The following is a 49,345-nucleotide window of genomic DNA, read 5'->3' on the forward strand; positions in this document are numbered from 1 at the left end:
CCGCTAGTTTTGGTCCTAGTTCTGCAAACTCAGGAATAGTGGCAGCAGCTAATCCAACTAAAACAGGAAACACTCCAAACAAACCATTAATAGGTGCTGCAATCCAGAGTGATCTTTTTATTACTTTCTCGTTTGCTGCTGACATTGCCGCTTGCATGCCTTGCTGGTTGACCGATTGAGAAAAAACAACTGAAAATATTGCCGCTAATGAAAACCCTACCAGTAAATCTGGTGTAGCTAATATTGATAGTTTAAATTCTTCGCCTGTAGATACATAGTGCTGAGCAACCCCTTCCCAGCCTTCTGGCAGGACAAAAGCCAAATATATACCCGCGATAATAATAGATGTGTACATAACGATGGCATTAACTAAGTTTACCCACATCGTTTGTTTAATACCGCCCATACTTACATAAGCAGTTCCTATCGCAGCTCCGACTACAGCAGACCAACCAAGAGACCACCCTGACATAGCGGATATACCTATCCCCAAAGTTTGAGTTTCTAAAGTCACTAGGCCGAAAACCACCATAGCTCCCACACAGGCGGTATAGGTTCGTAAACGTTTATTATATAACTTACCAATTAACTCAGGGATAGTTGCTGTACCAATGCGCCTGATCCAACGACCAGTACCCAGACAGATAACACAAATTAAAATGGTATGAGCGAAACAAAACCATAATGCCACAGCCCCCATTACAAATGACATTTCCATTAACCCGTATACGTGTGCAGAACCTAAATAAGTTATCGCAAGTGTTACTGAGAACATTGCGATATTAGCATCTCGCCCCCCTAATGCCATATCTGTCACTACATGGCTTTTTTCTTCTTTCCACTTTAGGTACCATCCAATACTGCCTATAACAATGACATTATATATTAATACCATTATCAATATTCCGCTCATACTTCCCCCTCAGATATGGTTAACTTACTCAATAAACAACTGAATTTATTTGTTTTTATATTTATAGTAAAAAATCACAAGGCTTGGTGTGTTTTATTTTACTACAGAGATGTATTTCGACATTTTTTCCTAGACTAAATTCCCCCTATAACCCGACCCGAAAAACACACCACATTGCGAAATTAAAGTATCACATAATGATACAGTTAAAAATATTTTATTTTATTGAAAATAAAATACACATAGCAAAGATACAAATAACCTTCTATTAAACAATTAATTAAATAAAGTTATTTAATTTTAATTACTCCATTAAAGTTTTTATTTCATAAAAAATTCTTTTTAATTTTGATTAATTATTGACATGGCTTAAAAAACAAACGTAGTATAACCATAATGTGATACAGCATCACCGCAAAACGATACAGCAATAATGTATCAATATAATTATAAAAATTAATATCATTCAAACAAAAATTAAAGTTCTACAATAAGCTTAAGATATGGGGAAACTAAAACATGAAAACATTTAAACTGAATCCAATACTTAAATCGTTAGCTATAGTATTAACGGGTTTGAGTATCCAAGTTCAAGCCGAAGAAGAAACGACTGCCGTTACAAATATAGAAACATCATCGCCCACTTTAGAAGTTATTCAAGTGACCTCACAAAAAAGAGTGCAAACCCTTCAAGAAGTACCAGCAACGATTACAGCTGTATCGGGTGACTTACTAAAAGATCAAGGTGTTGATAACTTGTTTGACATGGCTGAACTGGTACCAGGTATGGTTTTTTCACGGGCTCCAGATGATGGCTTAGCACTTACTTTACGTGGCTTAGGAACACCTGCCAGAACGCAATCTTTCGATCAATCGGTAGCCCTATTTCAAGACGGCATGTTTGTGGGTAAAGGTAGAATGTATTCTGCTGCCTTCTTTGATGTTGAAAGAGTTGAGGTTATTAAAGGTACACAAAGTACTTTACTAGGTAAAAATACCAGTCTCGGTGCTATCAGTGTTATTTCAAGAAAACCTACTGAAGATTTTGAAGCAAATATCATGGCCAGTACCGAATTTGTAAATGGCGGTACAATTATTGATGGTGCTATCAATATCCCCTTAAGTGATAATTTACAAATTCGCGTTGCTGGGCATTATGTAGATAAAAATGGCTACGTTGAAAATTTAGCAACAGGAAGAGATGTTCCTGAAGATAACGATGTTGGTCTTAGAGCAACAGCTGTTTATACTCCAACTGATGATTTAACTATTACAGCAGCATATCAACATTCAGATTCAGAACGAATCGGTAATGGATACCAATATGTAGACAATGGTAATTACTTTAGTGAGGATGTTTTAGACATTATTGGTGAAGCTCAACTTGATGAAACAAAAACAGCAATATGTGTTGAATGTCCGAATGGCGAGAGTTATCACGAGACTACAGTTGATTCATACAACTTAACCATAGAGCAGTATTTTGATGACTTACTGTTTACCTCAGTAACCTCTTATGCTGAATATGACATGGTATTTTATGATGATTTCGATTTTGGTAATGCGTTTGATGAGTTGACCTACGTACAAACAGGCGAAGTAGAGTTTTATAGTACCTATTTTAAACGTGGCGAGACTTACGACCAATTTTCTCAAGAGTTTCGTTTAGCTTCTGAAGATGGAGATAACTTTGATTATATGGTTGGGGTATTTTACTTTAAGAGTGATTGGGATTCATTAGAAGAGCAGTTTTTTAATACCCCAAACTTCCCTCCTGTTGGGCCAACAGGCCAAATATTTAACGGCTCTTTTGGTAATGATTTTAAACAAATAACTGAAACTGTCTCTGCTTTTGTACAATCCGATTATTATGCAACTGACGAGTTAACTATTTCCGCAGGCTTACGTTATACGGATGAAAGTAAAGATGTAGTCTTTAATCGTATTCAAGGGCCCTATGCTACTTTATGGAATACGGTTATTAACCCTCCTTTTGAATCTAACTTAGAATTCTCAGACAGTTTTTTAAACGGTAACCTTTCACTATCATACGAGTTATCTAAAGATACAGTAGTTTATACTTCTTATGGCTTAGGTAGCAAAACTGGTGGTTTTGCTGAATCTGCAGAAGTTACTAGTGCAGACCCTTCATTAGATGTATCAGAAGGTGGTGCACGAGTAAAGTCGGAAGAAACACATACCTATGAATTAGGAAGTAAAATGGTACTTCTTGATGATAGCATGAATTTAAACGTTGCTTTGTTTTACACTAAAATTAATGATTTTCAGGAAACCTCCTTTTTAGTAACAGATGCTAGTGCTGGTTTCTTAACTCAAAATGTGGATGTAGAATCACAGGGTATAGAGCTTGATAGTATGTTGCAATTTACTAGTGATTTAAGATTTAGTGGCGCCGTTACCTATGCTGACACAGTACATAAAGACGACGGCAGTGACTTAGCACAAGCACCAAAATTGACAGGTAATATAGGCTACTTTTATAACACAGACTTTTCTGATTATGATATAAGCTTTAGTTCAAGTGGTTTTGTTCGTTACCGTGGTGAAATGGTTAGCCAAATCAATGAAACTTACCCATCAGACAGCTTAACCACGTTAGACTTCACTTTCGGTATATCTTCACTTGAAGATACTTGGAAACTTATGCTTATCGTTAATAACATAACGAATACTCAAGCAAGTGAATTTAGTGGTCCACCAGCTGCACCTATTGGGGCTGTATTAGGTGCACCAACGGGTGATCAAGGTATCACTGCTGAAACACTCAATGCTCAGCGAACTATTACATTACAACTAAGCTATAACTTCTATTAATAGTACATAAGAGCCATGTTAGAAAATTTCTAGTATGGCGTTAATGCTTTACTAACTCATCAAGCCAACAAAGACGTTTCTTTGTTGGCTTTTATTTAAGAGCCTAATGCTAACTAGTAGTAGCGTTTTAATAAAAGTTATTTGAACATTTAATTAAATTGGAGTGTAACTGATGCAATCAACAGGTGAAAAATTAAGACGACAAGTAATGGGAGATAGTTTTGTAGATCAAGCATTAGCAAATGTTGACCAATTTACCGAGCCAATGCAACAGTACATTAACGACCATGGTTGGGGCGCAACATGGCAACGCAAAGGGATAGATTTAAAAACGCGAAGCTTAGTAACCATTGCTATGCTATCGGCACTTAAAGCACCACAAGAGCTGAAAGGTCATATACGTGGAGCATTAAATAATGGTGCTACAATTGAGGAAATACGGGAGGTTATTCTACATAGTGCAGTTTATTGTGGTGCTCCTGCAGCTCAAGAGGCATTTAGAGCCGCTAAAGAAGTATTCGCTCCCTAACACGCCTTTAGTGAAACTTAATAATTTTAGTCTATCTGTTCCATGTGATTTATTTAATGCTTCTTATAAGCCATCAATGTGCACTAAATTCGCTTGTTAAGTATGGTTGCCAATCAACAAATGGTTGATGAATAGTCTCCGTGATTTGCTGAAGTCGACCACTTTTTTTTAGTTCACGTAATGCACTAGAAATTATCCTATCTATCTCTGGTTGCCTTTTTCCTTGGGGGATAACAATACAAGAGTCCCATTCACCATATAAAGCTCTGCGTATATTTTGTATTTTGTTTTCTCTAATATAGTTATCAACTGCGTCTTGCTCCATAATATATCCGTCTATTCTTCCCTTAAGTAGTTTTTGGATTCCTTGTTCGATAGTGTTGTTTTCCATAATATCAAATAAAAACAACTGTTTGTGTCCGCGTTGGGTATCAATATCATATGTACTGACTTCTTGATGTTTTAATGGAGCGCTATTCGCTCTTGTGTAGAGCACAAATGAAACTTTGCTGATACATTCACTTGCATAAATAAAAGGCGTGGCTAGTTCAATATTAGAGCGTTTGATCATCGGTAAATGAAAATCAGCTACACCTGATTCTATATTCATCAATGAACGAGCAAAGGGGTATAAATCTATGGAAATATTTCCTTGGGTATATACATCATCAATGGCTTTAACTAATTCAACAAATCCTCCTGAAGGCTCCCCTCTTTTGCCTATTTCGGCATGTGGCGGTAACAGAGATAAGCTAGCTTTTAAGTCTTGCCCCTTAACATCGCTTAGATAAATAAAGTAAATTATTAATAATAAAAGTTTAATTTTCACTCAATTTTCTCTAGCTATTAATTAATAGTAATTTTAATTTTAGCATAAATATTTAAAAGCTATTCACACTCTACTTGCTAAGTTGACGTAAGTAACTGAATAGCTTAGTGTCAACTAAAGCATAAAATTATCGCTATTAGAGTCATCACTTAATAGCTCTACTGACAACAGCTCAAAGAGTAATTATGTCTATCCGTCCCCCGAAGCAAATAAATATTCTTATATCTATGTACCTCGGTTACGCGGCCATGATGATTTGTCGTCAAATGGTTACCATTTTAAGCCCCGCCTTGCTTGCCGATGAAACGTTAAACTTAACAAAAACAAATATTGGTGATTTTGCGGCTTATGGTACTTTAGGTGCGCTAGTGGGCAAGCTTATTTGGGGACCTCTTGCTGATAAAATTGGTGGTCGGTTTACTTTTTTAATCGGAATTTTTCTTACTGCAATGTTTATCATTGCATTTGGACTTTCACCCAATGTGATGGCTTTTACTGGATTTTCATTTCTACTTTATTGCACAAAATCTTCAGGATGGCCGGGGATGACAAAATTGGTTGGGGAATGGTATCACCCTCTCAGTTATGGGCGAGTTTGGAGCATTCTCGCAACCAGCTCTAGGTTTAGTGTTGTACTGGCTACCTTGTGCTTTGGCTGGTTGTTAAGCTTCTTGCACTGGCGAACGGTAGCGTTTATCGCAGCGGCTTTTGCACTTGTCATTTTTATCGGCTGTTATTTTTTCTTGAAAGAGAAACCCGAAGATCCTGACTTTTTCAAAGAAACTGAAAGCAGTTCAAATAATTTAGAACAGACCAAGGCATCGAAACAGGCGTTAAATAACAAATATAATCATCCTCTTCTAGGCACCACCACAATCGCAGGGCTAGTAACGTTTGCGAAAAGTCCCAGAGTTTGGCTAGTGGTGATTATGTTAATGGTGCTTACTTGTATGATGGCCTTTTTGGATTTTGTTGCACTTTATCTTATGGAAAGCTATAAATTGACGCCCTCGCAAGCCGCAATGGCCTCTACGGTATTTCCCGTTGGCTCTTTGCTCGGGCTTTTAGCATCAATCGCATTTTACGACCGCTTTTCAAAAAGAGGCATAAGGACAGTTTTAACCCTTGCACTAACCCTTAGTTTATTGAGTGTACTTACTTTACAGTATTTACCTTTATTTAATTTAAGTACTGAATCGAACTACCTAGTGGCATTAGGGGCAATTTTTCTATTTGCTTTTTCAATTTCTCCTGCCTATTACCTACCCATGTCAATATTTTCTATTGAATACGGAGGTCCCCATAGTGCAACATTAGTATGTTTAATTGATGCGTTCGGCTTTGCGGCCAGCGCAGCCTTTGCTTTTATTGGTGGCAGGTTGGCAGATAGTGCAGGAGGCTGGTCTAGCTTTATGAACATGCTAATTTTGATTTCTACTCTGGGTATCATATCCGTTTGGGCATTTATGCACTTAGAATATAAAGCGACTAACCGGATTGATTAACTACAAATAGTAATTCAAAAATACATAGTCTTGTCCATCTTTACTGATTTACATTTTACTTTCATATCTTGTTAGAGAATAACGCCTTGTAATCATACCGCTATCCTCTAACCAGCTTATCGCTACCACCAAGTTGCATATAAAGCAATCAAGATAAGTACAACCCCTATCGCAGCAACATTAAACGAAGTTTTGGTTTCAAAGCTTACTTCTGATAAGTCGACACTGCTATCTTCTTCATTGGGTTTGTCTGCAATAGAAACCAAATAACAAAGACCTAAACACAGTAAGAAGACTAAACCAACTCTGTCCATAAAAGGTAGCTCAGGCCATGCAAACTTAAGTAATAATGAAAATACTGCCGAGCCTATAGCTGCAGATAAAGCTCCCATTGACGTAGCTCGTTTCCAGAACATACCTAAAACAAAGATCACTACAATGCCTGGAGTAAAGAAACCAGTAAACTCCTGAATGTACTGGAACGCTTGATCAAACTTACCTAGTAATGGCTCTGCAACAATCAATGCAATACATAACGACACTAATGAAGCAATCCTACCGACATGAACATAGTGACGCTGGCTTTTATTTGGCTTATAGCGTGAATATAAATCCATAGTAAAAATAGTAGAAATACTGTTTGTCATAGAAGCAAGTGAAGAAACAATAGCAGCAACTAAAGCAGCAAAAATCAATCCTTTAATACCTGCTGGCATTAACGCCATCATTGATGGATATGCTTGATCGGGTGTCGTTAATGTTGGGTAAAGAATAACGGCGGCGATCCCAGGTAAAACGACAATAAGCGGCATTAGTAATTTAAGATAAGCAGCAAAAGCGATACCTTTTTGTGCTTCTTTTAAATCTTTCGCGGCTAATGCTCGCTGAATAATATATTGATTGAACCCCCAATAGCTAAAGTTCATAATCCACATACCGCCAATTAACACTGAGATACCAGGTAGACTCATATAGTGTTCATTTTCTGGGCTTAATATCATATCAAAATGACTTGGCATAGAATCAGTTAACACACCAAAACCAGCTAAAACACCTTGTCCATCTGAAACCGCATCAAGAGCTAAGTAACTGAGTAATAAGCCACCAAAAACTAACAGTACCACCTGCAAAATATCGGTGAAAGCAACCGCTTTTAAACCACCATATAATGAGTAAGCAACCGAGAATACTGCGAGAAAAATCATCCCGAACATCCAATCTACACCTGCGACACTTTCAATAGCTAAACCACCTAACCATAAGACGGCGGTTAAATTTACAAAAGTATAAACCGCTAACCAAAATACAGATAAGGTCGTTTTAACTCGACTATCAAAGCGCTGTTCAAGGTATTGCGGCATAGTAAATATTTCATTTTTCAAAAAAATAGGCAGCATATACTTACCGACTATCACTAAGGTAATGGCTGCCATCCACTCATATGACGCGATAGCTAACCCCATGGCATAACCAGAGCCAGACATACCAATAATTTGTTCTGCTGAAATATTTGCTGCAATTAAAGACGCACCAATAGCCCACCAAGGTAAGGATTTACTTGCTAAAAAATAATCCTCTGTATTCGCTCCTTCTTTTTTCTCATTACGAGAAATCCATAAAGCTAGGCACAACAAGCCTATTACGTAGACGACAAATATTGTACTGTCTAGCGTCCCTAATTTATTTGCAAAATCCATCATTTTTTTACCTTTTAGTTTTAGATTTATATGTAAGTAAGTTCATTAGTAAATTTAACTACTGAACTTCAATGGCACCGATATCGGGCAAACTTCGAATTGGATTATTCAAAATATCTGACTTTACTTTCAAGCCTACATTTAGTGTGATTTTGTCATCCGGTATCGGAGTAATTTCAATTCCTTTGTTCTTAATTAGTTGTAGATTGGTTGGTGTGTAGTCGACTTTATTTACGCCGCCTGCGTTGAGAAACCTTGCATTTCCCAAAATAGGAGAGCTATCTTTTATAGCAATTTCAGCTGGCCAGTTTGCGTGTTTCAAGAAAAGATTGTTTTGAAAAATCACTTTCTTTATTTCTTTATCATTGACCTTGTCAGCAAGATATTGGTCTCCTAAGACTGCTTTGCTTTTGCCGACAATATGAAAAATATTGTTGGCGATTAAGATGCCATTAGCCCTTTTATCTATGGCTATTTTGGCTTCAATAGTTTCGTCAACATAGATAGTGTTATTGTAGAAATAACTATTGAAAGGCCCCTGGCGTGCTTGATGTTTCCCTCTGTAACCACTTAACCAGAATATTTTCCCTTCTTGAAAAGCACCATCAGTACCTTTAATTCGGTGACCATCATTAACACTAATATTGTAGCGATAAGCATTGTTAAAATTATTACCTAATATTTCGCAGAACCCACCAGCATTGTTAGTACTTAAGTTGTACTGAACCACAACATTACTGCAATTGAAGTCAATATGAACGCCTGCAGAATCACCGGGACCATTGGCATTGCTAAATTCATTATGTTCAATAAGAATGTTATCACTACCCCATGTCCATAACCCGCTGCCCCTGCCCCATTTTCTTGAATCATCATTGCTACCAGAATAGTTCACCAAGTTATGGGCAAAATATCCATTCTTTACACCACTAAGTTGAATACCTGGACCACCCGTTTTAATTACTTTGTTATGTGTAACGTGTATATTTTGTATTTTTTTATATTTAGCTGTGAATTTAATACCAGTGTGAGCCACATTGGTAATGCTATTATTGCTGATAGTTAAATCAGTCATAATCGCACTTTCTACGTTGTTAATTACACGAATTCCCCAACCATAGCTTTGTTTGCCATTGGCTGTTTTAACTTCATTATTACCACGTTGAAATCCAGGCTGATGATAAAACACATCTTTTATTTGCAGTCGTTTCAACTCAATACCTTGGTAAATCCCCGCTTGTGTTGCTTTAATTAACACCCCTACTCGCATTGGTTTAACTTTAGTTTTACTTTTAACGCCAAGGTGAAAGTCCTTATCAACTTGTTCATTTTCAGTTGCCGTAGCACCAGACAAAGCTAAGTCCGTCACTTCAATATAGCTACTATTAATGATCATTAACGCTGCATTTTCATTACCTGCATCTATATAAGAAAATTGCTCATTACTATCTTGCAAAGAGTAGCTAGACACAATTATTGGTTTATTCTCTTTACCCTGTTGATTATTTAACAACAATTTCCCAAAAAATTGCTCTCCTTTAGCCAATAGTAATTTATCACCCGGTTGATATTGCTGATGACTCGCCCTGCTTAACGTTTTCCACGCCATATTGGCAGAGAGCCCCGTATTATCATCGTCGCCTTGAGGATGAACATAATAATCTACGGCATACAGCTTACTTATGAATATAAGGTAAAGTGCTAAGGTGGTTATTGTTTGTTTCACTTTATTCTCAATACCTTTCGTGATGATTGTTACTAGTTTTCTCTTGGCAACAAAGAGACAACCAGCTTTTTGTGTGTTCGTTATAAAACCCAAGACTCTGGTAGGCTTTTTTAATTACTCCTTTGTGGTGTAAAGTCTTTAGTCCTACTTGTAATGCCGAAAATATAGTTGCTGAAGTATCTTTGGTTTTATTAACAAAAATATGCCTAGAGTCATTAAAAGTTACTTTTAAGTTGGGCACAGGAATAAGCTTTACACCAGAAGTGACGATACTCATATCTGGCTCAGGTGAAAATTCAGCTAAAATAAAATCTCCCCGTTTAGCTTTAATCATTTTAAATAAGAGTTCCCAACTAGGATTACTATAAATATCAACACCTAACCCTGATAAAATTTGCCAATCATTTAAAAACTTCTTATTCGAAATAGCAGTAAAGTCTTTTAATTGCTTTAAATTACTGACGTTTAGTAACGATATATTTTCTTTAATCGTATAAATACCTTTTTCAAAATCTCCAGCAAACATTAAAGCTTCTGACGTATAAAGATTGTCATTTTTCTGACTTAACCAAGCTGAGCTGAACATTAAGTGAATAGAGCCTTTATTAAGTTCTTTTAACGCTCGACCATAATTAGGATACTCATGGAACTTAAAAATGGGGTCTATGCCACCGAGTATTAATGCTTGGCAAATTAATAATGCTTCAGCATATACTCTAGTAGAGCCTTGATAAGCGTATTCATTAATATCTAAACACGGACTTTTCTCTGTTATTTTTTCAAATCGACTTTTGGTAGCACTGTCAAAAATGACACCAACATCAATATTTACGCGTTGAGCAATCAATTGTGGTGAATATATAAAACTGACCATTGAAATTAGTAGTAAAACTAATATTTTCATCGTTCGATTCTCTCAGTATTAGTTAGCCGATCAAGAGGCTTTATCCTTGGGTAAATTACTTATTGTATTTTTTCCGATAATTTTCGCACTCAATACTAATACAGTGCTTACCCCAACGCTTTATAACATCAGCTACACCAGAGTCTGACTCGTTATATTGTCCTTGATCATCGGTTGTTTTTATCCAGTTTGTTAAGATACTCCGGTGATGTTCAAGCTGCTGGTTATAATTTTTATTTTGAGCTAAATTGTTTATTTCATATGGATCATTGATTAAGTCATATAGCTCTTCTGCGGGCCTTGTTGGCGCCATAAATGCGGCTTGGGCAGCTGTTAACTTCCCTGCTTTAAATAGCGCTTTATAAGCGGTCATAAAGGGAAACTTCTTTGGATATAAGTCGCGATACTGTGCTTGCATATAAGCACGTTCAGGAAAATAATTTTTGATGTATTTAAATTGTTCAGTGCGCACAGCGCGAATTCTATCGAAGGTATAATCTAATCTATCTCTTGCGGCTATGGTAAAAGTTTTTTCCTGATAGTTTTTCGCGAATAAGTCATCACCTTCCATAGACTTGGGGATAGTAATTCCAGCAATTGCTAATGAAGTAGTACCGATATCAATGCCACTGATAATATCTTGGCGCACAGCACCATTTTCCCGAAGTTTGTCATTACCTTTAAGCCAACTGACAACAAAAGGCACACGCAGACCTCCTTCGTAAACAAATTGTTTATGCCGAGGTAGTACCATGCCATGGTCAGTAAAGAAAAATATGGCTGTATTCTCTAATAGGTCATTTTCTTTAAGCTCGTCAATTATTTTGCCAACACGCATATCTGTAATGGCAATTTGTTCATAATGTCGTGCCCAAGCTTGTAAAAAACTGATATGTTTTGGGTAATATGGTGGAATTTTATCAACCATTGACTCAGGGTCTATACGTTTTATTGCCTTGGCTTTATCCTTGCCACCTTCAAGCTGTATTTGGCCAAAAAAAGGCTTACTTTTATCCAGTGCACTCAGTTTAAATTTCGCTCCTTTTTGTACAACAACTTTTGGATTAGCACGATATTTTTTTAACTTGTCTGTAATAGGGTCAAATGAAAACATCTCACTGTGTTTGTAATTAAAATTATAGTCTTCTTTACCCATATTAAAGGTTTGATAACCTTGCTGATTAAACAGTTCAGGAATGGTTTTATAACCTTTTGGCAAATAGATTTGAGCATTTTTACTTCTAGAGCTTCTGTGGTTATGAAGCCCTAGTGTGGTTGGCATAGCACCAGTAATAATCGCCGAACGAGTTGATGAACACACTGGGGCGGGCATAATAGCATTTCCAAATCTAACGCCTTGATTCGCTAATAAATCTATATTGGGTGTCGCCACGGTGTTATCGCCATAAGCCCCCATCCAATCATTCATATCTTCAACATAAATCCATAGAACATTAGGCTTAGTCGCGGCTTGAGCATAACCACTACATACGACAACTAATGACAATAACATTGTGAATAAATGAACTCTCATTAAGTTTGCAGCCTTGAACATTGTTTTTATGCCAACTTGAAGATTTGACATCTTATTCCCCCTTTGTATTTTTAACGCGTTCATTTTCGGTATGGCGCCCTTGCAAAGGCTTAAAAATAGGATCGATAAGCTCTTTCTCCCAAGACTTCATTTCTTCTAACTGCTGCTGATACTGTTTGCTATGAGCTTTAATTAAGTTTTTTTGCTCCGATAAATCATCGACTAAATTAAATAGATGCTCGCCATCTATCGCTGAATTAATCGCTTTCGAATTTCCACGACGTGTAGCTAACGTTCCTTGATCAAATGCTCGCCAAAAAAGGACATCATGTGGCGTTCCTTTATTTTTACCTGTAATAAATGGCATTAAGTTAACGCCATCAAGTGGACGCTCTTTAGCGATAGACGCTTTCGTTAGCCCAGCAAAGGTAGCTAATATATCTAACGAACTGACAGGGTTTTCATAATCATTACCAGCTGGGACTTTACCCGGCCAGCGCACGGCAAATGGTACATGAATCCCACCTTCAAAATAACTGCCTTTAAAGTCACGTAACTCGCCATTATCAGAGCCTTTGTTTCTTGCACCACCGTTGTCAGATAAAAAGAACACCATGGTATTTTCATCTATACCAAGTTCATCAAGCTTAGCTAGAATTCGACCAACACCATCATCAACAGCTGTCACCATGGCTGCATAGGTTTGGCGTTTTTTATCTTTTATATGAGTATTTCTATCTAAATATTCTTGGCTAGCCTGTAGAGGTGTATGTGGTGCGTTGTAAGCAAGGTATAAGAAAAATGGATTATCCTTTTCACGCTCAATAAATTTCACTGCTTCATTGGATAATTCATCCGTAAGGTATTCATCAATCTCAACGCGTTTGTCATTTTCCATGATTTTAGTGTTATACCAAGACCAATCTTTTTTCGCATTTTCAATGCTATCTATAGTGAGATCTTCAGGAAAGTATTTATGACCCCCCGAAAGAAACCCATAGAAATGATCAAAGCCTCTTTTATTGGGACGAAATTTTTCATGAGTGCCCATATGCCACTTGCCGATAATACTTGAGGTATAACCCAGAGGTTTTAGTACTTCAGAGATCATCTGCTCTTCGAGTGGCAAGCCTGAATTAGCATCAGTTGGGTCAATAATAGGATTACGGCCAAATCCAAAACGGCCTTGATAACGCCCTGTTAAGAGCCCTGCTCTACTTGGTCCGCAAACAGCATAAGTAACATAACCATTAGTAAATTTCGTGCCTTCATGGGCAATACGGTCAATATTTGGTGTGATAATGTCATTACTGCCATTAAAACCAACATCGGCATAACCTTGATCATCGGTCAGTATCACAATGAAATTAGGCTTTTCATTCGCTAGTGATATTGATGTATAAGCAAGTAAGCCAGTGAACAACAGCTTTTTTAAGGTATTCAATTTAATTAGGTATTTCATTGGATAAGCCCCTACTGCTTGTCTATGTCGGTGTAACGAGAGTAACGTTCGCGGTTTTGTTTAATCCACTTTGAGTGAGTTAAAAACATCGGAGCTTGTAGCTCTTTTTCCCAAGCAAAAAGCTTTTTCATTAATTTTCTAACTAAGAGAGGGTTTTCATTGGCAATATTGTTGCTCTCACTGATATCTTGGGCAACATTGTATAAAACCGCTGGTCTATCTGGATATCGAACTAGTTTATGATCACCATCACGTACAGCAGCAAAAGCGGCACGACGCCAAAACAATGTATGATGAGGTTTATCATCAACTTTATTATTCAAATAAGGCAATAAATCTACACCGTCCAGTTTATTTTTTCCTACTGGTTTTGTTTTAGCTGCGGCTAATGCCGTAGGTAAAATATCTAAGGCAGAAACCATTTCATCGTATTGAGTGCCTGCTTTGATATACCCTGGCCATGACATGGTAAATGGCACACGCACCCCCCCTTCATACAAGGTGCCTTTAACGCCAGAAAATGGTTTATTAATAGAGTAGTTATAATCTGATGGGCCACCGTTATCATTCAAAAACACCACTAAGGTATTTTCTGTTAACTGCAAGTTATCAAGTGCTAACATGACGAGGCCAACAGACTCATCAAGCGCCAAGGTCATGCCCGCTAAAGTACGGCGCTGTTCATCCTTAATATGGCTGAGCAATTTTTCATGCTCTGGTTTTGCTTCCATCGGCGCGTGAACCGCAGTGTATGAAAGGTATAAGAAAAAAGGATTGTCTTGGTTTCGTTTAATAAAGGAAATAGCTTCCTCACCTAAGCTATCCGTTAAATAGCCGTGATGTTTTACTTCCTTGCTATTACGGCGCATTTTACGGTACTCAGTGTTGTTACCTGCTTGCTCCCAATAACTACGCCCACCACCTAATAAGCCATAAAACTCATCAAAACCACGATTGTTTGGGTGGAAGTGCTCGGCCAGCCCTAAGTGCCACTTTCCTACTAAGCCTGTTTTATACCCTGCGGATTTTAGGTGATCTGCCATGGTTTTTTCTGAAACATTTATACCATTAAATTTTTCAACATCACCTGGCTCAGGTTTCACTGGCAAATTATACTCATGACCAAAACGCTGCTGATAGCGCCCTGTTAGCATACCTGCACGAGAAGGACTACATACTGAGGCACTTACATACCCTTGAGTAAATTTAACACCGCTACCTGCTAATTTATCTAAATTAGGGGTAGCGAAGTTAGCCTTACCAAAAGTATTACCACTAAAGCCGATATCGGCATAGCCTGCATCATCACTCATTATAACGATGATGTTTGGCTTGCTTTGTTGAGCATCATCTTGTGAAGCACTTGTTACCAATGGCAAACTCAGCAAAGATAAACATATAAGTATTTTAACAAAATGACTTAACGATATATTTTTCAGGTTCATAATTTTCACTTACTTGATTAATGGCGTTAATGAAAAACTGTATTGATAGTCTTTAGCGGGAATTAAGAATTCATCATGTGGCATAGCTCCCCAGCTATTATCACCACCAACCCCCATCTGTTGCATATCAATACGCACCGTGGTGCTATCACTTAAAGGCACAGCGGCACTATGTCGCGGCGCTTTTTTTACGTTATATAAATCAAATTTATTTAACGGCACTGCAGTAACATTTATAGGAATTGCAGATGATATTTTCAGGCCAATTCCTTGCTCATTTGTTAGGGTAAACCAACGAACATCGGATTTATTACCTGATTCTTGAGGTCTTGCATAGTCATGTAATTGCTTTGCTACTTGAGATTGATATATACCAACTGCCATGCTGGTTTTTCTATCGCTATAGCTTGATAGCGGTCCTCGTCCAAACCATTCAAGTTGTTGAAAGGTTTTGGAAACTTGCATATGCATACCGACACGAGGCATAAGCGGTAAGTTTTCTTTAAACGGGTTTAGTCTGCTGTTAACGTCAATTTGGCCATTAGCCAAAACAACATATTTTGTAGTTAGCTTTGCTACATCGCTTGCAAGGTTATGAACTGTGGTAATAGCAATACTATTGCTGTTTATTTGCTCTGCAGTAATAGATTCGAGGACTTGTTTCGTGGAGGCGTCTTGCCATACATTAAGTTTATAGTGCACACCCCAACCTTTATCGTTATCAGTAACTGCTCGCCAGAAGTTACCTGATAAACCTTGATCAATTAAGTCAATATTATTTACTCGGTATTGGCTTAATAAACCTGAGCTTTTATCAAACGTTATTGTTAGGTTTTCGCTTGAGATATTTACCGATTGCTCTGTTTCAACCAGACTTATTTCACCTAATGATTTAGTTTTACCATATACCTCTACCAGAGATTTAGTTGTATTATTCACTAAAGGAAATTGCTGCCAAGCAATCACATGTCCTTTAGGTAACAAGACATTATCACCCTGATTTTCAGTTGCTTTGATAGTTACAAAATACTCTGCACCTGCTTTTTGCTTAAATTGATGCAGTGGTAATTCAATCTCGCTTTGCTGACCCGCTAGGACATTAGGCTGGCTTAGTTTATCTGTGCCGATAACCTGTCCGTTTTCTTCTAGTGTCCAAGTAAAATCAAGATGTGATAAATCAATAAAATCATAACGATTAACTAACGTGACTTTAAAGCTGTTTTGCTCAAAGAACGTAAACTCAACCGGTTGATAAACTTTTTTCACTTCATGCGCATGCGGATTTAATGTTCTGTCTGGTTGAATTAAACCATTGGCTAAAAAGTTTTTGTTATTTTTACCATCATTGTAATCACCACCATAACCCCAGAAGTTATCGCCATTATCATTAGTTTCTAAGAAAGTTTGATCAACCCAATCCCAAATAAAACCACCTTGTAGTTGTTCATATTGATAGATAACTTGCCAGTATTTATCTAGATTACCGACACTATTCCCCATAGCATGCGCATATTCAGCCATGATCAGCGGTCTATCAGGGGTATTATTGGCATAGTCGGCTAACTCTTCAATACTGTCATACATGGGGGTGTAAATTTCAGAGTAATCAAGTATAAAGTGACCGGTTCTTGTGCCCCAACCGCCGTAAGTTACAGGGCGTGAGCTATCGTTTTCTTTTATCCATTGAGCTGCTTGTTTAAACGCAGTGCCCAAACCCGCTTCATTGCCTAATGACCACATGATCACTGATGGATAGTTTTTATCCCGCTCTACCATACGAGCTACACGCGCTAAATGAGCGGCTTGCCACTGTGGTTTAAAAGCTAAGTGATGTTTTTTCTGACTTTCTTCTCGATTAAAAGCGACCTTTTTCGTTATTGTTGATTCGGCTTTATCATCAAGCTGTTGCCTTTCGTCTGGCTGATTGCCAATTTGCATATATTTATGAGATTCAATATTGGCTTCATTCATTACATACAGGCCGTATTGATCAGCTAAGTCATACCAATAAGGATCATTAGGGAAGTGCGCTGTACGAACAGCATTGATATTAAGTTGCTTCATGAGTTCAATATCTTTTTTCATTGAAGCTTTAGTTAAGGCTCTGCCACCAATAGCGTGATGTTCAACGCGATTTACCCCTCGAATGGTAACGGGATTACCATTAACTAGAAACAAACCGTTATTCATTTCAAGTGTTCTAAAGCCGACATTTTGACGAATTACTTCTATTACTTTACCCGCTTTATTGAACAAGCTTATTTCTAATTGATAGAGATGAGGGGTTTCAGCAGACCAAGGGGAAACATGCTTGACCTCACTGGAGAATGCTATTGAACTGCTGTATTGACCTGTTTGCTGATTTTCTTGAAGGGATTTTTGTGCAAAATATACCTGTTGATGACCATCAAATAACTTAACTGCCAAAGACATTTGTTCATTTTCTTCAATAGCTAAATCAACCGAAACATTGAGTTGCCCATCTTTAAAGTTATTGACTAATGTTGATAATACTGAAAAGTCTACAATATGATTTTTTGGCGTTGCATATAAATAAACATCGCGTTCAATGCCACTTAAACTCCAACCATCTTGATCCTCTAAATAACTGCCATCAGACCAACGATAAACTTCAACCGCAATTTTATTCTTGCCTACTTTAAGGTGTTCGGTAATATTAAATTCTGCTGGCAACTTTGAACCTTGGCTGTAACCTACTTTTTGCCCGTTTACCCAAAGGTACATGGCAGAATTTACTGCGCCAAAATGAATGCGAACGTGTTGCCCTTGCCAATCATCAGGCAATTCAATGTATTTAACATAGGAGCTAACAGGGTTGTAACTATGAGGAATATTTGGCTGGTCAGCAGGAAAAACATAATCAATGTTCAAATAATGAGGAACGCCAAACCCTTGCCTTTCAACGTTTCCTGGTACACTAATATCATGCCACTGACTGGTATCATAATCAGTTTTATAAAAATCTATCTGCCTTGAACTTGGTTTATCAACCCAATTAAATTTCCATTCACCGTTTAACGACAAAAATCTAGCTGACTTGGTTGGCTTGTTATCAATAGCTAACTGAGCCGATTCATAAGCAAAAAAAGAGGCTCGTGCCGGTAATTTATTTATCTCGAAAATTTCCGGGTTTTCCCAATCTAGCTTTGCTGCGTTAACTGAAGTCTCTGTTGCTTCTTTTTTTACTAGCTCACCTCCACAACCAGACAATCCAACCAAAATACTTGTAATAGGCAGAATACTTTTTAGCAGCTGCTTTACTGATATTAAATTGTTGAATTTTATAAAACCTTGATGAATAGTTACTGATACCGCCATACTTCACTCCAATAAAACTTGTCATTTATTATTGATAACGGAGCGTTATATACGCTCTGTTATCTAACGCGCTAAATTAATACCTTTAATTGATGCCTTTATTTAATGCCAAGGGTTAATAGCCAGAGTTAACAATTTGACTCAGGCGAAGCTGTAATTTTTTGACTAGTTCTGGCTTTTCATTCGCTAGGTTATTTTGTTCATTGATGTCTTTGCTTAGATCATAAAGCTGCGGTGTTTTAGAAAAGCCTCCTTCAATATTTTTATGCGCTAGAAATGAAGCGACATTGTTATTGTTAACCGGAGCGATATACTTCCACTGGTTAAATCTAAGTGAGTTTGTCGCCACTGATTCTTCAACTAACTCTTCTCGGGCAGTTGCTTTTTTTCCAAGTAAAGCGAGTAGATGCTCTTCACTATCTTTGGCTTCCCCCTTTTGTAATGGAACACCCACCAGTTTTGCCACTGAGGCATAAATATCCATCTGAGAAATTAAAGCATCACTCACACCGTTCTTGGTATTACCTGGCCAAGTAACAATAGTAGGCATTCTAGTTCCTGCTTCAAATGCACTGTATTTTCCGCCTCGAAATGGTCCCCATGGTTTGTGTTCTCCTAGTAATTCAATGGCTCTATCATCATAACCGTCAGTTAATACCGGCCCGTTGTCACTGGTAAAAATGATAAGCGTATTCTCCCTAAGGCCTAATTGCTCAAGCTCATTAACTACTTTGCCAACCATCCAGTCCATTTGCACTATGGCATCACCACGAGGTCCCATTTTACTTTTGCCTTTGAACCTTGGATTAGGAAGGCGTGGCACATGAATGTCATGATAAGAATGAAAAAGGAAAAACGTCTTAGATTTATTTGCTTGGATGAAATCTATCGCCTTATCTGTAAATACATCAGGAAAGTCTTCATCTATCCAAAGTGCTGATTCACCGCCAGCCATTGTTCCAATGCGACTTACGCCATTAATAATGGTTTCACTGTGTTGCTCATCAGCCACAACTCTAGCCAAATCAGGCCGCTCAAGTCGTGTTGGACGTGTGCCAACTTTGCCTTTATAACTGACAGTAATAGGATCGTTTTTATCTAGATTAACCACACGAGTGTTTTCAAGGTATACGGTCGGTACGCGATCGCCGGTTGCAGGAAGTAAAAAGCTGTAATCGAAACCAATATCTAATGGACCTGGACTAACATCAGCATTCCAATCTACATTGCCATTGCCTAAACCAAGGTGCCATTTACCCACAACAGCGGTTTGATAGCCTGCTTTTTTTAACAGTGAAGGTAAAGTCGCTTTACCAGGCCTAATAAGTGCTGGTGCATCACCCGGTAAAATAGCAGCATTATTTCGAAATCCATGCTCTCCCGTTAGTAAAGAATATCGAGATGGTGTACAGGTTGCTGCTGAGCTATGGGCATCAGTAAACCTAACCCCTTGCCGGGCAAGCTTATCAATTGAAGGCGTTTCAACACCGATGGCACCATAACTTCCAACATCACCGTAACCTAAATCATCAATATAAAAGATGACGATATTTGGTTTTGATATTTCCTGATTTACGTCTTTATTTCCTTTAGCCGCAAAAGCGGTACTGAATTGTACTGACGATAATAAAATGGTACTGATAATGGTTAGCTTTGTTAACATTATTAATTCTCTATAAAACGGGCCAGAGTTTGATTAAATAAATAATCATCCTTACTTATCTAGTAAGACGAATACCTGAAAAATTTCCGCCATATAAATGTCATTTAATAAACATATTTCTTGAGGTGTGAATTTTTAGATATAAAAATTAAGAAGTGAATATTAAGCTTATGAAAGGCTACTCAAGCTAACAATGCTCACAAGTTAGTGTGAATGTGCATTAATTAGGAATGGCTATAAATCTAAATAAAAATGGTCTACATTAAATATCATTACCTATTTTTAACATCAACTTAAGAGTGGCGCTCATTAATGAAGTTAACTTCCATTGCTTTACTATTTATATTCGTAGCTTTTTCCGCTACTTTTCAAGCTACTGCAAATACACCACTGAAAATTGCTGTTAATAAAGATTTAAAGAAGCGCTACCAAGAGCTGTTAGATAAAAACAACGTTGATGCTATATATATTACCGACTTAGCTGATAAACACGTCACAAGAGCATTAGTACAACTGATTATTATCAAACAAGCACTTCATATAGGTGGCCTAAACGTTGACTTCGACTTCTTGACGACTCCAAATTTAGAGCGTTCCAGTGCATTTCTTAGCAACGGAGATGTGGTCATTTCATCATTTTTAACCACTAAAGAGTCACAACCTAAACATACTTTTATCAGCTCACCAGTATTAGAGTCACGAGTCATAAAAAAAGGTATTTATGGTTTAAATTCAAATAAAGCACTAATGAATGTTAAATCTTTAGATGATTTAAAACCCTTAAATGGGGTTTTACAAACATCATGGAAAAACGACATAGAGACACTAAAAAATCATAATGTTACCCAAATAGACTTAGTCACTAAATATGAAAATATTTATACTCGTATCGTTTATCGAGGTCTCGACTATACCTTACTCGAATTCCCTTTCAATAAGGAGCTTATTCAGTTCAGTCAGAAAATAAAGTTATACCCAGTACCCAATATATCTATCGCGTTAGAAGGGACTAGGCACTTTTTTATCTCTAAGAACCATCCTGATGGTGAGCGTGTTTTTACTGCTATAGAGGAAGGCCTTAAGTCAATGAAAAATGATGGTACCATTGAAAAATATTTTCAACAGATTAAAGTTATAAGAAATGATTTAGACCATTTGAAAGTGCTCAATTACAAATAACCACAAATAAACAACTTCCTTTAGCAACAAAGTCCTTCGATAAAGACCCTAGCGTTTTTTCAACTTACGTACTCTATATCAAATGAGTAAAGTGGCGGATTATTCATCGTCATTCGTCTCAACCTTAACAGCTATTTCAACAGTAGCATCTATTCAAGATTGAATATTTTCACAAATAAGGTAGTCGTATGAAGTTAACTCGAATGTTTTCATCTTTAGTGTTATTTTTTTTTCTGGCTGGCTGGCAGCCACTAATATTAGCAAAACAGACAGGTCAACCTCTCAATAAAAATGATACCAGCAAGCCTAATATTATCTTTATCATGGCTGACGATCTCGGTTATGGTGATATTGGCGCCTACGGACAACTAAAAATACACACGCCAAATATAGACAAGCTGGCAAAAGATGGCATGCGGTTTACCCAACACTATGCAGGCTCTACAGTATGTGGGCCGTCAAGAGCAAGCCTTTTGACTGGGCTGCACTCAGGCCATAGTCCGATTCGTGGAAACCCTAAATGGACCAATAGCGGAAAACCAGTAGATTTATCTACTCAAGATAACACCTTAGGAAAGATGCTTAAAAATCAGGGATACAGAACCGCGGCTATAGGTAAATGGGGCTTATCAGAAGCAACTGAAAACGATCATGAATCTATGCCACTAGCTCAGGGGTTTGACTATTTTTTTGGTGTAAAAACACATCTTGAGGCACATTATTATTATTGGCATAGATTGTTCGAAAATAACCAACCTTACTTGCTGGATAAAAATGATCACTTGACCAATTCCGGTGTCTATACCCATGACTTATTTACCGAAAAAGCTATTGAGTTTGTTAACAGGCAACAACCCAAAACCCCGTTCTTTTTGTACCTTGCCTACACGATTCCCCATTTAGCACTCACGGTGCCAGAAGACTCTAAAAAACAATACCAATCATTAGGTTGGCCTAAGCGAATGATGAATCAAAATGGTCATTATAAGAATGACGCTGAAGGTAATACCACGTATGCGGGCATGATTTCTAGAATGGACAAAGATATTGGAAAACTGTTAGCCACTCTAAAACAGCAAGGAATTGACGAGAATACACTGATCATATTTACCAGTGATAACGGTCATGAGTATGACGATAACTTTTTCAACAGTAATGGTCCACTCAGAGGAAAGAAAAGAGACCTTTATGAGGGAGGTATTCGTGTCCCTATGATTGCAAAATGGCCAAATGTTATTCAAAAAAACAGTGAATCAGATCACCTATCAGCATTTTGGGATTTTATGCCAACCTTTTGTCAAATTAGTACTGCCAAGGGTTGTCCAAAAACAGACGGAATTTCATTTCTGCCGGTCCTATTAGGTAAAGGGCAACAACAGTTGCAACACAACTACCTTTATTGGGAATTTAATGAAAATCAAGGGCCTATTCAAGCGATTAGATATCAACATTGGAAGTTGGTAAAGTTTAAAAATAAATCTGTAGAATTATACAATTTGGACAAGGATATAAGCGAATCAATCAATGTAGCTAGTGAAGAGCCAAACCTAGTAGAGAAGATGTTAGTAATGCTCAACAATAGCCGAAGTGAACACCCTGAATTTACGTTGCAAAAGCTCAACCCTTATAAGAAAGTAAACAAAAAGTAGTTTAACTAACATGGATATAGGTTAAATAGCGTCAAAGTACCTATCGTTGAAAGTATATTACTCTCTTATCAAAACCTATATATCACACCAACATTATATTTAGTGCCAGAGAAAGCAACATAATTAGTGAGTTGTTCATATTTGATATAACGCTCTGTTTTGGACTCATTAAGATTAACAGCGGAGAAATTAACTTTAAAGTTATCGGTAATTGCATAGTTCGCAGTCAAGTCTAATTGACCGCGAGCTTTCTCAATTTCAGGTAGCGTTTCTGGGCGATTATAACCTAAGGCAACACTTGCTCTTCGTACAAAATCATCACGCCAATTATAAGCTAAACGAATACTGAAAGTACCATCATCATAATAAGTGAGTAAATTATAGCTATGCTCGGATAAACCTACCCGGCCAATAGTATCCCCTTCCTCATCATAATTATTAGAATTTTCATCGGTATAAGTATAATTAATACCTAAACCGGTATGAGAAAATAAGCCAGAAAGGTGTGAAAAAGCATGCTGAAGATTAAATTCAAGCCCTTGAATCGACGTACCGGCATAGTTTTGAGGTTGGGTGGCTAAAAATGAACGCCCTCCTATTTCTACAGTACTTTTTTCAGCGGCATCAACAAAAATAACTGAAGCAAGATCTTTATAAAACAAAGCCGTGGAAAATATACTGTCGTTTGCGTAGTACCACTCATAAGAAAGATCAATATTCTGGCTTAGAATTGGCTGCAAATTTGGGTTACCCATGCTGGCCGTTCCAGCATAGCCTTCAAGCTCTTGGCTAAATTTAATGTCAATTCCAGGAGATATATTATTTAAGCTCGGTCGAGAGATGGCTTCATAAGCGGCAAATCGAACAATCACTTCATCATTCAAGCCCAAATTAAGATTGATTGACGGCAGAGTGTTTTGATACTCACCTGATAAGGTCAACCATGAAAAACTAACTTTTTCGGCGTCTATTTGTTCATTTCGTAGGTAGCCAGAAGACTCTGTGTCAGTTTCTACATAACGAACACCAACATTACCAAATAATGGCATATCATTTAAATAGGTAAAAAAATCGAGTTTAAGATACAAGGCGCGAGTGTCCTCAGTGACATCATATCGGGAGCCTTCATTTTCATAATAACCTGAGCCTGACGATGGATTAATTGCCCTAATATCATGCATAGCAAAATAGTCAGTGAAGAAGTTGCTACCACAACGTGTGCTGCTCCAATGATTAGGTAAATTACTGTCACCAACATCAATACTATCAGAGGAAAAACACGGTAATAAATCATTAGCAATCTGGATATTTTGTACATCCTCATTCGACTGAGGGTTAACATGAACATCTTGTATATCAATAGTTTGCAATAAGCCATCAATAGCAATTTCATTCTTTTGATTCGGATTAATGTAAGCGGCATGGTGGTAAGTCCGTGAAGCTATCCTAGCACCCACTTTTATAGCACTGAAAAAATCCCCTTCTACATCGTATGTAAGGTCGAATTTAAAAGCTGAATCATCATTTCCCGTATCATCAGCATTTCTTTGCATTTGAAAATAGCTTAGCTTTTCATACGATATACTCGAGGGGTCTAACCCCACCAGTTCGTCAAAATTCGTTGGCGCTTCGCCATGGATGGTATGCGCTGGTGACTGATAAAATGTAGCATCAGGCAAAATACCCTTGCCAAAATCATAAGCGATAAGTCCGGCCCAGTCCGAGCCAGAGAACTCTCCATTTTCGTCCCAATCATAGCCCATATTTAACTGCGCTTGGTTGCCTTGACTTGAACCACTGGAGGTACTAAAAGATGATTCAACTAATAATTGCTCACTAAATTGATAATCGATGCCGACAGTTATTTTTTCAGATTTTCGCAGTGTATTTCTGACAGACGGCGTCCCGCCCATCCTAACGCTAGTGGCACCAATTAAAGCACTTTCAAGCATGTAACTACCATTGTCGATAGTTGTTATTTTAGGGACCATACCCTCATCTACAGGAAATGAACGTGCGGCATTGAAGGCTAAACTCATTTGTGAGCCATATAGGCTTTCATCACTGTTAGCTTTTGAGTAATCAAGATACAAGTTTAATGCACTGTTGGGTTGCCATTGCATAGTGAAATTTAAAGAGTCTCGCTGTGATTCAACATAACGGGAATTTGTTCTAATGCCCCCTGAAGTGTAATAACTGTCTTGGTTATTAACCAAACCATCACCATTAACATCAATGCCGTAAGCAAAGTTACCATTACCATCAACACCATTTGAGTACTGAAATGGCCCAGGTGATAAAAACTGGTTATTGGTGGAATTCCCTGCAGGTACTTGTCCACCGCTACGGCGAAACCACTGAGCTGGGGCATCGTACCAATCACCACCACCATAAACATCGGTTTGGCTGATCACTTCTTTGCGCGCGAAATTAAAAACAAAACCGATATCACCAATGTCTGTATCTCTAAAATTCTTTGCCAAAAAACCGTTAACATCAGGTGATTTTTCATCGCTTAATTGCTGATATTTAACTTTCGCGGTAATTGAACCGATTTGATCTTCTTGAATATTTAATGGCCGACGAGTTTTTAAATTAATAGTTCCACCCAGAGAGCCCTCAATATTATCTGCCGCAGCAACCTTTAGCACTTCAACACTTGAGAATAATTCAGAGGGAATATCTTGAAAATTAATACTTCGGTTTGCGGATGAGCCTGATGCGGTTTGGCCATTAATTTCGACGTTATTGTCAGAGATACCACGAATTTGTATGGAAGTTCCCTCACCATCCGCTGCTCTAGACATTTGAATACCGCTGACTCTTTGTAGCGCTTCAGCGATATTTTCATCGGGTAATTGTCCAATGTCCTCAGCTGAAATAGTTTCTTTAATTTCGGTAGAAAATCGTTTGCTATTGAGTGACTGCACAATGCTGCCTCTGACTCCAGAAACCGTTATAATTTCTATTTCATCTTTGGCTTTAACTTCTAAACTCTTTTTGGTGATCTTAATCACAGAAGAATCAGTACTGATATTATTTGAATTGTTTTCTGTTTTTTCTCGAGCTAACTTTAACGCTTCTTGCTTGTGAACATACTCATCGTCTATGACGATAGAAAATTGTCCACTATCATCAATTTCAGCAATTAAACCTGTTCTTGCAAGTAAAACTGCCAGACCTTGAGAAACCTGATACCAGCCAGAAACCTTATTCGTTGTTATATTTTCAAGATCGCTATGCGGAAACAGTAAAGTGATATCTGCTTGTTCCGCAAAAATGATAATTGACTTGTCAGCGCTTTGCTTTTCAATACTGAAATTTATTAAGCTTTGATGACTATTTGCATAACTAATAGCAGAAGGCACCATAATTATGACTAATAATGGCAAAATACTTTTATGTGAATAAGCAAAAGCTTTACACAAAAGTGATTTCATTAGCTTAAAAAATACAGCTCTAACGATTGAAATCGCTTTAAACGATAACACTAAAATACACCTGCACTTTTTGACCAAGCCCAACTAAAGTATAGTTAAAATTAAGCATCAATTTGGTAAGAATAAGCCTATATTCTATGAAGAGAAAAAAAAACATAATAGCCAGAACACTTATCATTATTCAATAATTATCTTTTTTTTCACCATCACTGGCGGATTTTTTTCTTTCAATCGTCATATAAGTAAGCAAAAAAAAATTGATTAAATACATTCTATACTAATTAGGTTTACTGATGACTGGAGACGGTATGTTTCACCAAGTATATTTGGCCTCAAGAGAAAGTTTACGTCGTGTCGTTGCGCGTATTGCTCCGCCAAGTGAAATAGAAGATATAGTACAAGAAACTTACGTTAGACTTTGTCAGGTTAAAAACCCTCAAGCTATTACCTCACATAAATCTTTTATTTTCACCACCGCTAAAAACTTAGCGTTAGATTATCAAAAACAAGCCTATGTAAAACTGGTTGATGGTGTTGATGATTGGAGTGAATTTGAACGTATAATTTCAGATGCAAGTACAGATACACTGTTTAAAGAGCAAGTTGCCAGTGACGAATTTTCTGAACTTTGTGAGGCGATACGATTGCTCCCCGTTCAATGTAGAAAGGTATTTGTCTTAAAGAAAGTATATGGCTATTCACAAAAAGAAATAGCTCAAGAACTTTCGTTAAGTGAAAGCACAGTAGAAAAACATATCTCTGCAGGCACAAAAAAATGCATGCAGTTCAAACGTAATAGAAATAAGATAAACGAATCAACTATGAATAATTCAAAAAATGGACTTGGAGGTGAGTATGAATAATATACACCATATTAACCAACAAACTCAGCAAGATGACCTTGTTTTAGATCAGGCTAGTGACTGGATTGCAAAAATAGACCGACAACTATCAAGCCAAGAAACGGAAAATTTTCAGCGTTGGTTGCATGAATCCACAGAAAATATGAAAGTGATGCTTGAAGTAGCACAAATGTGGGATAAGTTAGATGAACTACATCGTTTGTCTGATATATTTCCTAAATCAGAAGTTAAAAACAAACAGTTCTCTCACAAAGTGATGGCTATCGCAGCTTCTCTTTTGCTTTTAGTGAGTGTGTTTTTCTTGCAAACAAATCAATCACCATTAAATAGCGAAACTCAATACGCATCCTTAGTAACTCAATATAAAACAAGTGTTGGCGAAAGAAATACAATTCACTTACCTGACACAAGCGTTTTAATTTTAAATACTAATAGTGTTGTTAATATAAATTATAACCAGCACGCTCGAGTCATTGAACTTCTACAAGGTGAACTACACATTGAAGTTGCGCATAACAAATCTCGCCCTCTTCAAGTTGTGGCTGCAGGCAAAATTATTCAGGCCGTTGGCACAGCGTTTAATGTTCAGGTTAATGCAGATTTAGTGGAACTCATTGTGACCGATGGAAAAGTACTTGTTGATTATGATACTAGCTCGCTAGAAGTGAAAACTATTACTAGTAAGGCTATTTCAGTAGTTAAAGGTGAAGTCATCATTTTAAACACTTCATTATCTACAGATAAAAGTACGTTAAAATCAGCTGACTTGGATGAATTAACATCCAAATTATCATGGCAAAAAGGTAACTTAATTTTCAGGGGAGACTCTCTTGCTGACACAATTGAAGAAATAAGTCGTTATACAGATATCTCTTTAAAATTAGCTGATGATAATGAACTTAAAGCGATTAAAGTCACGGGAATGTTCAAAGCCGGCGATATTGATGGTCTGCTGTTAATCTTAGATAAGAGTTTTAATATTGAACATAAAAAAGTGACGGACCAGAAAATAATTCTGTCATTAAAAAGTTAAACTCGGCGATGAAAACATTCGCAATAAAGTTACTACTTACGGCTACCTTTTATTTATTTCTAATTCACATAAGCAGGGGAACTCAAGCAAAAGAGTCCCCTTCTCTCCCACATTGGCCAGAGATCACTAAGCAACACTGGGGAGACTATAATAATCAGCCAATTTGGTTGTTTCAACTTACCAACATCAATGGCATGAAAGTTAGGTTAACTAATTTTGGCGCTTATGTTCAAGCCATCGAAGTGCCGGATAAAAATGGTAATCTCAGTGATGTAATACTTGGCTACGACACTGCAGAGCAATACGTTAATGATTGCTGTTATAACGGTGCAACCGTTGGACGATTTGCTAACCGTATTAAACATGGTCGTTATAGTTATGCTAACAAAGCTTATCAACTTACCACTAATAACGGCGGTGAAAACAAAATCAACCATAATCATGGTGGTAGCGTTGGCTATAACAAAAAATTATGGCAAGTTAGCCGTTTTGATAATACCGTTGTATTTACTTATATCTCAGCAGATGGTGAACAAGGTTATCCGGGAGAGGCAATAATTACTGCTAAGTTTGAATTAACTAATGATAACGAGTTTATTATTTCTTATTCTGCTACTACCAATAAAGCAACGCCTGTCAATATCATTCCCCATTTGTATTTTAATCTTAATGGTGACGGACGAGGTACTATTGAAAATCACAAATTACAGATAAATGCCGATTATATAACCGAAGTGGAGCCCTATTTAATAGCCACAGGGAGACTCTTAAGCGTTAACAAAACGCCTTTTGACTTTAGAAAAATGAAAGCTATATCGAAAGATATTCGTACAGCACATCCGCAACTTAAACTTGCTGGTGGCCAAGATCAAAAATATGGTGGTTATGACCACAACTGGGTGCTGAATGAATATAATGGAAAAATGCGCCAACAAGCGACTCTTTTTGAAGAAGAAACAGGTCGTAAATTATCTATTTTAACTACTCAACCCGGTATACAAGTCTATTCGAGTAATTTTATGAATGGCACCGTGATAGGTAAAAAAGGCAAGTTAATGGAGCATCGTTCCGCCTTAGCAATTGAGCCCCAACACTTTCCTGATTCACCTAATCACAAAAACTTTCCCAATACCATATTATTACCCGAAGAAAAGTATTTAGAAGTAACAAAATTTCACTTCTCTGTTAAACACTAACTTATCATCGCTGACACGTATTTTTCATTTTGAGACCTTTGCTTGATATCAACATATAGGTCTCCCAAGAGATGTTTAATATCAAAAGAGAAATAACAGACTACCCCATGCTATTGGCAAGTAATCTTTTATATTCAATTTTACAAGCATGATACACATTTTCTGATATTACATTACCGAAACAACGAGTGTGAATAAATTCACCTTGGTTTTCATAGACACTTGAATTATATAGTATATATATTATTTTGTGTTTGCCGTAAACCATAGCTGGGAAGTTTGAAAAGGATTCGAATTTCGCCAGTTTGTTCATCATTTGATCTAAACATGATTTGTCAAATTGAAACTCAGATACATGATGACCGACATATTCTTCCTCAGAGTAGCCTAATATATTTAATTCATGCTCATTAGCATATTGAATTATGCCATCAGGTGAAACCGTATGGATTCCAATATTTGAATTATTAATAAAGTCTAAAGGGTTTTCTATAAGCATTCGTTAAGCCACCTTATATACCATGTATGATATTGAGTATATTCAATATTAGTTAATAGGGAAAATTTAACTTGGGATGACTCGATAAAACTAAATTATGTTTTGTAAACTCAGAATTATCTCTACACTGACATCTCTTTTATAGCTATACACTAAAAGTAATGGGATGCCCCATTAAAGAAAAATCTAAACACAAAAAAATCGAGTACCCTAAGGTACTCGATTAAATAGGCTATTTGGCTGATGTCAACGTAATCAACAGCGGCGCGATGGATTTACTAAAAACGATAAACCATACCTAAGTTATAACGAGTACCCGCTTTAGCCAAGTAACTGTGTAATTCTTCATACTTTAAGTAACGTTTAGTTTCTGAATCATTCAAATTGGCAGCTGAGAAGTTAATCTTTAAGTTATCAGTTAACTGATAGTTAGCGGTTAAATCTAATTGACCACGTGCCGCCTCTATTTCAGGTAAGAAGTTAGGACTATTCCAACCTAAAGTAACATTAGTGCGTCTTACAAAATCATCACGCCAGTTATAAGCTAAACGTATGCTTAAATCACCATCATCATAAAAGGCAGCAAAGTTATAGCTATGCTCTGATAGCCCTCTACGTTTAATCTCTTCGCCCTCTTGATCGACCAACTCACTGTCTTCTTGAGTGTATGTATAGTTTGCGCCAACACCAGTACTCGCTAATATGCCAGGTAAATTGGTAAAACCATGTTGCACAGCAAGCTCAAGCCCTTTAATTTTAGTACCTGGTAGATTAGCCTGTTGTAGCACTTTAAATAACTCACCATTGATTTCAACATCTTGTAATTCTGGAGAATTAGCAATGGTAGAGTCAATATCTTTATAAAATGCAGCGATTGAGAACATGCTGTCTTCTGAGTAATACCATTCATAAGATAAATCAAGATTAGTTGCACGAATAGGATCCAAGTCTGGATTACCCATAGAGCCATTACCCGCATAACCTTCTAGCTCATCGTTGTACTTAATGTTCACACTGGGTGCTATTGCCGACAAACCTGGGCGAGATAACGCTTTATAGGCGGCAAAACGTAACACCATTTCTTCATTAAGCGCTAAGTTTGCATTTAAACTTGGTAAGAAGTCACTGTAATTACCGTCAAATTCAACCCACTCATAAGCTGTTTCTGAGCCTGGCACACTATTTAAATAACCTGAAGATAAGGTATCGGTTTCAACATAACGAACACCTAGATTACCAAATAACTCCATTCCAGCAATTTCAGTAAAATAATCAGCTCTTAGGTAAAACGCTGCTGTTTCTTCTTCAACGTCATATCGCATACCTGTATTTTCATAGTAACCGGCCCCTTTAGTTGGATTAAATGCACGAATATCATGCATATTAAAATAACTGGTAAAGAAGTCACTGCCACAATTCTCAGTATTTGACCAAGTACGAGGGAAGTTACCACTAACACCATCTAATTCAATAGAGGTATTGCCAAAACATTGCTGTAAATCAGTAGCTACTTGCGCTAATTCAGGCGTTGAGTTAGCTTCAGGGTGTACTTTAATATCTTGAATATCAATTTTCTCATAAACACCATCATCACCGACAATAGTATTTTTTTGGTTTGAGTTGATATATGACATACGCTCAAAACTACGTTTTGCATAACGCGCACCTACTTTAATTTGCGTGATAAAACCATCATCAAATTCATAGTCGATATCAAATTTAGCAGAATCATCACTTGAGTATGTATCATCCGCATTACGCTGCATCTGGAAGTAACTTAAACGGTCATAAGCCATATTTGTTGGATCAATGGCCAATAACTCATCAGGGGTTATTGGACCAGCACCTGCATAGAATGGTGCTTCATAAAAAGTGTAATCAACTAAACTGGCACTATTCCAATCATAATCAACAATACCCGCCCAGTCTTTACCATTTAATTGTGAATCATTATTCCAATCATACCCCATGTTTAACTGTGCTTGCTTAGTAGTACTAGAGCCTTCTGAAGTACTAACTTCAGCAGAGACAACAAGATTGTCATTAACAATGTAATCACCACCAAAGGTTATTTTATCTGCTTCACGCAATGTGTCTTTCTGTGAAGGTGCGCCGCCAGTACGAAGATTAGCACCACCAAGTAAGCCGCTTGCTAAATAATAGTTTTCACCCGCTAGCGAAGTATCAAGCACACCATCACCATCAACTAGGCCGGCTCTATGACCAATGCTATCAAATTGATTGTCACCGAGTAATAAAGGAACAGCGCGCCAGGCATTAGTAGCAATATTGATTTGAGAACCACTAGAGTATTCTTCTGACTCTGTTTTGGTATAATCTAAAAACAGATCAATATTTTCAGTAGGTTGCCAGTTTAAAGTAAGGTTTAAAGAGTCTTTTACAATTTCATCATAACGAGAGTAAGTTCTTAAGCCATTAGGCACATAAAAGATATCTTTATTATCTGAAACACCATCATTATTTAAATCAATATTATCATCATAAACCCAAGGACCAGAATTAAATGGTGCACCTGATGTTTTGCTACCATCAACTCTATACCAAGCTCCCGGAGCATCATCCCAGTCACCACCACCAAACGCATCGGTTTGTGAAATTGTTTCTTTACGACCACCGTTAACAATAACACCAAAGTCGCCGATAGCCGTATCACGCCAGTTTTTACCTAAAAACACGTTAAAGTCTGGCGTTGTTTCACCTGATACTTCAGAATATTTTGCTTTAGCAGTTACTGTTGCGACATAATCTTCTTGAATATTTAAGGGGCGGCGAGTTTTTAAATTAACCGTACCGCCCAATGAGCCTTCAATACGGTCTGCTGTTGGCGCTTTTAATACTTCAATACCTGAGAATAGCTCTGAAGGAATATCAGCAAAATTGACGCTACGGTCTGCGCTTGTACCTGCTGTAGTCTGACCATTTATTTCAACGTTATTGTCTGACAAACCACGAATTTGAACAGTAGTACCTTCACCATTAGCACCACGTGACATTTGTATGCCTGTAACACGCTGCAACGCTTCTGCTATATTTTCATCGGGTAATTGGCCAATATCTTCTGCTGAAATGCTGTCCATAATTTCAGTAGCAAAGCGTTTGTCATTCATAGACTTTTTTAGGCTACCGCGAATACCTGAAACGGTAATTACTTCTATATTTTCTTTTTCTTGTTTTTTTATATCATTAGTGTCTTCTGCAAATGTATGTGGTGCAATCATTGTGCTTAAAATACCGATTACAGCTACTGCTACTTTACTCTTTTTGTTAGTAAACATTTATATTCTTCCCCTAATCGTGGCCTTCATCGCTATAGTTTTTTATCACTATTGATAAATACCTTTATAAATTTCTGCTTATTGATGTGCTTGTTTATTGCACATATTGGTAAGACGATTAGAAAAATAATTTCCGCTACAAGTGTATGAAAAACATTTTCAAGCACTAACCCAAGTAATCATTATGCTTTTGTAATGTCTAGTTTAAAATGAGTTACTAAATCTTAAAACTTTATTGATATTTTAATACCACAGAGTAGCTCAAAGTATATTGTGTGAATAAATAAGCCTTTTTATGGAATTTCGGTTTCCTCAAACAGCTAGGCGTTAGCTGCCATGGGTATAAAGTCATGACTATGACATCACGTTTCTCTATATTTTTAACCATTGTCATAATAAAACGAAACCATCATTCCTAGGTAAATATTAGATTTAAATAAAAATGCATTTTAACTTGTGTCAACCTATGTTTTAATTCTCAACACAGAATCACTCGCCTTAATGTAAAGAACCAAAAAAAATATAGTTTTCAGCTTGTTAGCAGAAGTTTTAATAGGAATAAAATGAGTAGCGAAAAAACGAATAAATATGCAGTGCCCGCACTAGATAAAGGCTTAGATATATTAGAATACCTAGCTTCAAAAGCGATTCCTTTATCGCAAACAGAAATAGCTCAAGGTATAAATCGTTCTGCAAATGAAATTTATCGTGTTCTTATTGGCTTAGAAGGGAGAGGTTATTTAATACGCGATGAAGTGTCTGGCAAGTACACTGTATCATTAAAGTTATATAGCCTATCAAGAAAAATATCGCCTGTAGATCAGCTAAGACAAACAGCTATTCCTATTATGGAAGATTTTTCTGCTCATTCAGGACACGCCGCACACTTAAGTATTTTGTACCAAAGTAAGGTGATGGTCATCGTTCACGCCAAAAGTCATGCTCCTGTTTCTCTTTCAATAGCTGAAGGAACCCTATTTCCAACCGTAGAAACTACTTCTGGTCGTGTATTGCTAGCAAACAGTAATGAGTCGGTAAAGCAATTGATTTATGAACGTGATGCAAGCTACCAAAGTATGAGCTCAAAAGAAAAAGAGCAATTAGAGAGTGCCCTGCAAGATATCTTATCTAACGGTCATTGCTTTAGAAAAAGTCTATTAACTGATGGTGTTACTGACTGCGCTGCGATTATTGGTCAACCACAAGGAGCTGTTGTCGCAGTACTTGCTGTTTCATCACTGACTTCAACACTCGGCGATAAAGAAACTAAAAACATTTTAATTCAATCAGTTAAAGAAACAGCCAATAAAATAACAGAGCAATTAGGTTGTTAATTTTCTAACTTTTCATCAGTTGAATAAATTCATCATGTGAAAGTACTTTTTCCGCCGATTGATTTAAAGACTGCACCGATTGAGCTAACGCGGCTGATATTTTGCCAAAGTGTGAGGCATCAACTAACGGGTCATATCCTTTGGGTGTAACCCCCATTCCTGCCAGTACTGCATACCAAGATTGCTCAGAAAACAAATCATAACTATCTTCATACAGGCGACCTTGTTGTTTAAATAGCTCAAGTTGTTTCGCTAATGTTTCTGGGATAGCAAGTTGCTGCCACATTTTCCAAAAGTCACTATCTGTTCGCTTTGTAGTGCAATAATGTAAAACGATAAAATCCCTTATGCAGTGAAATTCATGATCTATACGTCGATTAAATTCAGCAATAGTTGCCTGATGAGGTGTTTTATTTGGAACTGATTGTACAAAATTGAGCATAGTACGCATGATTAAATAGATACTAGTTGATTCAAGTGGCTCTAAAAACCCAGCTGATAAGCCTACCGCTAAACAGTTTTTAAACCATATTTTATCTCTTTTTCCTGTTTGAAATTCAATCACTTTAGGGGGAGTAATAAATTCACCAACATGGTTCGCGAGTAAATCTAACGCTTGTTGATCTGAGCAATAATCGCTGCAATAAACATATCCGTTTCCGGTACGGTTTTGTAAGGGAATTTGCCAACGCCAGCCATGTTCATGAGCAAAGGATTGCGTATAAGGAGGTAAAGGTTCAACTTTTGGTGATTGAACCACGATAGCTCTATCAACAGGTAAAAAATGTTGCCAATTTTCAAAACCAACACGCAAGGTTTTATGAATTAGTAACGATTTTTGGCCGGTACAATCAATGAAAAATTCACCTTCGACAATGTTATTATCTTTTAAAATTAGCTGGTTAATGTTTCCTTCATTGTCAGTTTTAGCTTTTTCAACTGTGCCTTGTGTATGTATAACCCCAAGATCTTGACAATATTGTTTTAAATACGACACCACTAACGTGGCATCAAAATGTAAGGCATAAGTAGATGATGATAAATTGTTAGGTTTATTTGACTCAGGTATGTAAAACTTATTTTGCTTGGCTAGCGCTATAGCCGGCGAAAAATCAGTAAAGTTAAATTGCGGGTTTAAGCTGTGCTGTTTTAACCAATGTTGATAAAACGGTTTACCATCTATTTTATTACCCACATGGCCAAATTGGTGCCAGTACTGATGATCTTTTTCAAGCCAGTCAATAAATTTTATCCCTAGCTTAAACGTTGCATTCGTTTTTAAAATAAAATCTTTAGCGGGTATTTTTAAATATTCCAATAAATCCATAATCGATGGAATAGTGGCTTCGCCAACACCAATGGTTGAAATAAGAGGCGACTCTACAACTTCGATGGAAATAGCGAGATTATGGTAGGCTCTTGCTAACACAGCTGCCGAGATCCACCCAGCTGTTCCGCCACCAACAACCACATACTTAGTAATAGTTTGTTTATTTTCCATTTATTGATTCATCTCTTCACACTTGATAAAAGCAAGCTTTACCGGTTACCGTTCCGTGTTAAAAAGTGCTCACTTCTTAATACGAAATACCATAAAGAACCGGCAAAGCTTGTAAGGGGATAAACTTAACTAATTACTCCCTAAAACTTTGCTGTTACGCCAACTTGATAGCGACGACCTGTATATTGAACAAGTACCATACGCTCTTTAATATCAGCATATTCATTAACAGATTCATCAGTTAAATTAATAACTTCTGCAGAAAAAGTTAAGGTTTCATTCAGATCATACGAGGTGCTGAAATCAAATTGACCATAATCATCAACATGATGAGGTAAGCCATTTAATGTAGCGTTAGATCTCTGCTTTAAATACCCTTCTCGCCAGTTATAAGCCAGTCGAGCTTGAAAAGCATCCTTGTCATAAAAGGCAATAAAGTTATAAGAGTTTTCAGAGAAGCCTTCTAAACCACTTCCTGCGGAGGTAACATTTTGTCTTGCTTCATTTGCCGCTTCATCATCGGCTAACGCTTCTTTATCCTCAGTGTTGGTGTAAGTGTAGTTTGCTTGAATACCAAAGCCGCTTAATAGGCCGGGTAAATAATCAAAGTAATGTAGCGCGGCGGCTTCAAAACCTTTTACTTCACCACCACTACGATTGGTCGCTTCAGTTCTTATTTCATAAAAAGGTAATGTCGAACCATCATTTTCTGGAAATTCGTAACCGGTATCATTTCTCACCGTTTTTTGAGAAATAAAGGTATCAATATCCTTATAAAATAACCCTAATGAATATGCATCACCGTTATCAACATAATATTCAAAAGAAACATCAAGTTGGTTTGCTTCATAAGGTTGTAAGTATGGGTTGTTACCATTGGTAAAATACAAAGTAGTACGCACACGTTCAGGATAAGTACTATTAACGCCAGTATCTTCGATTGCCGGCTTGGTTAGCACTTTAGCTGCAGCTGTTTTAAAGTAATAGCCATTTCGAAAATCAAGACTTAAGTTGGCGCTAGGTAAGAAGTGATCGTAACTTGTGCCTAACGTTTGCGCTTCTAACTCACCATAGTCAATTTCAACAATAGTTCCTTGATCTGGTGTAATACTTTCGACTGCAATATCAACAATATCCTTGCGATGACCCGTTGAAGTCGTTTCGGTATCAACATACCTAAGACCTATATTACCGCTCCAATCAAATAGGGAAGCTTCACCGGCCAAATTAGCTTGTGCATATATAGACAATGTTTCATCTGTATTGATAACAGACTCTGAAGGTCGATGAATTTCGTCAGTCCAGTTTGGCTCATTTCTGATCCTGCCCATTTCATCTTTAAACGCTTCAATATCATTAATAAGTGTAAAGTTTCTTGGGAAGTTACCTGGCTCATTGCGTAAATAGCTAGCGTTATTAACCGAGAACAAGCTGTCATCTAAATCCCAATTCTGACAGGTATGATAAGGCTGTAACGTATTACGATTGATGTACGCTTGTAAAGCAGGATCATCAGCTAAAGCAGGATCCGGTAATGGTTGATGTAATTCACTATTTAAACAGCCATTAGCGACACGAAATAAATCATTAGATTTTTTTCTATCTAAATAGGCGATACCAAAGTCAACGGACTCTACATAATTACTATCAATTTCATAATTGAAATCGAGTTTAGCTTCAAGGATTTCATCTTCTAATTTATTATGTTTTATATCTGTCCACCAAGATCGAACAGCAGCGGGATCGGCATAATCAATAGTAGAATCGATTTCGATAATATTGCCATGATTATTAACATTAATATAATCATTGGCGGTTAAGCCTTTTATTTGGCCGTCAATATAATCAGGATCAAATATACCTAAACTGTCATCATAATTTGGATTCACATAGTGAAATGTCATCTCGTTTACGCGCGGTAGAGACTCTGCTTCTGAATAAGCAATATCAGCACTCACCGTTAAACGATCAAAATGCATCGTACTATTAAGACCCATTGCTAACGTTTTCGATTCTTGACCACGTTGCTGAGGTAAACCATCAATAGGTACACCACTACGTGTTCCTTCAAGCATAGTCATATTGTCTGACAAGACGAGATTGGTCCAATTATTTCCCTGAAGCGGAACTTGAATACCACTACTATCGCCTTGAAGACTCAGGTCTGAATAGAGAACATCAAAGGTGTTTACTATGTCACTCGTGGGAGCCCATTGAAGCGTTAAGTTTGCGCTGGTACGTTTTCGTTGCTCAGTATCAATGGAATAAACGGCTCTACCTGGAGTCCAAGCTTCCATATTAGCAGTGTTAATCGCATTACCATTTACATCGCGAACTACTTCTCCTTCAGCAACATCTGAAGCACGAATAGTATTCCAACGATTAGTCAAAGCACTGTCAATACGGTTAGTTTGGTCAAGATATGATAAGCCCATCAATACACCAAAAGTATCATCTGCAAAAGTATTACTCAGCACTGCTGATACTTTAGGATCATATTCTTCAGCTAAATCATTGTATCGGTAATTAGCAGAGCCAACAGCATGGAAACCGGGGTTATCTAACGGGCGAGCTGTTTTTATATTAACGTAAGCCCCTAAACTACCCTCTTTAATATTTGCGCGTGATGCTTTAATAACTTCAGCACCTGAAATTAATTCAGAAGGTAGTATTTGAAAATCAAATTCTCTCCCTCTGTCTGTGGTTGCAATAGTACGGCCATTAATATCTACGGTATTAAATTGTGGTCCCATACCTCGAACCGTAATTTTAGAGCCCTCACCGTTATTTCGGTCTATCATGACCCCAGAAATACGCTGTAATGATTCTGCAACGTTTTGATCCGGAAATTTACCTATGTCTTCAGCAACAATACTATCTTGAATTGATTGTGCGTTTTTCTTCTGTTCCATAGATTCAGTCAAGCTACTGCGAATACCAGTTACTTCTATGACTTCAATATCGGATGTTGCTGCAAATGTAGCTCCCTGAAATAGAGCAGCAGACACAGCAATACTTAAAGGCAGCTTTTTAAAACTGTTTTTGATTTCCATTTTCTCTTTCCTAGACGTTTAATATTGTTATTTTGTTGAGCCACATAAAACGAGCAGATCTTGCTTAAGTAACCCTATTAATTTTTGACTATTTAACAAATAGCTAAATATCTTAAGATCAAACCTACTAAAAATGCAAACATATTATGTTTAAATTTTTAGCATGTTAATGCAGCTACATGATAACTAATAAGATCAATGTGAACAGAAATTAAAATATATACACAAAAACCCACCTAATTGAGTAAGTTTTGTGTATATATCGTGCAAGGTGACGAGGAACTGCTTAAGTGTAGAGAGATAGATTTAGAGGAATGGATGGCGTGTTTATCAAGGGCTTATCCATATTTTTATTTAAACATTATAATATTTGTTTAAAGGTAAAGTACGCCTCCTTTCTCCTGTGGCCGCAAATATCGCATTAGTGATGCTAGGCGCAACAGGCGGCACGCCCGGCTCTCCAACTCCACCAGGTACATTGTCAGCGGGATTGAGAATATGTACGACAATTTTTGGTGTTTGCGACATTCGAGTTACGGGATAGTCATGAAAATTAGATTGAGCTACCTGACCACCTTCTATACTAATATTACCCATTAGTGCGATAGATATTCCAAATATCATGGCGCCTTCCATTTGTGAATGAACGCGATCAGGGTTAATCGCTAGACCACAATCGATTACGCAATGTACTTCGTTTACTGTTAATTTACCCGCTTTTACTGTGACTTTACTCGCAACGGAAACATAACTGACAAAGCTGCGATGCACAGCAACACCCCATCCTTGCCCTTCTGGTAAGGTTTCGTGTATTGGGGTTTGTTTAATTAAAGTTTCGAGTACTTCTTTGTACCGTTTTGTTGAATACGGATGACGCGCTAAAGTTTCTGAGTAATTAGTGAAGTTAAAACCATACTCAGCTTTATGATCAATATTACGATCTTTACCTAAGGTACTTAACATAAACTGCGCAGTTGGTATTTTGACTTGCTGAGCTATTTCATCTAGAAAACTATTCATAGCAAAAGCATGTTGAATATTACACACTGAGCGCATCCAGCCAATTCGAACATGAGCTGTGGCTTGTGCTTTTTCCATTAAAACATTATCGACATCATAGGCAAAATCAGCAAAGCCTAAACTTAATTCAAAATCTTGTGGTGTATCCGCTTGATGGTTAAATGTTGAGGCTATTGTTGGATAGGTAGTTTGGCCATGCCAGGTGGTAATTTTACCTTTACTGTCAATACCCGCTTTTAAATTTTCGATCGCTCCAGCATGATAGTAGCCATGTTTAATATCATCTTCTCGACTCCAAATAACTTTAACCGGTCGTTGGGTTTTATCTGCTAAAAATATCGCTTCATTAGTAAAGTCTGTTTTAGATTTACGGCCAAAAGCTCCACCTAGTAGTGTAGGCTGTACAATAAAGTTTTCTTCTGGCAACTTCAGCATCGCCGCCGCATTTGCCATAACAGATTGCGGATCTTGTACGCAAGCCCATACATTACAAACACCGTCATTAAACCATGCCGTTGCCATTGGCGGCTCCATGGGTGCATGGACTAGGTAAGGCGTTTGATAACTCGCCTCAACTATAGTTTCAGCATCATTAAACCCTTGTTTAACATCGCCTTTTTCACTGAATAGTTGTGGCGAGGTTTTAAGGTTATTTTGCCAAGTAGCAAATTCTTTTTCGGAGTTATAGGATTGATTTTCTCCCAAGTCCCAGACAATATTTAACGCCTTCCTTCCCTCTAATGCAGCCCAAGTATTTGTCGCTAACACTGCCAGCCCAGATAAAGGAAAATACACCACAGTTTCCCGGGTTGTAGGCATTTCAATCACATCAACCACACCAGGGATTTTTAAAGCCTCACTGGCATCAAACGACTTCACTTGCCCATGAAGTACTGGGCAACGCTCAATTGAAGCCACCAACATATTAGGTAGCATTTTATCAATACCATAATCTGCTTGCCCCATTGTCATCTCTTTTAAATCAACAATAGGTACTGATTTTCCAATATAATTATATTTTGCTGGTGACTTAAACTGTATGGATTTCGGATCTGGTACTGCCAGAGTACTCGCAAGTTCAACAAGAGCACCAAACGGTAATGACTTATGCGTGTTTTTATTCTTAACAAAACCTGCTTGGGCATACACGTCTTCAAGGGGAACTTGCCAAAAGTTAGCGGCGGCTTGCTCTAACATAATCCGCGCCGAGGCGCCCATTTCTCGTAGTTTGTCAAAAAACAAACGAATACTCGTTGAGCCATCGGTATTTTGATCACCGTATTCTTTATTTCCTAATCCTTGAATTACGTTAACTTTCTGCCAGTCAGCTTCTAATTCATCCGCAATAATTTGAGGAATACCTGTTTTAGTGCCCTGTCCCATTTCAACGCGATGAGTGACAATTTCGACGGTAGAGTCCGTTTTAATTGCAACAAATATATTTAAGCGCTGAGCTGAGTCAGTTACGCTGTTTTGAGCACTCTGCGCTATTTTAGAGTTGGCTTGCGTTAATGTACTACAGGCTAATAATAAACCACTACCCGTTACCCCCGAGTAAGTAAGAAACTCACGACGTGTTAATTTAGACATTTTCATTTTACTGCTCCTTCATTGTTCGCTAAGGCTTTAGCAGCTTGTTTAATGGCTTGCTTAATTCGTGGATACGTACCACATCGGCAGATATTGCCTGACATATGGTTATCAATGTCTTCATCTGTTGGCTGAACATTATTTTCAACAGCGCTTTCTATTAAAGGTAGTGCATTCATAATTTGGCCCGATTGACAGTAGCCGCATTGCGGGACATTGTTTTCTTGCCAAGCAATTTGTATTTCATGATCTCCATGCTGACTAACGCCTTCAATCGTTTTAATTTTTGTATTTTTTGCAACAACCACAGGTGTAATGCAAGAACGGATCGCTTGACCATTAATATGAACAGTACAAGCACCACACAGCCCTTTACCACAACCATATTTGGTGCCCGTTTTTTGCAGTAAATCTCGTAACACCCATAACAATGGCATATTGTCTGGTGCATCAACTTCATATGTTTGCTCATTTATATTTAATGTGATCATCGTAAAGGCTCTCGTATTAACTGTTTATTTATCGATACATTTGTTGCTTTTATGCACTCTAACATGTTTAAATATTTAAATGTTAACAAAATACAACAAACAAAATGCAACGTGTGATGTTTTTACTATCTTACCAAGCTTCAATTAATCTTTATTTTATACAACCCAACATCAGCCGTTTAATGTTACTCAGCATTTTCTGTTGTACTCTATACTCTGGCTACACTGAAGCAGCACAACCAAAGCGCCTAACATGGGCTCATGTCTATGAAACATCAGAGCCTTTACATAAATGGGCGCTCTGGGCCAGTAAAGAAATTAGTCAACAAACTAATGGCCGCTATGAAATAGACGTTTTTCCTACATCAATAATGGGAAAAGAAGCAGATTTAAATCAAAGTTTAAGTTTAGGCACTACTGATATAATTTATACCGGCGCTAGTTTTGCCGGCCAATCATACCCACCAATATCGTTAACAGAAATTCCGTATATTTTTAGAGACTACCAACACTGGCAAGCCTTTACTGAGAGTCTATTATTTCAAAAAATGGTTCAGGGCTATAAACAAGCAACTAACGGCAACGTCATTGTAGGCAACATTTATTACGGTCAGCGCCACTTAACGTCACATAAGCCGATTTACACCCCTGATGATATGCGCAATATAAAATTGCGTGTGCCCAATGCCACTATTTATAAAATTTTTCCATTGGCTGTTGGCGCAAACCCAAGCCCCATTGCTTTCTCAGAAGTCTATTTGGCATTACAACAAGGTGTTGTAGATGCACAAGAAAATCCCTTACCAACCATCAAAGCTAAAAAGTTTTATGAAGTGCAAAAGTACATTAGTTTAACTGGCCATATACAAGGTTCAATTCTCACTGTGGTTAGTGATAACTTTTGGCAAGCTTTATCCTCTTCTGACAAAGCTATCTTTTCAAAAGTATTCAAAGAAGCTTCACAAGGTGTTTCAACGGACATTCGTACAGCAGAGCGTGAACTCATTGCGTGGTTTAAATCACAAGGAACTGAGGTTTTAACCGTTGATCGTAATTTATTTAGAGCAAAAGTATTATCGAGCCACCAAACAGTAAAAAAAGCGTTAGGAGCCAAATATTATGACGGAATACAAAACATCAAATAACCATGACAATAGTATAGAGAAGCAAGCGGTAAGTGATTTTCATATGGAAGAAGATGAGCACTTTTCATATAAAGATTATAACATTGAAGATTGGCTCGCCTTTATTCTTTTCTGGCTATTAGCCTTGACAGTTTTTTCACAGTTTATTAGCCGCTACCTATTTTCAGTGCCACTAGGTTGGACTGAAGAAATAGCACGCTATCAACTAGTTTGCTTAGGTTTTATTGGTGCCTGTATCGGCATTAGAAGAAATAATCATATTTTTGTATCCCTTTTTCATCGCTGGTTACCAACAAAGCTTTCACATGCGATATATAAATTTATTGCGAGTTTAAATGTCGTTTTCATTGCTTACTTAGCTTACTTTGCTTGGCAAATAATCCCTAAATTACATATTCATAAAATGGCGTCTATTGCCGTACCTATCAGTGTGATATACGGCATTATCTTTGCCAGTTTGTTAATTATGTTATTACGAAGCGGCCAGTATTTACATCAAATATTGACTCAACCTGACATTTTATCCAATCAAAACAGTCCAACAGGCTGCGACTAAGGTTTATTAGGAAAACATATGGTTATTGCAACATTATTTATATCACTCTTAGTGATGATTATCTTAGGCTTTCCAGTCGCTTTTGCTTTGGCTGGCTCAGCACTGTTAGCCATCATGATTGACGGCCAAGTACCTGAACTTGTAGTACTACATAGAATGGTTGGCGGTATTGATAGTTTTCCATTACTCTCTATTCCTTTTTTCGTTTTAGCCGGCGCATTAATGAATTCATCGGGCATCACTGCCCGTATTTTTGATTTTGCCAATGCCATGGTCGGCTGGATGCGTGGCGGCTTAGGCCATGTAAACGTTAGCGCATCAATTATGTTTGCCGGTATGTCTGGTGCTGCTGTAGCAGATGCGGGTGGCTTAGGTGCTATAGAAGTAAAAGCTATGCGTAATAAAGGTTACGACGCAGGTTTCGCCGTTGGTATAACCGCAGCATCATCAACAATAGGGCCAATAATCCCCCCTAGTTTACCCATGATTATTTATGGTGTCATGGCAGGCGCTTCTATTGGTCAATTATTTGCTGCCGGTTTCATTCCAGGCTTGATAATGGCAATAGCCTTAATGATCATGGTGGCTTATTATGCAAAGAAACGTGACTACCCTAAAGACATTCGATTTAGCATGACGCGTTTTACTAGTACCTTTCAAGCGGCATTTTTGTCATTAATGACGCCTATTATTATTATTGGTGGTATTTTATTTGGCATTTTTACGGCAACCGAAGCGGCTATTGCTGCGACAGCCTACGCACTATTTTTAGGCACCTGTGTTTATCGTACTCTAACTTGGCCCAAGCTAGTCAAGGTCAGTATGGAAACAATAGAAACTACCAGTATTATTTTATTGATTATTGCTGGCGCAGCTATATTTTCCTGGGTATTAACAAGCCAGCGAGTGACTGAAGATTTTACTGCTTGGATGCTAACCATCACAGACAATAAAACCGCCATATTATTATTAATGACGTTGATATTATTTGTGGTCGGTTGTTTTATGGAAACCATTGCCGCCATTACTATTCTAACGCCAGTATTATTACCCGTTGCTATTGGATTAGGTATAGACCCTGTCCATTTTGGCGTTATGATGGTGCTTAACCTTATGATCGGTTTATTAACACCGCCTGTAGGTATGGTGCTGTATGTTTTATCAAGAGTATCAAAGGTGCCCTTTGAAGAATGCGCGAAAGCGACTATCCCCTTTTTAATCCCCTTAGTAATTGTCCTAATGTTGGTAACATTTATTCCTGAATTATCTATGTGGTTGCCAACACTTTTATATCGTTAATACCTATAATACAGTGATTAAAAAAGCACGAAGATAAGTTCGTGCTTTTGTAAAATCGGTTTAGCGTGAAGAGTTAGGCAATATTTTGAAAGGTTCCTGCATCTAACACTTGCTTTCTTGGGGTAAATTTACAAATATAATTCCAGTTCCAACTCGCATCGTATTTATGACACAAGCCCCAAGCGATACCTGGTTTAGCTAGCTCAACACCTTCAGGGTCTCGGTACAAGCCAATCGCTTCAGGCGCTCCTTTAATGTGCGCCTTGATCTCAAAATTTATGCCATCAGGTGAAAACTGTACGGTATTTTTTTCAGGACCATCGGTGGTAAGCATAGACGCAATGCCACCTTGGTAATTCCATACAACCACTTCATGTCCACTATTTGAGATAGGATTATAATCGGATTTGATATAAGGGCCTTCAACATTTTTAGCGATAGCTACACCGTGTTTAATTTCACGGCCACCAAAGTTCATGCTTTCTCCCATCGTTTCGCCTTTATAATAAAGGTAGAATTGATTATTAAAAACAAGTAAACAAGGATCGTGAACTTTATGACTATCAAAACTACCTTTACTTTTCACATGAAAACGATTGTCTTCATCACCATCCCATTCACCATCTTTAGACGGGCTTAAAATAGGCTGTGCTGATTTTTTCCAAGGACCAAATGGATCTTCTGCCGTTGCAAGGGCTATTTCCTCATACTGGCGGTTAGTATAAGGGTACTGAACCGATTGATAAACGAGATAATATTGGCCATCATGAGCTAACACTTCTGGTGTAAACACCGCACGATCATCATACGAGCCAGCTTCACCACGTACAATAGCAACCCCTTGCTCTTGCCAATATTCACCATCTTCAGACGTGGCGTGCCAAACTTCCGTTAAATCCCAAGGAAACACTTTATCATCTGGGTTTTCAGAGCCAAAGCCTACGGTTTCCCCTTCACCTTTGGTATACCAAACATGATATAGATCGGCCACTTTAATAACTGAAGAAGGATCTCGGCGAATAACTCCTTCTTCAAAAGCTAAGTCACCTTTTAATGCATGGACATCAAACTCAGTTAACCATTGCGAGTCTTTCTCATCATAACCACGTTCAATTGCACGTTGGCTAGCTAAACTTAATTTTTTAGTTTTCATTTTTTACCTCAACAGAAAGACATATCAGCTTTGACTTGCTGATATGTAGGTTTTGCTAATATAGCACCTTTATGCTGTACAACTTGACCGGCAACAAAGCAGGCTTTTTTTATGGATAATGCAATATCATCCCCCGATAATCTTGCCGCTAAATAAGTACCAGCAAAAGAATCTCCTGCTGCCGTACTATCTACCTGAATAGGAGCTGGCTGAAAAGGTTGATGATGAACACAAATGTCTGTGTCAAAACCATAAACCCCTTCTGTACCACACTTGATAATAACTTCGCTATTACCAAACAATTGGCAATAATCAATAATTTCTTGGTGAGATTTATGATCAAATAACTGCTCATGCTCTTCAATGCCAGGCATAATAATATTGCTGACCTTATACGCCTTTTCTAACCAGTGTATGGCATGGGAATGATTGCGCCACATTTTTGGTCGGTAGTTAGGATCAAACGCTATTTTAGCCCCTTGATTTTTAAGCTTTGCTAACAGAGCGATCAATTTAGCTTTATCCTCATCGTCTAATACCGATAAAGATATACCACTAAAAAAAACGATATCACTGCCAGTACATGAAAGTGCCAAGTCATCGACACTTTGATAGGTCATCATCTGACTTGCCGCTGAGCCTTTGCGCCAATAGCTAAAGCTTCGCTCACCTAAACTATCAGTTGAAATGGCGTACAAACCAATTGTTGCTTTATTCGTAACAATCGCATTGGACTCGTCAATACCTTCATTGCGCCAATGAGATAGCATATCTTCACTTGGTTGGTCATTCCCTACCGCCGTTAAAAAGCTTGTGGTTAATGAATGATTCAACCTTTTTGCATACACTAATGCATTGTATGTATCGCCCGCGTATGATTTTTGAAATGTATCACTACTTAATGGGGTTAACTCCATCATGCATTCACCGACGGCTAGTAATTTACCTGTCATTTAGCTCTAAACCCTTCTAATTTTCTCGTTATGCCGCTGCAAATTCTGTTTCAATTTGCTCAATAGATTTATGTTTCGTTTCTGGGAGTAATTTATACAAAAAGACAAAACCAACAATGCCGCTAACTGCATAAAATAAAAAGACATTGGCTGCACCAATGTTATTTAATAGCCAAGGGAAAAATTGTTGAACGAAATAACTCATCATACTACTGATAAAAGCAAAAACCGGAATGGCTACTCCACGTACACTTGTAGGGAATATCTCTGAAAATAACACCCATAAAATAGGGCCTAAAGAATAATGAAAAGCGACAATAAACAGCATAATCCCGGTCATGACGACAGCAACATTAATATTAGTGGCACTTTGTAAGATAACACTTTCCACTTGGCGTAATTCAGACTCAGTCATATTCTCTTTAAGCGCAGCTTTGAACTCAATGTCAGAGGTAAACACTTTATCAGCTAACTTTTCTAGTCCCGAAACATCATGCTTTTGTTGAATCGTTGCAATTTCTTGCGTACTTAATTCATAAGTTGCGTTGCTAAAACCTATATGACAAATGAATAAACTGATACTAGCTAGAATTAAACCTGACATGAGTAATGGACGACGTCCCACTTTATCAATTAGAAAAATAGCGACTATGGTAAAAATCACACCAACAACACCGACAACAACCGCATTTAAAAAAGCAGCATCGGTACCGACACCAATTTGTTCAAACACAGTAGGCGCATAAAATAAAATGGCATTGATACCTGTCGCTTGTTGAACTATAGCTATAGTTAACGCGACAATAACGGCTTTACGGCGTCTAGTTGAGAATAAACTTTTAAACGCAGCAACCATAGATTCACTACTAGGGTCTGATGCTAAGCTATTTTTTACGTCAATAATTTCTTGCTCTGGATCCAAATCATGATCAAAGCTCGCGATGACTTGTCTGGCTTCTTCTTCTTTACCATTCATTATTAACCAACGCGGACTGCGAGGAATGGTGAATAATAATCCAAACCAAACAACGGCTGGAATAATCTCTAAGCCAAGCATCCAACGCCAAGTTTGAGTATCGAGTGCAACAGCTTGAACCCACTCATAACCAGATTGTGACAACATTAACAGGCCGTAATTTGCAAAATATGCCGCAGAAAAGCCAACAACAATACTTACTTGTACAATTGTCACCAATCGACCACGAATATTAGCCGGTGCTATTTCACCTATATACATAGCGGCGACGGATAATGAAGTAAAAGCAAAACCACCAATAAAACGCGCAATAACTAAGGTTTCAAAGTTTGGTGCAAAGGTTGAGGCGATAGCAGAGAAAATATAAATAAATGAGATACCGATGAGCATTTTTTTTCTGCCAATACGGTCACAAATATAGCCGGTAACTAGTAGTGCAAACAAAACAGCAAGGCCCGGCGCACTGACCATGGTGCCAATTTCCAAGTCTGATAAAGAAAACTCTGCAGAAACAAACTTCACCGTTCCTGAAATGAGCGCGGCATCAAGGCCTAAAATAAAAGCACCAAATGCGACAACCAAAGCACAGTAATAGACACTTTGCGAATTTGTTTTCATACACTTCCCCATTTTGCCAATATTAAAATAATTATTATCTTATCTATGGCTTTTAAATATTTTTCTTCATATTACCTTACATCCCAACAATTGTTAACAATTAAATATATACATTGATAA

General features: G+C 37.6%; 32 protein-coding genes (1 of these 32 running past the window's edge). 12 read left to right on the top strand and 20 right to left on the bottom strand.

Annotated features, from left to right (window positions below; genetic code table 11):
• Positions 1-913: the 5' portion of a sodium:solute symporter family protein gene (locus tag AC27IF_RS13985; protein ID WP_487054956.1), read on the bottom strand. It extends 554 nt beyond the left edge of the window; 913 of the gene's 1,467 nt are visible here — the first part of the coding sequence; it begins with the start codon at positions 911-913; the stop codon falls past the left edge of the window.
• A 519-nt stretch (positions 914-1,432) separates the two neighbouring features.
• Between AC27IF_RS13985 and AC27IF_RS13990 the strand changes: the two genes are divergently transcribed.
• Positions 1,433-3,748: a TonB-dependent receptor gene (locus AC27IF_RS13990; protein WP_487054957.1), complete on the top strand. Its 2,316-nt coding sequence runs from the start codon at positions 1,433-1,435 to the stop codon at positions 3,746-3,748.
• A gap of 172 nt (positions 3,749-3,920) precedes the next feature.
• Entirely contained in the window at positions 3,921-4,277 is a 357-nt protein-coding gene (locus AC27IF_RS13995) for a carboxymuconolactone decarboxylase family protein (protein WP_487054958.1), read from the top strand.
• A gap of 73 nt (positions 4,278-4,350) precedes the next feature.
• On the opposite strand, the gene AC27IF_RS14000 is transcribed toward AC27IF_RS13995, so the two are convergent.
• The gene (locus tag AC27IF_RS14000; protein ID WP_487054959.1) at positions 4,351-5,106 is read right to left on the bottom strand and encodes a substrate-binding periplasmic protein; all 756 of its coding nucleotides are present in this window, start codon (positions 5,104-5,106) and stop codon (positions 4,351-4,353) included.
• Positions 5,107-5,291: 185 nt separating this feature from the next.
• On the opposite strand from AC27IF_RS14000, the gene AC27IF_RS14005 reads away from it, so the two are divergent.
• The gene (locus AC27IF_RS14005; RefSeq protein WP_487054960.1) at positions 5,292-6,611 is read left to right on the top strand and encodes an MFS transporter; all 1,320 of its coding nucleotides are present in this window, start codon (positions 5,292-5,294) and stop codon (positions 6,609-6,611) included.
• 122 nt (positions 6,612-6,733) lie between these two features.
• On the opposite strand, the gene AC27IF_RS14010 is transcribed toward AC27IF_RS14005, so the two are convergent.
• The 8 genes from AC27IF_RS14010 to AC27IF_RS14045 form a co-directional block, all read right to left on the bottom strand.
• On the bottom strand, positions 6,734-8,308 hold the full coding sequence (locus tag AC27IF_RS14010; RefSeq protein WP_487054987.1) for a sodium/sugar symporter: 1,575 nt from the start codon (positions 8,306-8,308) through the stop codon (positions 6,734-6,736).
• Between the two features lie 58 nt (positions 8,309-8,366).
• Positions 8,367-10,034, bottom strand: coding sequence for a right-handed parallel beta-helix repeat-containing protein (locus AC27IF_RS14015; protein ID WP_487054961.1), 1,668 nt, complete (start codon positions 10,032-10,034; stop codon positions 8,367-8,369).
• A 7-nt stretch (positions 10,035-10,041) separates the two neighbouring features.
• A complete protein-coding gene (locus AC27IF_RS14020; protein WP_487054962.1) occupies positions 10,042-10,938 on the bottom strand; it encodes a hypothetical protein in 897 nt (298 codons plus the stop codon).
• A gap of 55 nt (positions 10,939-10,993) precedes the next feature.
• Positions 10,994-12,523, bottom strand: coding sequence for a sulfatase family protein (locus AC27IF_RS14025; protein WP_487054963.1), 1,530 nt, complete (start codon positions 12,521-12,523; stop codon positions 10,994-10,996).
• Between the two features lies 1 nt (position 12,524).
• Complete coding sequence (locus tag AC27IF_RS14030; RefSeq protein ID WP_487054964.1) at positions 12,525-13,934, bottom strand: sulfatase-like hydrolase/transferase; 1,410 nt, start codon at positions 13,932-13,934, stop codon at positions 12,525-12,527.
• An 11-nt stretch (positions 13,935-13,945) separates the two neighbouring features.
• The gene (locus AC27IF_RS14035; protein WP_487054965.1) at positions 13,946-15,379 is read right to left on the bottom strand and encodes a sulfatase; all 1,434 of its coding nucleotides are present in this window, start codon (positions 15,377-15,379) and stop codon (positions 13,946-13,948) included.
• Between the two features lie 9 nt (positions 15,380-15,388).
• Positions 15,389-18,718, bottom strand: a complete 3,330-nt coding sequence (gene lacZ / locus AC27IF_RS14040) for a beta-galactosidase, LacZ type (RefSeq protein ID WP_487054966.1) — start codon at positions 18,716-18,718, stop codon at positions 15,389-15,391.
• Between the two features lie 115 nt (positions 18,719-18,833).
• A complete protein-coding gene (locus AC27IF_RS14045; protein ID WP_487054967.1) occupies positions 18,834-20,381 on the bottom strand; it encodes a sulfatase family protein in 1,548 nt (515 codons plus the stop codon).
• A gap of 312 nt (positions 20,382-20,693) precedes the next feature.
• Between AC27IF_RS14045 and AC27IF_RS14050 the strand changes: the two genes are divergently transcribed.
• Positions 20,694-21,560: a hypothetical protein gene (locus tag AC27IF_RS14050; protein ID WP_487054968.1), complete on the top strand. Its 867-nt coding sequence runs from the start codon at positions 20,694-20,696 to the stop codon at positions 21,558-21,560.
• A gap of 188 nt (positions 21,561-21,748) precedes the next feature.
• The gene (locus AC27IF_RS14055; RefSeq protein WP_487054969.1) at positions 21,749-23,209 is read left to right on the top strand and encodes an arylsulfatase; all 1,461 of its coding nucleotides are present in this window, start codon (positions 21,749-21,751) and stop codon (positions 23,207-23,209) included.
• 68 nt (positions 23,210-23,277) lie between these two features.
• Here the strand turns inward: AC27IF_RS14055 and AC27IF_RS14060 are convergent, their stop codons facing one another.
• Positions 23,278-26,649 (bottom strand): TonB-dependent receptor, encoded by a 3,372-nt coding sequence (locus AC27IF_RS14060; RefSeq protein WP_487054970.1) that lies wholly within the window; start codon positions 26,647-26,649, stop codon positions 23,278-23,280.
• A gap of 293 nt (positions 26,650-26,942) precedes the next feature.
• On the opposite strand from AC27IF_RS14060, the gene AC27IF_RS14065 reads away from it, so the two are divergent.
• The 3 genes from AC27IF_RS14065 to AC27IF_RS14075 are packed head-to-tail and all read left to right on the top strand — an operon-like array spanning position 26,943 to position 29,741.
• Positions 26,943-27,512, top strand: coding sequence for an RNA polymerase sigma factor (locus tag AC27IF_RS14065; protein ID WP_487054971.1), 570 nt, complete (start codon positions 26,943-26,945; stop codon positions 27,510-27,512).
• The gene (locus AC27IF_RS14070) at positions 27,505-28,545 is read left to right on the top strand and encodes a FecR family protein (RefSeq protein WP_487054972.1); all 1,041 of its coding nucleotides are present in this window, start codon (positions 27,505-27,507) and stop codon (positions 28,543-28,545) included. The genes AC27IF_RS14065 and AC27IF_RS14070 overlap by 8 nt, the downstream gene beginning before the upstream one ends.
• Positions 28,546-28,553: 8 nt before the next feature.
• Entirely contained in the window at positions 28,554-29,741 is a 1,188-nt protein-coding gene (locus AC27IF_RS14075) for an aldose epimerase family protein (protein WP_487054973.1), read from the top strand.
• Positions 29,742-29,841: 100 nt separating this feature from the next.
• Here AC27IF_RS14075 and AC27IF_RS14080 read toward each other — a convergent pair whose 3' ends face one another.
• Both AC27IF_RS14080 and AC27IF_RS14085 read right to left on the bottom strand, forming a co-directional pair.
• Positions 29,842-30,240 carry a PAS domain-containing protein gene (locus tag AC27IF_RS14080; protein ID WP_487054974.1) on the bottom strand — a complete coding sequence of 133 codons (399 nt, stop codon included), beginning with the start codon at positions 30,238-30,240 and terminating at the stop codon, positions 29,842-29,844.
• Positions 30,241-30,518: 278 nt separating this feature from the next.
• On the bottom strand, positions 30,519-33,536 hold the full coding sequence (locus tag AC27IF_RS14085; RefSeq protein WP_487054975.1) for a TonB-dependent receptor: 3,018 nt from the start codon (positions 33,534-33,536) through the stop codon (positions 30,519-30,521).
• Between the two features lie 563 nt (positions 33,537-34,099).
• Here AC27IF_RS14085 and AC27IF_RS14090 point away from each other — a divergent pair.
• Positions 34,100-34,870: an IclR family transcriptional regulator gene (locus tag AC27IF_RS14090; protein ID WP_487054976.1), complete on the top strand. Its 771-nt coding sequence runs from the start codon at positions 34,100-34,102 to the stop codon at positions 34,868-34,870.
• 4 nt (positions 34,871-34,874) lie between these two features.
• On the opposite strand, the gene AC27IF_RS14095 is transcribed toward AC27IF_RS14090, so the two are convergent.
• The 4 genes from AC27IF_RS14095 to AC27IF_RS14110 all read right to left on the bottom strand — a co-directional run bounded on the left by AC27IF_RS14095 (position 34,875) and on the right by AC27IF_RS14110 (position 42,525).
• Positions 34,875-36,371, bottom strand: coding sequence for a tryptophan halogenase family protein (locus AC27IF_RS14095; protein WP_487054977.1), 1,497 nt, complete (start codon positions 36,369-36,371; stop codon positions 34,875-34,877).
• Between the two features lie 140 nt (positions 36,372-36,511).
• Positions 36,512-39,424 (bottom strand): TonB-dependent receptor, encoded by a 2,913-nt coding sequence (locus AC27IF_RS14100; protein WP_487054978.1) that lies wholly within the window; start codon positions 39,422-39,424, stop codon positions 36,512-36,514.
• A gap of 354 nt (positions 39,425-39,778) precedes the next feature.
• Positions 39,779-42,040 (bottom strand): xanthine dehydrogenase family protein molybdopterin-binding subunit, encoded by a 2,262-nt coding sequence (locus AC27IF_RS14105; protein WP_487054979.1) that lies wholly within the window; start codon positions 42,038-42,040, stop codon positions 39,779-39,781.
• Positions 42,037-42,525, bottom strand: a complete 489-nt coding sequence (locus AC27IF_RS14110) for a (2Fe-2S)-binding protein (RefSeq protein ID WP_487054980.1) — start codon at positions 42,523-42,525, stop codon at positions 42,037-42,039. Before AC27IF_RS14110 ends, AC27IF_RS14105 begins: the two co-directional genes overlap by 4 nt.
• Before the next feature lie 116 nt (positions 42,526-42,641).
• Here AC27IF_RS14110 and AC27IF_RS14115 point away from each other — a divergent pair, with 116 nt between their 5' ends.
• The 3 genes from AC27IF_RS14115 to AC27IF_RS14125 are packed head-to-tail and all read left to right on the top strand — an operon-like array spanning position 42,642 to position 45,525.
• Positions 42,642-43,670, top strand: a complete 1,029-nt coding sequence (locus AC27IF_RS14115; RefSeq protein ID WP_487054981.1) for a sialic acid TRAP transporter substrate-binding protein SiaP — start codon at positions 42,642-42,644, stop codon at positions 43,668-43,670.
• A complete protein-coding gene (locus AC27IF_RS14120) occupies positions 43,645-44,226 on the top strand; it encodes a TRAP transporter small permease (protein ID WP_487054982.1) in 582 nt (193 codons plus the stop codon). The genes AC27IF_RS14115 and AC27IF_RS14120 overlap by 26 nt, the downstream gene beginning before the upstream one ends.
• Before the next feature lie 18 nt (positions 44,227-44,244).
• Positions 44,245-45,525, top strand: coding sequence for a TRAP transporter large permease (locus AC27IF_RS14125; RefSeq protein WP_487054983.1), 1,281 nt, complete (start codon positions 44,245-44,247; stop codon positions 45,523-45,525).
• A gap of 73 nt (positions 45,526-45,598) precedes the next feature.
• On the opposite strand, the gene AC27IF_RS14130 is transcribed toward AC27IF_RS14125, so the two are convergent.
• The 3 genes from AC27IF_RS14130 to AC27IF_RS14140 are packed head-to-tail and all read right to left on the bottom strand — an operon-like array spanning position 45,599 to position 49,225.
• Complete coding sequence (locus AC27IF_RS14130; protein WP_487054984.1) at positions 45,599-46,678, bottom strand: glycoside hydrolase family 117 protein; 1,080 nt, start codon at positions 46,676-46,678, stop codon at positions 45,599-45,601.
• A gap of 8 nt (positions 46,679-46,686) precedes the next feature.
• Positions 46,687-47,631, bottom strand: a complete 945-nt coding sequence (locus tag AC27IF_RS14135; RefSeq protein WP_487054985.1) for a sugar kinase — start codon at positions 47,629-47,631, stop codon at positions 46,687-46,689.
• 28 nt (positions 47,632-47,659) lie between these two features.
• Positions 47,660-49,225: a sugar porter family MFS transporter gene (locus AC27IF_RS14140; RefSeq protein ID WP_487054986.1), complete on the bottom strand. Its 1,566-nt coding sequence runs from the start codon at positions 49,223-49,225 to the stop codon at positions 47,660-47,662.
• Between the last annotated feature and the right edge of the window lie 120 nt (positions 49,226-49,345).

The sequence above is a fragment of the Colwellia sp. KS18-150 genome, assembly GCF_057551365.1.

Coding starts and splice junctions, on each gene's coding strand:
- AC27IF_RS13990 (WP_487054957.1), top strand. CDS start 1,433: ATGAAAACATTTAAACTGAATCCAATACTTAAATCGTTAGCTATAGTA.
- AC27IF_RS13995 (WP_487054958.1), top strand. CDS start 3,921: ATGCAATCAACAGGTGAAAAATTAAGACGACAAGTAATGGGAGATAGT.
- AC27IF_RS14005 (WP_487054960.1), top strand. CDS start 5,292: ATGTCTATCCGTCCCCCGAAGCAAATAAATATTCTTATATCTATGTAC.
- AC27IF_RS14010 (WP_487054987.1), bottom strand. CDS start 8,308: ATGGATTTTGCAAATAAATTAGGGACGCTAGACAGTACAATATTTGTC.
- AC27IF_RS14020 (WP_487054962.1), bottom strand. CDS start 10,938: ATGAAAATATTAGTTTTACTACTAATTTCAATGGTCAGTTTTATATAT.
- AC27IF_RS14025 (WP_487054963.1), bottom strand. CDS start 12,523: ATGTCAAATCTTCAAGTTGGCATAAAAACAATGTTCAAGGCTGCAAAC.
- AC27IF_RS14030 (WP_487054964.1), bottom strand. CDS start 13,934: ATGAAATACCTAATTAAATTGAATACCTTAAAAAAGCTGTTGTTCACT.
- AC27IF_RS14035 (WP_487054965.1), bottom strand. CDS start 15,379: ATGAACCTGAAAAATATATCGTTAAGTCATTTTGTTAAAATACTTATA.
- lacZ (WP_487054966.1), bottom strand. CDS start 18,718: ATGGCGGTATCAGTAACTATTCATCAAGGTTTTATAAAATTCAACAAT.
- AC27IF_RS14045 (WP_487054967.1), bottom strand. CDS start 20,381: ATGTTAACAAAGCTAACCATTATCAGTACCATTTTATTATCGTCAGTA.
- AC27IF_RS14050 (WP_487054968.1), top strand. CDS start 20,694: ATGAAGTTAACTTCCATTGCTTTACTATTTATATTCGTAGCTTTTTCC.
- AC27IF_RS14055 (WP_487054969.1), top strand. CDS start 21,749: ATGAAGTTAACTCGAATGTTTTCATCTTTAGTGTTATTTTTTTTTCTG.
- AC27IF_RS14060 (WP_487054970.1), bottom strand. CDS start 26,649: ATGAAATCACTTTTGTGTAAAGCTTTTGCTTATTCACATAAAAGTATT.
- AC27IF_RS14065 (WP_487054971.1), top strand. CDS start 26,943: ATGACTGGAGACGGTATGTTTCACCAAGTATATTTGGCCTCAAGAGAA.
- AC27IF_RS14070 (WP_487054972.1), top strand. CDS start 27,505: ATGAATAATATACACCATATTAACCAACAAACTCAGCAAGATGACCTT.
- AC27IF_RS14075 (WP_487054973.1), top strand. CDS start 28,554: ATGAAAACATTCGCAATAAAGTTACTACTTACGGCTACCTTTTATTTA.
- AC27IF_RS14080 (WP_487054974.1), bottom strand. CDS start 30,240: ATGCTTATAGAAAACCCTTTAGACTTTATTAATAATTCAAATATTGGA.
- AC27IF_RS14085 (WP_487054975.1), bottom strand. CDS start 33,536: ATGTTTACTAACAAAAAGAGTAAAGTAGCAGTAGCTGTAATCGGTATT.
- AC27IF_RS14090 (WP_487054976.1), top strand. CDS start 34,100: ATGAGTAGCGAAAAAACGAATAAATATGCAGTGCCCGCACTAGATAAA.
- AC27IF_RS14095 (WP_487054977.1), bottom strand. CDS start 36,371: ATGGAAAATAAACAAACTATTACTAAGTATGTGGTTGTTGGTGGCGGA.
- AC27IF_RS14100 (WP_487054978.1), bottom strand. CDS start 39,424: ATGGAAATCAAAAACAGTTTTAAAAAGCTGCCTTTAAGTATTGCTGTG.
- AC27IF_RS14105 (WP_487054979.1), bottom strand. CDS start 42,040: ATGAAAATGTCTAAATTAACACGTCGTGAGTTTCTTACTTACTCGGGG.
- AC27IF_RS14110 (WP_487054980.1), bottom strand. CDS start 42,525: ATGATCACATTAAATATAAATGAGCAAACATATGAAGTTGATGCACCA.
- AC27IF_RS14115 (WP_487054981.1), top strand. CDS start 42,642: ATGTTTTTACTATCTTACCAAGCTTCAATTAATCTTTATTTTATACAA.
- AC27IF_RS14120 (WP_487054982.1), top strand. CDS start 43,645: ATGACGGAATACAAAACATCAAATAACCATGACAATAGTATAGAGAAG.
- AC27IF_RS14125 (WP_487054983.1), top strand. CDS start 44,245: ATGGTTATTGCAACATTATTTATATCACTCTTAGTGATGATTATCTTA.
- AC27IF_RS14130 (WP_487054984.1), bottom strand. CDS start 46,678: ATGAAAACTAAAAAATTAAGTTTAGCTAGCCAACGTGCAATTGAACGT.
- AC27IF_RS14135 (WP_487054985.1), bottom strand. CDS start 47,631: ATGACAGGTAAATTACTAGCCGTCGGTGAATGCATGATGGAGTTAACC.
- AC27IF_RS14140 (WP_487054986.1), bottom strand. CDS start 49,225: ATGAAAACAAATTCGCAAAGTGTCTATTACTGTGCTTTGGTTGTCGCA.